Here is a 57,671-nt window from a genome sequence, read left to right on the forward strand (position 1 = left end):
CTCTGGCTCTTCTCCTTGTCTCATAACGTTTCTTTTTGTGTATCGCTATTTCAGGACGGGACAAACTGATAGAACAAGAAGCCCGGCTGTAATAGGCCGGGTTTCTTTTTTTGCAGGCATTGAACTTCCGTTATTAAAATTTAATACCCTTTTTCTGGTGAATATAAATGTGTTGAAAAGAAGCGTTAGCAGTTGAGTGCTTATTTCCTCTGTTAGAGGGCTGGAATAGGGTTATTTGAAATCACACAGCTGGGCCGGGGAGCAGGTAAGAAATTAATTAAGAGGGCTAATAAGAGGAAGAATGTCGGTGGTAAGGTGGTCACTTAAATAAATATTGTTGATCTATTATTGGACATGCAGCAGGAAAGTTATTTCTGATTAGCTACCCTAGCAGCCAAAGTGACAGTTACTACCCATTTTGTTCAAAAATAAAGTATAATGGTGTAAAAATGCTTTAATGGACAAAAGGAAAAATAGTAAAGTAAAAAAAAGCCTGCTTCAGTAAAGAAACAGGCATAAGATAAGTTTATACTAATTGAATTAACTTTAATTATATTTTCCGTTATCAATATCTTCCTTAATTGGATTCCGGTTTGGGTTCTTAAGCAGGTGCTCTGCAGGAGTGTCCGTATCATTATCCTCTACATATTTATTGATAATCTCTTCCTGCTCATTAAGCTCTATCTTACCCTCTTTTACTTCTTTGGTCTGGGCTTTCGATTTTCCTCCATTAGAAGGTGCCCCTTTATAAGGTGAATAGGTATTTGCTTTATTATTTTTATTCGTAGCCATAATTTTTCCTTTCGTTTAGTTTAATAAATTTTACGGCTGTGTTCGTGAAAAGTTATAGGGTATGGTCTGAAAATCAGGCAATTGCCTATACGTTCCAGGGAAAGGTTTCGGGTGTTTTTCCTCCGGCGGAAGCTATTTTCAGGGGGTGGAGAGCCCGGGCCTGGTCCAGGTAAACAAAAGCATCGTAGCGATTGGGGATTATACTTGGAACATAGTTTCCATAGCGTTCTCTTTCCGGGTGGTAAACCACCCCAATCGCTCTGTGAGGAACAGTTCTCCTGAGGCGCTGGCTTTTTTGCAGGTCTGTGGAAAGGTAGTAGCGGTTGTAGGGAGCCAGTTCATGTAGCAGGGCTTCCCAGCTCCCATCTTTTGCTTTGGGAACCGGCATTTCTTCCATTTCAGCTCCCCATGAATCTCCGGCAATTACACTGCCTTGATAGCATCCGAAACCTACCAGGCGTACTGCCTCTTTTCCATATCTTTCCCTGGCGAGCTGTCCAATGTTATAGAGTCCACTATTGGCCATATCTGTTGCACGTGCATCACCTATATGGGTATTGTGCTCCCACACAATGGCTTTGGAATCTTTGCCGTGGTAATTCAGGAGCCTGTCCAGTGTTTCCATCATGTGCTTATCCCGTACGTTCCACGAATCAGGTCCTGGTTGCATCATTGCCCTGTAGTATTTTTCTGCGTTGACAGCCACCAGCGCATTTTGTTCCGCACTAAAGGCAGCCTCAGAATCATGCTCATATTTTGGTCTGCGGGCGCTCATTTCCTGTAACAGCTGTAATACTTCCTTCTGACAGGAAGCAGGAACAATGTTTCGGGTTGCCCTTGCATAGCTGACCCCATCTTCCTCATCCCGGTAAGGCTCGAAGCAATGGATAGATTTTTTAGCTATCTCAGCTGCTTCCGGATCTTCTTTCTCCAGGTAATTAATGATGGAATCGAGTGATTCCCAAAGGCTATATACATCCAGTCCATAAAAGCCTACCAGCTCATTGAATTGTCGGTGCAGGTTATGCCGGTAAAGCCATTCCGTAAAAGCAACTACTTCCCAGTTAGCCCACATCCAGGTGGGCCAGCGGTCAAACTTCCGTAGCACACTTTCAGCATCCGGACCTGTTCCATCATACTTCTTTACATAGCGATTTATTTCGTAACAATCCGGCCAATCCCCTTCGACGCAGATAAAGTTGAAACCATGCTCTTCAATAAGCCTTTTGCTTATTTGAGCCCGCCAGGTGTAATATTCGTGGGTGCCGTGGCTGGCTTCTCCCAGCATAACAACTCTTGCACCCGAAAGCTCATCAAGGAGAGCATCTAAATCCTCCGGAGCTTCCAGCCTGTGGTTCTTTTGTTGTAAGTCGGTTTGCAGTAGTTGGCGGTCGGAAAAGTTCATAACTTCGTGGGTTAAGTCCAAAATATGCTTATCAGGCTCAAAGGCCTTTCCTAAAGCCTTTTTTAAGAAAACCTTTAAAAATGCCTGTTCTTTTCATAACATATAAAGCCAGCTTATGTTAAAAGAGGAGATAAGTGATTTATAATCAGTAAGAAAGGAGGAGGAAGCGATGAACCACTATTTTGATGAATACCTGAATGATGCCAATCGTTTTGTAAACAAGCTTTCGGAGGACTTAGGCCATCCGGAGGATTCGGAACAAACTATACGCCTTGTTCGAGCAGTTTTGCATACCATTCGAGACAGGATTTCCATTGCAGAGTCATTAGATTTTCTTTCCCAATTGCCAATGATTTTAAAGGCTCTTTATGTAGAGCAGTGGACTTACCATGAGCAGCCACCTTTGCACTATGAAGACCTTGAGGGGTTTGCAGATGCGGTAAAGAACCAGCAGGCACGACTGGGAGAAAAAGACTTTGACTGGCCTGAGCCCACCATTGAGCTTGTGAAAAAGGTTTTAAAAAACTTGCGGGAATACATTTCCGATGGACAGGCCATTCATATTCTGGAACAAATGCCGGAAGGAGTACGAGAATTATTTTAATTTTTTAAACCATTGATGTTATGAGTATAGTAAAAGTAATTGAAGTAATTGCTTCATCTGAGAAGAGTTTCGATGATGCCGTTACGGTAGCACTTAATGAAGCTGCAAAATCTGTTAAAAACATTTCTTCTGTTTATGTAAAGGAAATGAAAGCCAATGTGGAGAACAATAAGATTGTTTCCTATGGGGTTAATGCCAAAGTTTCTTTTACTGTTGATAGTTAATAAGGTAATAATAGGGGCAGAAAAAAAGAAGAAAGCCAGCCGTTGAGCTGGCTTTCTTCTTTTAATGAAAGAAGTAAAACTTTATCCTTTAACCCCTGATTGTACATTAAATTTCTTTATATCTATTCCAGAATAAAACTGGTAGAGCTTCATAATCAGGTAAGTATCAATTTTTGATGTTTTAGGATTCTTATATTTTGAGACTGAACCCAACTAAAACACCTGGCAGTCCGTATGATAGGTAAAAGCTGCCTAATTGGCGGAATAATGCAATTTGTTGAGTCAAATTTTCATGTCCTGATTTTGGCACATGTATTGCATAATATTTCATGTAAAGAAAGGAGATGCAATGAATTTATTAAAAAATAAAAAACTACTAAGAGGGTTACTCCTGCAGGGAGACCTTCTTAATACAATAAATGGCGGGGTAAGCATGACCCATGTGGTAAAAGAGCAACATGATGAAAATTTTACAATTATTCTTTCTGCTCCTTCCATTCCGGCCGATGCTTATAATGTAGTGCTTAATGGTCAGCAACTGATGGTCTTTTCTCTACTACCCGACAGCACCATTAGCAAAGAAAATGAAGTTTTCAGTATTCCACTTTTTTATGAGAATTTTGAACTGCCTTCTTATATCGATTTAGATAATATTGAGGCCATCCATCAGGGAAGTGAGCTAATGGTTATTCTACCATTTAAAGAAACTGCTCGTTTTGAGCGGGAGATTGATATTAATCATATTTAAAGCAAAATCAGCATAGCACAAGGCAGAGTGGTTTCCATTCTGCCTTTTTTAATACCATGTAGTACTGTGAAGCTGTAAGCTTGCTTTTAATACATCCTTCCTGCTAATTTGCCCAACAAGTTTACCTGCTTCGTCTACCACAGGGTACCTCCGGAAATTTGACTCCATAAATGCCTTTGCCACACAAATCAGATCCGTATCAGCTGTTACAGTAAACACATCAGGGCTCATAAAATCTTTCACCTTTCTGTCGAAGAGGGGATTGTTATAATAAGCATCATCGATTAATACCCTTAAACAATCCTTTTCAGAAATAATCCCAACCAGCTCATCCTGCAGGTTAACAACCGGTGCTCCGGAAATCTTATTTTTAAGAAGGGTACTGATGACCTCGTGAATTGCTTGCTCTTCCTGAAAGGTGATTAAGTCGCAAACCATGTACTGGCTAACAGGCCCATAGCGAACATCTTCTATAGGATTGCCGGCTCTTTCTTTGGTTTTAATGAAACTTGGGGTGAAATTCATGTTTAAAAAATTTTGCTAAAAGGCTACTTTAACAAATAATATAAACATAAATATCAAAAAATAAAAACTTAATTAATGTTTGTTTATTAATTTATTAAATTTTAAATGGTGATGAAATAAATATTTAATTGGGTAAATCCTGATACCTTCGGGTAAACTTTCTGATAACTTTTTTCTTTTCTGCTTCAAAAGCCTTTTTATTTTATAGCTTCTCGATTGGTTCTTTAATTAATGATGAACCATTTTGATGGCCCGATTCGTAGATAATAAAGGAAGGGATTTACGGAAAAAAATATGCTCAGAAATTAGTTGCCAAAAATTCTTTCAAAGATGTTTTTCTTCTTTTTCTCCTGTTTCTGACGTCTTGGCTTTCGGTCGTTTTTAGGATTATTTTTCTCTTCCTGCTGACCGAAAATTCTCTCAAAAAGATTCAGGTCTTCCTCTTTTCGGTAAGGGGGACAGTCCAGGCTTGCCTGCATTTCCTGCGAAAGAGAGGGAAAGCTGGCCCTGGAAATTTTTTGCAGGTTTTTGTCTCCATTTACCTTCTTCATAAAGAGTCCGAAAATAGGGAGGGCCGTATTCGCTCCTTGGCCAAGGGTAGTGCTTCTGAAGTGAATACCAGGATAGTCGGCTCCCACCCAGGCGCCTGCAACTAAATTTGGCGTAAGACCAATAAACCACCCATCTGCATTCGATTGGGTAGTGCCGGTTTTACCCGCTATATCATTCTTTAGTCCATACTTCCAACGCAGGCGAGAGGCTGTTCCCTCATTAACAACCCCTTCCAGCATGTGTACCATCAGAGCAGCCTGTTCAGGAGTAAGTACCTGTGTCTGTTCATGCTCAGGACGAAACTCTTCCAGCACTTTTCCTTCGCTGTTTTCTATCCGGAGTAAGTAATGAGGCCTTACAGCTTCTCCACCATTGGCAAAAGCACAGTAAGCCGTTACCATTTCGTACAAGGAGATTCCAGGTGTACCTAAGGCAATAGAAGGGAGTTTGGGTATATCGCTGCTAATGCCCAAACTCCTTGCCAGGTTAATAGTGTTGGTTAAGCCTGTCCGGCGGAGTACTTTTACCGAAACTGTATTGACAGAATTCATTAAGCCACCCATGAGAGTATATTCCCCTTCATAATTTCCATCGGAATTGCCGGGAGACCAGCCATCCATTTCCGGATAAGTTTCGCGAGTCGCGGGAATGTAGGTGCAGGGATCTGCTCCCTGCTGGAGGGCTGCGGCATACACAATAGGTTTAAAGGTGGAGCCTACCTGCCTTTTGGTATTTATATTTACATGGTCGTATTTGAAAAATTCATGGTTTATGCCACCTACCCATGCTTTTACTGCACCATTCTGGGGTTCCATTGCCAGAAAACCGGCATTCAGAAAGTAAAGGTAATACTTAACTGAATCAAGCGGACTCATTGTCTTTTCTACTACTCCATCCCAGCTAAACACTTTCATAGGAACAGGTCTGCTAAATATTTCCTGAATTTCCTCTTCAGAAAGCCCTTCTGCTTTTAACTTTTTATAGCGGCCGGAACGATAGATGGCATTCATTAGGATATCCGTATTCCCTTCCCAGGGTGCGCGGCCTTCCCAGTGTTTAAAAAAGTCTTGCTGCAGACTTGCCATATGTTCCCGCATAGCCTCCTCGGCAAAAAGCTGAAGGCGGGAATCGAGCGTGGTGTAAATTTTAAGGCCGTCGGTATAGAGGTTGTAAGGCTCTCCATTTGCTTTCGTATGGTTACTGCACCATTCCTCAAGCTCCTCGCGCAGCTGTGAGCGAAAATAGGTGGCTAATCCTTCATTGTGGTCCCTTTTACGATAGTCTATTACAAGGGGGGTTTCTACAAGGGAATCGGCCTCCTCTGGCTTTAGTACCTCGTATTTTTCCATCTGCCGGATAACTACATTACGGCGTTGGCGGGCATTATCGGGAAACAGGCGGGGGCTATAGTTATAAGTGGCTTTTAGCATTCCCACCAGCATGGCCGCTTCCTGCAGGTTCAGCTCGTCAGAGTCTTTATTAAAGAAACGTTCGGCAGCGGTTTCTATTCCAAATGCATTATCCCCAAAAGGAACAGTATTCAGGTAAAGGGTAAGTATTTCCTTCTTTGAATATACATTTTCCAGCCGTTGGGCGACTATCATTTCCCGAACTTTATTAACAGGCATGGAAAGAAAGCCTAAGCGGGAATGGCGAGGGAACAGGTTCTTGGCTAATTGCTGGCTGATAGTGCTACCACCTCCCGCACTTTCATCCTGCAGGAGAAGGGTTTTGACGAAAACTCTCAGGAGCGACCGCCTGTCTACCCCATCGTGTTCGTAAAAGCGTACATCTTCGGTGGAGATGAGGGCATCGATAATATAAGGAGAGATTTCCTCAAATGAGGCATGAGTCCGTTCCTGAATATAGTATTTGCCCAGCAATTTTCCATCGGCTGAATATACCTCACTGGCCACATAATTATCGATATTGGCCAGTTCTTTCTCGCTAGGCAAAGAACCAAATACTCCAATCCGGACCGTCTGGTAAAAGAGGGTAGCCCCTAAAAAGGCTAAAATGGTGAACAGGAGAACTACTGTTCCAATTTTCTTTGACCAAGACAGGCGTGAAAACTGTCGGAAAATTTTCCTGAATTTTGATTTAAAGGCTGACAAATGTCCTGATAGTTATGAAGTGCTATTGAAGCTCTGTTGTACGTGAAACAGTTAGAAACAATTGATTACAGATACAAAAATACAAAGTATTTTGTTCGCAGAAGCTCATTTTGTAAAGAGGTTTAGCCTGTTTACTAAAAAGAGGAGAACTTCTTGCCAGAAAAATAAAAAAGACTTTCCTGTTACAGAAAAGTCTCTTTTTAAAGAAATTCATGGACTTAGCGCTTTAGAAGATCTACCTCAAGGTAGGAGGGATACTCCGGATTATGATAAACCCGGTGCAGGGCCTTTACAAAATCATCTTCATCGGCTTCAAAGATATTCTCTACATACTTCTGGGGGTTTCGGTCGAAAAGAGGAAACCAGGTACTTTGAACCTGCACCTGAATTTTGTGCCCTTTCTTAAAGGTATGTAAAACATCCTGCAGCGGAAATTCTACTTTTGTTACTTCATCGGGGGTAAAGGGTTCCGGCTCTTCAAAACTGTTGCGGAACCGGCCCCTCATAATTTCGCTGCGAACCAGCTGGTGGTAATTACCCATTCGGATGTTTTCCGGATTGCCTTCATAATCCGGTGCATCAGGTGGATATACATCGATAAGCTTTACGACCCAGTCGGCATCCGTCTGGGAGGTGGAAACCATCAGGTGGGCCAGTATTTCACCGGCCAGTGTAACGTCTTCTTCGAGCACTTCTGTTTCAAAAACCAGCACATCGGGGCGGCGGGCGGCATGGCGCTCATCACCGGCCATATAAGCCCGTGGGGTGAAGACAATTTTTGTCTGATCAGTATAAGGTACAGGTTTATTAGGGTCGCTGATAAATTCTGAATAGGGAATGTCACTGTCATCCGGGTTTTCCAGTTCCAGTTGTTCATTATCGTGCAGGAACCATTTAGTCGCTTCAACACCGGCTGGCGGCCAGGCCGTAAATTGTCTCCACTTCTTAAGTCCTGTATCGAATACATAAGCTTCCGGAAGGCCGGGATCAGGCATACCTTTCAGCTGATGGCTGAAGAAGGGGTATTCGATATTCTTCTGGTAAAAATCTGAAATGCTGTCGCCAAAGTGAACGAAGCCAACTGTTTGCGCTACCCTGTCCCGGGCCCAGTCGCCATGGCTCCAGGGGCCCATAACCAGCATGTTGGTGGCATCGGGATTATGCTTCTCAATGGTTTTGTAGATGCTGAGAGGACCGTAGAGGTCTTCGGCATCGAACCAGCCGCCGACTGTCATAACTGCATGGTCGATATTGCGCAGGTGAGGCAATATGTTGCGCTTTTGCCAGAATTCATCATAATTCGGATGTTCTGAAAGCTGCTGCCAAAAGAAATTATCCTCTCCATAATATTTTGATGCATTTTTCAGCGGGCCCAGGTCCATGTAAAACTGGTACCCATCAGGTGTGCCTGGGTCGACCATTGGGTACCATGGCTCTTTTACCAGTGAATCTTTCTGGTAACCAAAAACAGGTGTTGCCAGAAAATAACTAAGGGTGTAGGCGCCGCGGTGGTGGAAATCGTCGAAGTAAAAGTCGGCAATAGGAGCCTGTGGCGAAGATGCTTTGAGGGCCGGGTGGTTACTGATTAAGCCGGCAGCGGTATAGAAGCCAGGGTAGGAAATGCCCCATTGTCCCACCTTTCCATTGTCATTATCCAGATTCTTTAGCAACCAGTCGATAGTATCGTAAGTATCGGTACTTTCGTCTATTTCTTTTTGTTTTTTCTTATTTTCGAAGTTGATTTGGGGGCGCATATTATCATACAAACCTTCTGACATATACCGTCCGCGCACGTCCTGGTACACAAAAATATAACCATCTTCCATCAGGTATTCAGAGGGGCCAAAGCGGTTTCTGAGGCTGTCTTCTCCATAGGGGCGAACACTGTAAGGTGTTCTGTTCATGAGGATGGGATATTTTTTACTTTTATCTTTCGGGCTGTAGACAGCGGTAAAAAGTTCTACTCCATCGCGCATAGGAATAAAATATTCCTCTTTCTCATAATCTTCGAGGGTGAGCTTCTGTTGGGCTAAAGCCGGTAAGCCGCAAAGGCAAAAGACCATTAGCCCGTAAAAAATTTTTTTCATAGGTATAGGTTAATTAAATATAAACTTAATAATTTTTCCTTTTGCTCCACTTGCCCAGCCATTGCGGCCGGAAGTGGAAAAGCTGATGGCGTGCATACCGGTATCGCTAAGTGGACTCCAGCTTTTCCCGCCATCATAACTAATATCGATGCCATTGGTTCCTGCAGCAATATAGGTGTTGGTGCTGCCTGGTACAAAAGCTACACCTGAACGATAGCCCCGCAGGCCGCTATGGTCTACTCTTTGCCAGCTTTTTCCTCCATCGGAGCTTAGTAAAAGATGATTGGTGGTAGCATTTGGCTGCGTGTAGTCGCCCCCAAGAGCAATGCCATGGAGGCTGTCTTTAAAAGCCATGGAATAAATACCGGTGCTGGGTGTTGCCGCTTCCATTGGAGTGGTGTAGGCTTCCCAGCTTTCGCCGCCTGTGGCGGAGCGGAAAACCCTCACTGCCGGCCCGCCGGTGCCAAACAGGGCAACATCAGGAGCTATGGTGACTAAACCTGTTCCGCTCGCAGCAAAGCCTGCTTCACCCTCAAGGGCAGGCGGAAGTTTCTTTTTCTCAATTTTTTTCCAGCTTTTTCCGCCATCTTCTGTTTTCAGCAGCAGGAAATAACCATTTACCGGGTCGCTCATTGCCATTCCTTCTTCATTGTTCCAGAACGCCAGTGCATCGAAAAAGGCCTGTCCGGTCTTATCATCATATACCATTTTCCAGCTTTTTCCTGCATCAGTAGTATGGTAAATACGGGCGGGCTGCCCGGCGCTTGCCACTACAGCTTCGGTTGCAGAAAATGCCTGAATATCCCGAAAGTCGAGCGAATCGGCTCCTGTAACTGTACCCTTTTGCCAATTTTTTCCACCATCTGTTGTCCGCAGAAATTGCCCTTCTGTTCCGCTTGCCCAAACTATCTTATCTGAAACAGCACTTAAACCCCTAAGGCTGGACTGGCTCCCGGAGGGTTGTTCTTTTAAATGCGGAGGCTGCGCAAAAGAGGCAGTAAAGGAAAATATGAAAATAAAAAAACTTAAAATGCGCATGTTCAAGCCGGTTTAGGCCCTCATAATACTAAAAAATACCTTAAATGAGAAGAAAGAAGAAAAGGTATCGGTGTTTTAACGTTCATACTTCCTTATTTAGAATTGGGCGAATAAAAAAAGGTGACGGAAAAATCCGACACCTTTTTCGTTTATGTGCTCGTTTCAAGACTTATTGCTCTACCAATATTTGTTTGGTTACTTTATACTGGCCAGCTTCCCATACCACTATATAAATTCCGTTAGGAATACTTGGTAACTGGAAGCGGGTTTTGTGTTTTCCATGTCCCCGGGCTTCCCACTCCTGTTGAACAATGGTTTTCCCGTTCAAGTCAACAATTTTAATAAGAAGTGGACTGGTTTGCTCCAGGTGGTAAATTACATCTACATAGGTATTTACCGGGTTCGGGAATATAGCATCTATTCCGTATCTATCCGAGATAAAGGTTTCCTGTGCTGGTTCGGAACCTGCTTCCTGTTTATGGATGATAGGTAAGGTTTCCAATGTAAAGTCAGAAAAGCGGGTTTTATCCAAGGTGGTGTCGTCGGCTCCCATCCAGTCTTTCAGAATGGTGCCAAATACCTGCCGGTAATCATGCTGGTATTGCAGATTTCCATCGACAAGGTTGTTAAGGTCTGCATTTTTACCGATGATGCCAGGGTTTACCTGCTTTCCAAAAACAAAGAGAGGGGCTGCGGTACCATGGTCCGTTCCATAACTTCCGTTTGAAAGCGCACGACGGCCAAATTCAGAGAAAGTAGCAGTCAACACTTTGTCTTCCAGTCCTAATTCCTTCAGTTCTTCCTGAAAACCTCTGATAGAGTCGAATAACTGGGTAAGAAGGCGGGCATGTGTACCCGTGGTAGAGTCCGATGCTTCTGTTTGTTTTGCGTGAGTGTCGAAACCGGTAATTCTTGCCAGGAAAATTTTGGTCTGGCAGCCGCCGCTTAGCAGGCGGGAGATGACCTGCAACTGAGCAGAAAGGTTGCCGATAGGGGAGTAGTTTGCAGAAGAGCTGTTGCGCCCTTTCTCGTATACTTCCTTCAGACGGCCGGCGTACTGGTTAGACTTCTTCTCGATGTCCATTATCCAGTTTAACTCCTTACCATAATAGGTGTCCTCCACGGTTTTGGGAGGAGTGCCGCCCACGCCTGTGACAAGGTTGTAGAATTCTTCCGGACTTTCGACAGAGATGGCTGTAGGAATACCGCTTTCGCTGTGGAAGCCAAGAGAAACACTGCTGCCGATTTCCAGACCGAGTGGGTCGAGCATTTCGTTGTTTGGGTAGGCGGCAGGGTAATTAGGGAAAGTGCTGCTCAAATACCTCCCGGCCCAGCCAGAATCTAAATACTCATCGTAGCCACTGCCTGTGAACCATATATCAGTACTGCGGAAGTGAGAACCGTTAATATTATCATATCCCACGTTCTGGATAACAGAAGCCAATCCGCTGTCATAGAGCTCTTTAAACGAGCGCATATCCGGGTGCAGACCTAACTGCTGGTCATCGCCAAGGGTTGAATCCAGCCCAATGTATTTACGGGTTCCACTCTCCGGGATGGCAATTTCTGGCCGGATATTACGGTATTTACTGTACTGGTTAATTGGAATGAAGGTATTGAGCCCGTCGTTCCCGCCGTGCAGCTGGATTAGTACCAACACTTTTCCGTTAGTGCTGGAGGCTGCAAGGTTTTGAAGCTGGCCGGTTCGGCTCATGGCGCTCACGGGCAGGCCATTGAGTAATAGTGGGCCGAGGCTGGCAAGGCCTATATTTCTTAGAAAAGATCTTCTTCTCATAATTGACAAAGTGATGATGATGAATTAAAATAACTGGTATTCGGGCGACTGCAGAAGGGCAATGATAAGCTTATCCAGCTGCATCTTAACTGCACTGGCATCGCCGGTTTCTGTGTATCTTTCCCATTCATGTTTCCAGTTTATTACAGAAAGATTGTCCAGCAGCACTTCGTTAAGGAAGAAGCTAAAACGTTCTTCTGTAATCATTTCCGGCAGGAGGTCGTCGGTTAATTGCCGTACCAGCTTTTCTGCATCGGAAGGGTCGGTGATGTGCTGACTATCATTTATGTACCGCATCAGGTCCAGCTTAATAGTCCTTGAGCTATCTTCGTGCCGGATTCCGTCGAGGAGGTCACGGGCAAACTGGTAGCGATAGGCAAGGTTGTTAGATGAAATCCAGTGGCGGTTAAAATCAGGCGCCTGGTGGTAAGCAGTATATCCTGCTACATCAAATGGCTCGTATAAGGCAAGCCCCTGCTGGGCTAGCTTATCATATAAGGTTTCATAAAGCTCATAATAGTCGGGCAGTTGTTTCCTGTCCGGAAGGCTTACTTCAAAAAAGCGAAGGGTGCCGGCCATTATTTCCAGCGGCGATTTTATTAACGCGCCCCTTACATTATCGGTATTCAGAGAATTATCCTGGTCAAAGAAATGGCTGCTACTAAACAGCTGGCGAAGAACCGGCTCCATGTGGTAATTGCTATTGTACAGGGTCGTTGCCAAAGGTTCTATTACCTCACTTTCTACTGCAGGGGTAATTTTATAATACACGAAGAAGCGATACAGTTTGCGGCAGAAGTGGCGGGAAGTTTCCTTCTGGTCAAATATCATATCCACCAGGTCCTGTACTTCCTGCAGGCAGGCTTCCTTGGTGGCCAGATCTTTTAGGTCGTAGTAAGATTTCAGCTCATTTGGCTTAATGGTTCTGTTGCCAAAGCGGTGGCTAAAAGTTTTTACTCCTGAATCGTGGCGTATAGCCATGTCCTGCGGATTGGTAAGCACTCTTCCAAGAGGTATCCCGCTTTCCGGGTCAATATCTTCAGAAAACGAGTGCTCTGTTTTGAAGCCGGATAATATCCGGGCTGCCTGGCGAATATCGTGTTCGGTATAGTTTGTGTAATCGTCCGCGCCAACCTGCTTCCCTTTTCCAATGGTATATAGTTCCAGAAACTCCCTGGCAAAGTTTTCATTTGGGTTATCTTTTTCATTAGAGTTCCCATCGAGGTGGATTAGCATGGCATTATCGATGCACATTTTATAGGCCAAGTCCTTAACACTACCGGTTGCGTGGAATCTGAAGAGGTTCAGCTGGTGGTAAAGAGAAAGACTGTAGTAAATTCTGGTCGAAATGGTGGTAAAGTGGGAGTGATAAAAGAAGGTCATCTTTTCAGTAATCCCTGTGTTTTCTTTACACATGGTATCGAGCCACCAAAGGCGCAGGTAAGGTATGAGCGTGTTCTCAAGGCTATGCACCCGCTTACCAGTACTTCTTTCGAGAGGAATTGGATTTACCCATTGAGCGCCTGTTGCTGTATCTAGTGGGGGCTGAGGGTTTGGGTGTTTTTTTAACAGCAGGTCAAGAGCTTCAGTTATTGATTTATTTTGGATTTCATCTATTTCCTTCTTTGTCGGGCCAAAGGTAAGGCGCTTGAGCAAATGGCTTGCTGCTCGCCTACCCAATGGACCACTTACGGGACTTAAAGCTGACATAAAGTATTGAAATTAATTATTTTACACATCGTTTAACAATTCCAAAACTATAGCATTAATAAGTAAGTTGTCGGGCGTAATTCCGGCACTTATTACAATTTTAAAAATTATTTTTATTGAACTATTTTAACTTTGAGAGGGTAGTATACTACTAGTCCCCGAAAAATATTTATATTCCTTCCTGCACCTGTGTAGCGGTGTAGAAATATTCCACATCAACTTTGGACAAAATCCGGTTATTTCATTACATGGCCGGGCCGTTAATTTTTCACGAAAACAGCTGGGTGCTGGCCGGGTATCTGTAAAATCCTTCCTTTATTTCGCCTCTTCTTAGCTGGTTAACCAGGAGGTGAGCCTGCCGTGTTGGTTCTGGAATGCGGTATTTGCCAGTGGTTTGGCGGAGAATGGATAAAGCACTTTCCAAATCGGTTTTAAAACCAGGAGATACATAAACAGGCTTTACATTCTTTTTAGTTCTGTAAACATACCCAACCGTTTCATTATTATGCTCCAGTGGAGAAAAACTGCCGGGAAGACTATCTGGTTCTTCATACTTTCCTACTAATTTCTTTTTGGCCAGGCCCAGGCTGGGCATGTTCGTTGCTAGCCCGAAATGAGTGGCAATACCTAGGCGGCGGGGATGAGCAATGCCATGGCCATCAGCCATTATTACATCTGGCTTTACTTCTAACAGCTTCCAGGCCTGGAGCAGAGCAGGTATTTCGCGGAAGGAGAGCAGTCCGGGCACATAGGGGAAATGCACTTTAGTAATGGCCAGGGCATGTGCCACTGGCTGCAAGGACTCTATATCCAGCACCACAATGCCCGCATATACGGTAGGTTCATATTTGTTGAATGAAATATCGGCTCCGGCAATAAGGCTGCATTTTCCTTCCAGCGGAGAGAGCACAACCTGTTTTCTTAATTCTTCCTGTATTCTTCTGGCTTCAGAGGGTTTCACTTCCCAGGTATTCGCTAACGTATTGGCTGACATTATTTTCTTTTTTTAGTTATAACAGTTAAACAACTCTAAATGGTTAAAGAAATGATTGAAGAAAAGGAAATACATTTAAAAGTTTTAGGATGCAGCGATGCTTTTTGCAGTGGGGGCAGGCGCCATACCTCCTTTTTGCTTAAACAGCAGAATTATAATACTTTGATAGATTGCGGAGCCACCACTCCTCTTGCCTTAAAGGCAAATAAGATGAATAGCAACGACATCGATTGCATTGTTTTGTCGCACTTCCATGGCGACCATTATGGAGGATTACCTTTTTTACTATTAGAGGCAGCCAAAGTACTGAACCGGAAAAAAACACTTACATTGATTTCACCCCCGGGTTTGAAACAGCGGCTGGTGGTTTTGCTGGGTGCTCTGTATCCCGGCTCAGATGATGTATTATCCACTTTACCGCTGCAGTTTATCTCATTTGAGGAAGGGGTGGAGATGCAGCAGGAAAAATTTAACCTCAGGGTCTTTAAAGTACAACATACTACCGAAAGCCAGCCTCATGGTGTAAGATTGGATATAGGAGGAAAGGTGCTTAGCTTTTCTGGAGATACCGCCTGGCATGAAAACCTGATAAAAATTGCAGAAGGGGCGGATCTTTTTATCTGTGAGTGCAATTTTTTTGAGCACCAATCGGAACATCACTTAAATTACGAGGTGCTAAAAAAGAAGGAAAACCTTCTGAAGGCGAAAAAGATAATGATTACTCACCTGGGGGAGGAGATGCTGAAAAGAATAGAAGAAGTTCATTTTCCCGCATTGGAAGAGGATCAGGAAATTTTAGTATAGAGAAGGAGCAAGAAAACGAAAAGGTTTTTAAATTGAATAAAAGAGGAGAGTTAACTGATCCCTGTTTCAAAATAGCTGCTTTTGCTTGTTTTATGGATTTGAGATAGAAAGGAGTTTGCCGGAAAAGGAATTATTTTTACCACTATTAGTTTTAGAGTAAAAAAAGAAGAACTGTAAGTAATTTTAAACTTAGATAAAGCAGGGTAATTACTTTTTTTAAGTGCTGAAATTGGTATATTGCAACATGATGTTGCGTAATAACATTAAAAAGCAGTACATCATTTTCCTGCTCGACCGTGCATGATTAACAACTGGATCCACCTTTTCATAAATCCTGTATACCAACAGGATGACAACCAATTCCTACAGGCAAAGAATTTATTGAGGGCCTTTTTGTTTACCGGCCTGTCTTCAACTTCTTACTTTCTGATTAGCTACATCATTGACTTTAGCCATGGAGTAAACCTGATGATAATGAATATGATCGGGTTTTTATTGCTAACCCTCATGCTAAGGTTTCGATTTTCACTGGATTTGTTAGGTAACCTTTATGTGTTAATAGGAGCATCCGGGGTAGTGGGAGTTATTTATTTTTCTGGTGGGCTAAATTCCCCCATTCTTGCCTGGTTGGCTGCTTGTCCACCGCTGGCCCTGATGTTAATAGGAAAAAGATCTGCTATGGTGTGGGCTCTATTAATGATAGTATGTCTTTTCTTTTTTGCTTACCTGGCTTACATTGACTTTCCTCTTCCACCTAATTTTAATGGAGAGTGGGAGATTATTTTTAAAGTTCATATCATCTCGGGTCTAATCTTTCTAACTTTCCTTATTAACCTGGTATTTAATAATACAAAAGAGAAGACACGAAAAATTGTTGAAGAAAAGAACCTGGAGCTAATAAATGCGTTGGAAGCGTTGGAAGGAGCTCGGGTGGCACTCGAAAAGTCTCATGACGATATTGTGCTGGCGAATATGGAGCTGGTCCGGCAAAAAGAAATTATCGAAAATAAGAACCGGGCCATTACCTCCAACCTGCGATATGCCAAAGATATGCAGAACGCAATCATGCCCAATCCTTATATTCTGCAGTCTTTGTTTGTCGATAGCTTTTATATGATGAAGCCACTGAAAATTGTAAGTGGCGACTTCTTCTGGACCACCAGGGTTGATGGACTCACTTTCGTTGCTGTGGTCGATTGTACCGGGCATGGGGTTCCGGGAGCTCTCATGAGCGTGATAGGAAATAACCTGCTCAAAGAGGCTGTAAAAATTAAAAAATTATCTGACCCACCGGAAATCCTTTCTTTTCTTCACAAAGGAGTATGTGCGGCATTGCATCAGGAAGAAACGGCCAGCCATGATGGTATGGAAATAGGCCTTTGCGTAATTGATGAGGAAAAAAGGCTGGTATTGTATAGCGGTGCCAAAATATCTTTATTCATGGCCAAGGAGGGAGGGGTTGAGCAGATAAAGGCAGATAACCAGTCTATAGGTGGAATGTATTCCGGCGCAAGGAAAGAATTCAGCTTACATTCCATTCCACTCGATTCCCCTACCAGGTTTTACATGTTTACAGATGGGCTCAAAGATCAGTTTGGAGGACCTTCAGGAAAGAAATTTATGCTAAGGCGGATTACCCAAACCATAAATCACATTTATCAGCTCCCTATGCCTATGCAAAAATCTTATATTGCAGAAATTATCAATGACTGGATGAAGGGAGAGGAGCAGTTAGATGATATTACAATAGTAGGCTTCCAGCCCAACCATCAGGAAAAATCAACGCCTTCTCCTGCCGGTTCCGGTTTTAGCCTTTTGGCTAACAATTAAGATAATTCCGGTTACCGCTACGCCTATACTTACAATGAGAGGAGTCCAGTTAGCCTGGCTTAAGGTGATTTTGTTTCCTAAAACATTTACACTTTCCGTATTCTGGTACACCTCCAGCCCATAAATCAGGGAAGCGACCAAACCAGCTACAAATAGAATTATTCCAATTAACTTCTTCATTTTATTTCGGGGGTTAGCATTCTGTTTTCAAAGCCAATAAAAGTACAAACTTTTAGCTGAGTTAAAAGCATCCTTTTAAATAAAAGATTCTCCTTGTCATCCTCCAGAACTTATTATTATATTAGGTTTCCATCGGCCTTTCCAAGTCTTTAACCCGTTAGTCCTGGCCCAGGTGAAAACAGCTTAAAAACAAATAAGGAGATCCTTTTTAGGTTTGGGAGGAACATTCAATGTGCTAATATCTGATAAACCAGAAAAAATAATTGTATGATGAAAAAATACCTGTTAATTTTCTTTTGCTGTATCATAGTAAGCCTTCCGGCTTTTTCTCAGCGCTCCCTTATTTATGCCGGTCGTTTAATTACCGGCGTGGATGAGAAACCTTCTAAAGAAGTAACCATTGTGGTAGAAGGGAATAAAATAAAAGACATCAAAAAAGGATACATTCCAGCCGGAGAGGGGGATGAAGTGATTGATCTGAAGGATAAAACAGTTCTGCCGGGGTTGATAGATATGCATGTGCACCTGGAGAGCCAGACGAGTAAAGATAAATACTCGGAGCAGTTCAGAATGGATGATGCAGATATTGCACTGCGGGCGACGCAGTATGCCGAAAGAACCCTTAACTCGGGCTTTACCAGTGTACGTGACCTTGGCGGTTCGGGCATCAATATTTCTCTTCGTGATGCTATAAATGCAGGATATATTTCCGGACCAAGGGTATTTACCTCTGGAAAATCAATTGCCACCACCGGAGGCCATGCCGACCCTACTAATGGTTTAAACCAGGACCTTACCGGAAATCCTGGTCCTAAGGAGGGAGTCATTAATGGGGCGGATGAAGCCCGGAAAGCGGTACGCCAGCGATATAAAAACGGAGCAGATCTTATAAAAATTACCGCTACTGGGGGAGTTTTAAGTGTGGCAAAAGATGGTTCAGGCCCTCAATTTACCAATGAAGAGTTGAAGGCAATTGTGGAAACAGCCAATGATTATGGTATGCATGTAGCTGCCCATGCTCATGATGCAGAAGGTATGAAAAGGGCTGTGGAGGCTGGTGTAACCACCATTGAACATGGTACGAAAATGACGGAGGAGGTAATGGATCTGATGATTAAGAACGGGACTTACCTGGTGCCTACTCTAACTGCCGGCCGGACAGTTGCCGATTCTGCCAAAATCCCTGGCTATTATCCTGCTGTGGTAGTTCCCAAAGCACTGGAAATTGGACCAAAAATTCAGGATACATTTAGCAAAGCCTACAAAAAGGGAGTTAAAATTGCTTTTGGTACAGATGCGGGAGTTTTTGTGCATGGAATTAATGCAAGGGAGTTTGAGCTGATGGTGGAGGCCGGAATGCCACCTATGGAGGCTATAAAGGCGGCCACCATTACTGGCGCCCGTATTTTAAAAGTTGAAGATGAGCTTGGTAGTATTGAGAAGGAAAAGTTGGCCGACATTATTGCGGTAAATGGAAATCCCTTGGAAGATATATCCAGTATGAAAGAGGTAGTTTTCGTGATGAAAGATGGAGAAATAGTAAAAAGGCCCTAAGGCCGGCACCAAAACTAATAAACTGTAAAAGAATTGGATAGAAATCCGGCACAAACTGCCGGATTTTTGTTTTGTTAGCTGCAAAAAAATACCTTTTATGTCATTTTGGCTGAATGCTTTGCGGGTTTTTAGATTTTTGTGCCAATATGGCGTAAGCAAGAAGAAGAATTTCCATTAAATGGTCCTTTTATTTAATTGGCACACAAATTGAAAAATTGAATAATAGAAGTAATAACTAAAGGAATTCAAACAAAAAATAAAAAAGGAGGATTAGCCATGACACTTGTTAAAAGAAACCCAATGGATACTTTTCCTGGATTCTTCGACAGCTTTTTGTTAAAAGATCGGTTTGACTGGCCAGACCTGAACAATGGCCGTGACCATTCCGCTTCGCCAGCTGTAAATATCCGGGAAAACGAAAATCAGTTTGAGCTGGAGTTAATGGCTCCTGGCTTGCAGAAGGAAAACTTTTCCATTGAAATGAATGAAAATGTGTTAACCATTTCTTTTGAAAAGGTTAATAAACAGGAAGAAGAGGAAAACAAAGACAATGGAAAGTACACCCTTCGTGAATTTTCTCTGCAAAGCTTTAAAAGGAGCTTCCGTTTCCCTGATAATGTAATCGATACAGAGAAGGTGAAGGCCAGATATGATAACGGGATTCTCCGATTGCTCCTTCCTAAAAAGGAAGAGATTAAAATGAAGCCAAAACAAATAAAAGTGGCTTAAATGTTGAAGTAAGCTTAATAATGGAAGACAGGGTAATAAGCCCTGTCTTTTTTTTACCTGAACCAGCTTGGTGGTACCGCCGGGAGTAAAACTTTTTTATTAGAAAAATGTCATATTAATAGGCTACTGGCCGTTATTTATACAACTCACCATTTTTTTTAAAGAGTATGAGTCCCATATACACCACCTCTGTCATCAGAAGAATTTTCCTGATACAGCTATTCCTGCTACTAATCGTTACCACCTCAAATGCGCAATACTTTGGCCGCAATAAAGTTGGATATAAAAATTTTGATTTTCAGGTAGTTGAAACGCCCAATTTTAAAATTTACCACTATTTCGAAAGCGATTCTGCTATTTTACACCTGGCAAAACAAACGGAAAAATGGTATGATATCCATCAGGCTGTTCTTGAAGACACCATCCGCTTTAAAAATCCATTTATTTTTTACCAGAATCATGCTGATTTTCAGCAAACAACCGCCATTAGTGGAGCAATAGGTATAGGAACCGGCGGGGTAACGGAGGGCCTGAAGAACCGGGTGGTTATGCCTGTTTTTGAAGCCAATGCGCAAACCGACCATGTTCTTGGGCATGAAATGGTCCATGCTTTTCAGTACAATATGCTTCGCGACAGCCGGGACTCATCCCTTTCTCTTGCCAACCTAAGAAACCTCCCGCTCTGGATGGTGGAAGGAATGGCGGAATATATGTCTATAGGAAGGGTAGATGCTCATACGGCCATGTGGATGCGCGATGCGTACCTGAATGAGGATATCCCTTCTATCGAAGATTTGAACACTAATCCCGAATATTTCCCTTACCGCTATGGTCAGGCTTTCTGGGCCTTTATCGGAGGGGTATGGGGAGAAGATAAGATTAAGCCGCTATTTATTGAAACAGCACGTTTAGGATTAGAAGATGCTGTCGATACCGTTTTTGGTTTCAATGTGGAGACTTTGTCCAACATGTGGCAGGAAAATTTGCGGAAACATTATGACGCTCTTCTGCAGGACACGACTACCACGCTGCCGGGTAGGAAGGTGCTGTGGGAAGAGAATGCCGGTGAAATGAATCTTGCCCCATCCATTAGCCCCAATGGAGAGTACATCATGTTCCTTTCTGAGCTTAATATTTTTACCATAGATTTATTTTTGGCTGATGCGGAGACAGGCGAAATTATAGAAAAGGTTTCCAGTGCCAGTCGAAATAGCCATATCGATGCCTTTAGCTATGTGGAGTCTGCCGGGAGCTGGGCTCCTGATAGCCGCAGGTTTGCCTTTGCTGCCTTTAGTAAAGGCCGGAATAAGTTAATTATTGTCGACGGGCAGCGGGGAGAAACTATCGAAGAATATTTTATTCCAGGAGTTCCTGCCTTCAGCAATCCGGCCTGGTCTCCAGATGGAGAAGGAGTAGTTGTAACCGGATTGGTGGAAGGGCAAAGCGACCTTTATTTCTTCGACCTTGAGGCCCAGGAGGTAGTTCAGCTCACAGACGATAATTTCTCTGATTTGCAACCCAGTTGGTCGCCCGATGGCAGGTACATTGTATTTTCAACTGACAGGCTTAGTTTTGAAGTAGAAGGACCCTATGCCATGAATAGCTATAACCTGGCGGTTTACGATACGGAGGATGGTTCCATTGAAAACCTGGAAGTTTTCCCGGGTGCGGATAATATGGACCCAATTTTCACTCCGGATAATGAAAATATTATTTTTCTCTCTAACCGGGATGGTTTCCGGAATTTGTACAGGTACGACATTCGTACAGGCCAGGTATTCCAGCTGACAGATATACTTACCGGAATAAGCGGTATAACTGAATATTCTCCTGCTATCAGTATATCCAATAATACAGGGGAATTGGTTTATTCACTATACAAGGATAATAAATATTCTATTTACAAGGCTACGGCAGAAGATTTGGAAGGCTGGGAAGTAGAGCCTTTCGCCGTAGATTTTACCGCAGCGACACTTCCTCCTTTCGACCCGGCCGGTATCCAGGAAATCAGCACCAATTTGATGAATTCTGCTGCCTTTGCCGACCTTTCTCCCGATTCAGTAAAAGTAGTGCCTTATCGACCGGAGTTTAAGCTCGATTATATTGGGAATTCCGGGGTAGGAGTTTCTGCAGGTCGTTTCGGAACAGGAATAGCAGGAGGGGTAAATGCTATCTTCAGCGATATTCTTGGAAATCAGCAGTTGTATACTGCTTTGGCCATTAACGGAGAAATTTACGATTTTGGCGGTCAGGTAGCTTACATTAACCAGAAAGGCCGTTTAAACTGGGGAGGGAGTATCTCCCACATGCCGTATAGAACCGGCCGTTTAAACCTCGTGGTGGACGAAATCCCTTTCCGGGATACCACTTTAATAGTCGATAACCTGCAGTTTGATATCCTAAGGGTATTTGAGGATAAAGTTAGCTTGTTCAGTTATATCCCGTTTAGCACAGTTCGCAGGTTTGAATTTGGTGGGGCTATGGCTTATTATAGTTACCGTTTCGACCGGATAAATAATTACTATTATGGGCCCTCAAAAATAGACCAGGAAAGAGAAAGACTGGATGCTCCTGATTCTTATTTCCTCCAGCAACTGGATGCCGCTTATGTGGGAGACAATTCTTTTTTTGGTATTGCCTCTCCGGTTAAAGGCCATCGCTTCCGTATTGGGGCCGAAACGTATTTTGGGGAGCTAAACTTCTCTTCGGTACTGGCCGACTATCGCCGGTACTTTTTCCTGAACCCCTTTACAGTTGCTTTCCGTGGCTACCATTACGCCCGTTATGGGAGTGATGCCGAAAGTAACAGACTGATGCCTCTCTTTATTGGTTTTCCAACACTTATCCACGGATATGAAAATGTAAACCTTGGCGGCCGTCGCGATATTTATGGCAACACTTTTAGTATAAATGAATTAACCGGTAGCCGTATTCTGGTTTCAAACGTTGAATTCAGGGTTCCCTTAACCGGGCCAAAAAGACTTGCTCTAATTGGTTCCCGCTACCTCTTTACTGAGCTGAATTTCTTTTTCGATGGCGGTATTGCCTGGGATTCTAACAGCAGTGATATAAAGTTTAATGCAGAGGAAGTAAATGCCAATGACCCTACGGAAAGGGCTCCTGTTTTTAGTACCGGTGTAGGTTTAAGAATTAATGTATTTGGTCAGCTGATTATTGAACCTTATTATGCCTTTCCTCTTCAGCGGCAGGATATATCTGGTGGAACATTTGGAATAAACTTTTCGCCTGGCTGGTAAATGTATAATGGGAGAGATGTGGTAATTGAACAAGGAGAAAATGTCTCCTTGCCATGGGATAACGTTTTTAGATGTTAATGGAAAATATTAATAACCTCATGTTAATAGTGTTATTGATGATGCCGTTTGAGGTTTCCTCCCTGCTGCTTTTATTTTCGTTTCCCTGCACGGAATGAGTTTTTTCTTTTTTCCTCTGGCTGCATTTTCAGTTGCATGAATAGTTCCTCACGGTTTAGTTCCTTCACTTCACCACTCAGCATCCCGTCAATGGAAAGAGCTTCAATTCTTACCCTTACCAGACGAAGGGTAGGAAACCCAACCGCTGCAGTCATTCTCCTTACCTGTCTGTTTTTCCCTTCCTGCAGGCTCAGAGAAAGCCAGCTGGTGGGGATTTCCTTCCGGAAGCGAATGGGAGGGTTTCGTTCCGGAAGCATGGGTTCTGAGGAGAGGAGGGAAGCCACTGAAGGCCGTGTATGATATTCCTTTTTATTAATTTTAATGGTTACCCCCTGCTCCAGTTTCTTTAATGCTTCCGATGTTATCGCCCCATCTACCTGAACGAAATAAGTTCGCCAATGCTTTTGCTGAGGATGAAGTAACCGGCTGTTGAGCGATTTATCATTTGTTAAAATTAATAAGCCTTCACTGTCTGCATCCAGTCGCCCTACAGGATAAACCTCTTTCGGAAATTCAAATAAGCTACCCAGCCCTTCTTTTCCTCCCTCAGCGCTAAACTGCGATAGTATACCAAAAGGCTTATAAATGATAAAATATCTATGATGTTCCATATTGCACTCCTAAATGAGAAGCAGTTTTCTAGTTTTTCAGAAAAAATTGCTTCTTTTTTTGGTTTAAGAAATTTCTCCTGTTTTATTTGCTTTTTCTCCGGAAAAAATGGAAACAAATGAAATTTCCTGGGGAAAATAAGCGTTCCTTAACTGCAAACTTAGCAGAATTTTAGCTGCTAAAGAATGGAAGGTCCGTTTGTGTAAGGTGGGATGCCTGTAATGTACAGGTCTGGAAAATTTAAAAGAAGAGTAGAATGGAAAAGGCGACATTTGGTGCAGGTTGTTTCTGGTGTGTAGAGGCAGTTTTTCAGAACCTGGAAGGGGTAGAAAAGGTGGAATCAGGTTATGCGGGCGGTCATAAAGAAAATCCATCTTATAAAGAAGTAACCACAGGGAGTACAGGCCATGCAGAAGTGGTACAGATAACCTATAATCCTGAGGTAGTTTCATTTAAGGAGCTGCTGGAAGTGTTCTGGAAAACGCATGATCCAACCACTCTCAACCGCCAGGGGGCAGATGTGGGGACTCAATATCGATCCGCAGTGTTTTATCATACCGATGAACAGAAGCGGCTAGCCGAAGAATACAGGGAGTCGCTGGAACAATCAGGTGCCTGGGATTCGCCTATTGTAACGGAGATAAGCCCGCTTGAAAAGTTTTACCCTGCTGAAGATTACCATCATAATTATTACAGGCAAAATGGAGGAGAACCATATTGTTCATTTGTGATACGCCCGAAACTGGAAAAATTTAAAAAAGCTTTTGCCGGAAAATTAAAAAGCCCGGTAGGAAAAGAATAGCGGCTGTGGAAAGGGAACGGTAATATTTACCTGTCCCAATAAAAAATAAGGAAAAGGAAAAAGGAAATGAACTTCCAGGCCTGAAACTTTGTAAAAATAGAGGATTTGGCCGGGCATAATACAAAAACATCAACACTTATCCATTACCCTTTTTCTCTTACAAGATTAATTAAGTGAACTAAAACCCTACTTTAAAAAGGAGCTGCAGTAAAAAGCAGCGCTTAGCCATGCCTGAGTTTAGTACAATCTTAAGCCTGGAGCAGGAATGATTGTTTAGGTGCGGAAGGAAAATATGAGGAGATACATAAAAGAATGAGACAGTTAAAAATAACCAACACTATTACCAACAGGGATAGTGCAACACTTGAGAAGTACTTTAACGAAGTTTCGAAGCTGGAGTTGCTTACAGCAGACGAAGAAGTTACACTTGCAAGCCGAATTAAGGAAGGCGATCAACTGGCGCTTGAAAAGCTGGTGAAGGCCAACCTCCGCTTTGTAGTTTCGGTAGCAAAGCAGTACCACCACAGTAAAGTGCCATTGAATGACCTCATTAATGAAGGAAACCTGGGCCTTATTAAGGCTGCCCAGATGTTCGATGCTACCAAAGGGTTTAAGTTTATTTCTTATGCCGTATGGTGGATTCGGCAGTCGATTATGCAGGCACTGGATAACCATTCCAGAATGGTAAGAATTCCAAGTAATAAAATAAATGGTCTGTCGAAAATAAACCAGGCGATTTCACGTATGGAGCAGACTTACGAGCGGCAGCCTACCGAGGAAGAGCTTGCTGAATTCCTTGAGCTGGACATTAATGATATCAAGAATACCAATTATGCTTCTATGAAGCAGCTTTCTTTGGATGCGCCATTTGAAGAAGGAGAGGGAAACTCTTTGTTAGATGTTCTGGATGATCCGGATTCTAATGCAGCAGGAAATAATTTCGTTGAAAGCAGTTCTTTAAAAGGGGAGCTCCATCGCCTGCTCGCTGTTCTGTCTGATCGTGAAAGAGAAATCCTTATCCGCTTTTTCGGTATCGGATCAGATTATAGCCAGTCACTGGATGATATTGCCGATGATTTAAGCCTTACCAGGGAAAGGGTTCGTCAGATAAAAGAAAATGCCCTGAAGAAATTAAGATCTAAGTCTGGAATGAAGCTGTTGCTTCCTTACCTGAACTAAAATCCTTTTTGGATTAATGAAAGCTAAACAGGTACTGTAATAAATAATTACGGTGCCTGTTTTTTTTGCCATAATTTCCCAATTACCTTCTGGTAAAAAGCATTAGCAGCAGTAGGCTCAGCTAAAGTAAAAATGAGGGGAGGGAAGCGTTTGACCTACTTTTAATTAAAAAGAAAACATATGCTATAAACAACGTGTCCTTTTATCAAAAGCAGCAGAAAAACAAAAATTTTTCAGGTATTGGACTTCTTCTAAAGTAACAGGAGTTAAAAAATTTCTACATAAAAAATAGCACTATGATTAAAACATTGTCAATATGGTCCACCTTGTTCTCCCTCTTGCTGCTGGCCTGTTCCAGCGGGCCTGCCAGTGAGGAGGGGGGCAGGCAGGAATTGAAAATAGAAACAGCCAGCTTAGAACTTCAGGCTTCTGAGCTGGATACCGCCACTTTTGCGGGTGGATGCTTTTGGTGTACCGAAGCATATTTTGAAAGAGTAAAAGGAGTTAAGGCAGTCGTTTCAGGGTATTCAGGTGGAACTACCCCAAATCCTACTTATAAACAGGTGAGCTACGGGCAAACAGATTATGCAGAGGCTGTTCAGGTTTATTATGATCCGGAGGTAGTCGATTATGCCACCTTGCTAAAAGTGTTTTTTGCCACTATCGATCCTACCCAGGTAAACCGGCAGGGGCCTGATGTTGGAGAGCAGTACCGTTCTGTGGTTTTTTATGATGGCAAAAAGGAAAAGAAGCTGGCGACCGAATACGTGGAAAAGCTGAGTGTATCTGGAAAGTATAGGAAACCAATTGCCACAAAGGTTCAGCCTCTCACAAATTTCTATGTGGCAGAGGACTACCACCAGGATTATTATGAGCTTAATCCTAATGATCCGTATGTTGTTTCGGTTGCCCGGCCAAAGGTGAAAAAGTTTGTAAAAGAATACCCGGAGCTTCTGAAGGAAAAGTATAAAAAATAGGATGTGGCAGTTTAACAGAAGCCACAGATATCAAAAAATCCCCGACCATTCAGTATGGTCGGGGGTTTTTGCTTGTCAAAGCTAAAAGTTCTAAGGACTTAGTAGCGGAGTAAAGCCACCATTGGGGTCTGGATGGTTTTATCTGGTAACTCAGAAGGGTCCACCACAAAAGCCTGTCCGCCGTTGAGAATGGTTTGTATAGCAGATTTGCTTACCAGGTCCATGTCTCCTTCCTGAAACTCCTCGTGCACATCCACATCCTGGGTGTCCGCTTTGAAACTGCCCCATTTATGAGCACCTTTAGCAACAAATAAAGAGTCAATTCGGCCATTGAAGGCTGCTGGCACTATCTCATTCAGGTGGTAGGTGGTTTTACCTGTGCCGGCTAAATCATGGTAAGCATTTCGACTTCTTTCTCTTTCTCTATTGAAATGAGGTTCTACAATTTTCCAGCTCTTCTTATGAAGGTCTCTTGCCTGCATTTCGTCAGGGTTTCCTTCCACTCCCTGGGGCATCACATGGTAGTTAAAGCCATTAGACGCTTCGCGGAATAAAGGCTGCAGGTATTCAACAGACGCTAGTACCAAAGGGGTTTTAGGATTAAACAGGTAGTGTTTAAGTCCTTCGTTAAGATTTCGGAAGTACTCCTTAAGCAGGTGCTCATCATCTGAAGGATTATCGCCCTGGCCATGGAAGTTTGACCCGCCCCGGTTTCCGGATGGGTTTAAGTAGCCTCCTCCCTGAGATGTTCCAGGAGCAGGTGCTCCACCACCCTGTGAGCTGGACTGGTTCTGAATGCCTTTTTCAAAGTCGTAATTTTTAAGTACTTCAATCAGGCCTTGCTGCAGGGTGTCCTCTGTATCTATTTCATTTATATAGAAGCGGGTAGCCTCAAAAAGCCTTACCTTATTCTTGCTGATGGCCAGTATATGGTAAAGTCCGTCGCCGCTCATTAGAGGAATTAAAGGAAGTAACTGGAAAGATTGGGTAACACTGCAGAAATCTTCCATTTCAATAGGAAGTCTGTGGTAACTGAAATGATTTTCTGAACGGAATACCGCCAGACCTTCCAGCTGCTGGTGCCAGAAATTTACGTCCTGTTGCAGCTTATATAAAGGCTCAAGTAGCTCTTCAACCTTTCTTCCATTCAGTCCCTTCTTTTCCAAACTCTGCTTTACCTTTTGAATCTGGTTTTTAAAGGCAATGGCATCCTGCCCGTTATTCACCTCTTTCCCGGCACGGTGGGTTGGAATAAAAATACTTATGCAATTATCCGCTCGATGGCTGGCCAATTCTTCCAGTTCTTTTTGGGTTAATATTTTCATACACTTAAAAATTAAAGTTTTTTCAAAAACTGCTTTCCTTTTCAACCGATTAAAAAGTGGGTTGTTTAGAGATATTTTAGTTTGAAAAAGGAGGAAAATTTTAAAAAGCTTATAACTATTCAGATAGTGGCATAGTTTTTAATATGATTCTACCGTATAATAAATGAAATTCAGGGATAAAAAGGGAAAATATTTGACTTCTATCTCAATTCCTGTTTTCTTTAATTTTTTGAACAAACAAAATTATTAGAAAATGAAGAAGAATAGAACAGTTAAAATGGTGAAGACTTTTGTAATGGTTATCGTACTGGCCCTGTTTGGCTTTAACAATGCAGTAGCCCAGGATGGGACGGAAATTACCGACGATAAACTGGAGGCTTACATCATGGTAATGGATTCGGTAACTGTTTTGAAAACACAGTTGTCTGATACGGTAAGTGCCATGATAGTAGAGCATGAGTTAATGGACGGTGGCAGAGCTTACAATATCATCAAGTCTGCTGCAGGCGATAGTGTTCAGCTTGCTGAAGAAGGCATAACAGACGAGCAGCTGGTGGCATTTAAAGAGCTACAGAAAAAAAGAGAAGAGCTTGAAGCTGCTTTAAATGAGTCATTCAGTAATTTAGTAAAAGAATATGTTGGTATTTCAGAATATAATACCATTAGAAAGGGCCTCAAAAACGATCCGGAACTAAAAGAACGTTATCAGGCACTAAAAGAATCTGATACAGCTGAGGCTGCCACTACTGAAAGTGGTACTCCTGAGTAAGAGTTGTTTGCTTTTATGTGGGAAGGCTGCCAATCGGTAGCCTTTTTTCGTACCTTTATGTTTTGGCAGCCTCTGTAAAAAAAGAGTAAGTGAAGATGGCGATATACTATCTACCACTAGTTCGTCGTATATTTGGTAGAGCCGGTGGGTAAGAGGCATTGGTAAAAATTTGTTTATGGGTAAAGTATCTGTTTTACTTCTTTCTTTACTTTTGTTTTCAATGCCACAGGTTTTAGCCCAGCGGCAAATGAATGAACCTCCTCCATTTCAAAACAAGGAAGTAAAAAGGAGTATTTTTCGGCAGGCCCTGAGCAAAGTAAATATAGGAACTAGCTCAGGCTATGGCTATACCAGATACCAGCAAAACCTGCAAGGTAATTCCATTCTCCTGAAAGAAGGTGTTCATTATCTTGTTCCTGATCCGAGTCTGAAAAAGAGCAATACCAGTGTGGTGAGAGGCTATGCCGGCTGGCTTACCAATCCAGTAGATTACCCGAATCTTATTGCATCTGACGAGGATATTATCGTTCCGGGCGACTCCGTGCAGCTAGGGCTTGCTGGCTCCGGCCAAAGTATTCCGCTTAACCTTAGCCTCCACATAAACCTGATTGACCGGATAAAAGTCGGGGGTGGGGTGGCCGCAGAGTGGCATAGCATCCGTGAAGTGGCGTTTACTGAAGCCGCTGATATTCTGGGGCCATACAAGTCCAATGTCAGTTCAGCTCTTATCCTTCGGTATTATGGTCTTCTTGGGGCAAGGATAAGCCGCTGGTATTTCTGGGATTTTACCTTAGATACCCATATAGGGAAAAAGAAGTATACCGGCCCTTTTAGTCAGGAAAGCCTTAGGGATGGCTTCTATTTTAATGTAGGACTCCTGACCGAAAAACATTTTTCAGAATACTTTCGCCTCACCCTTCGCCCTTCGGTAGAATGGGCTTCTTATAATATGGATCTTGGCACCTCAGGCCACTCCGTAAAAACCAATACCCCATCATTCTTTTTACAAGCAGGGATTAGCCTTAATTATCCGCGCCTGCCGCGCTGCCCGATTGATCGCTGCCACGTTCAGCTTGAGCATGTACACTTCGGAAAGGAGTACAGAGGGCAGCCTATTTACCGCTGGCAAAATCCAAAATACGGCCAAAATCATCCGGAACTCATGCGGAACAAAAAGCGGAGCAAAGATGATACGGAACAAAGGCAGCAGTACCAGCGGAAGCGCAAAAAATTTCTGTTTTGGTAGCCTGTTTTATCCCCTTCATTTAAAGTGTTACTTCAAGCCTATTGAGGTAGGCAGGTTGGATTTTTTTGATTAAATTGCAGGCTGTATTAGACAATCAACTCATTTATGGCAGAAGGATTAAACGAAAACATCATCCCTATCAATATTGAGGATGAAATGCGGGGAGCCTATATCGACTACTCCATGTCGGTTATTATTTCCCGTGCCCTGCCCGATGTGCGCGATGGCCTTAAGCCCGTGCATCGCCGGGTGTTATACGGAATGTTGGAGCTGGGAGTCACCTATAATAAAGCATACAAAAAATCGGCCCGTATTGTAGGAGAGGTGTTGGGTAAGTACCACCCACATGGCGACTCTTCTGTATATGATACCATGGTCCGGATGGCCCAGCCATGGTCGCTCCGTTACCCGCTGGTGGACGGCCAGGGTAACTTCGGCTCCATTGACGGCGACTCACCCGCGGCCATGCGTTATACCGAAGCCCGCCTCCGCCGTATTGCAGAAGAACTACTGGCGGATATCAATAAAAATACGGTTGATTTTCAGCCAAACTTCGACGATTCCCTTCAGGAGCCTTCCGTTTTACCAGGAAAACTACCTAACCTCCTGCTTAACGGAGCTTCAGGTATTGCGGTAGGGATGGCCACCAATATGCCTCCTCATAACCTTACTGAGGTTGTAAATGGTATTGTTGCCTATATCGATAATAACGATATAGAAATTGCTGAATTAATGCAGCACATTACCGCACCTGATTTCCCTACAGGAGCTACCATCTATGGCTATCAGGGAGTAAAGGCGGCCTTTGAAACAGGTCGCGGGCGTATTGTTATGCGCGCCAAAGCGCATTTCGATACTACAAAAACTGGGAAGGAGCAGATTATCGTCTCTGAAATTCCTTACCAGGTGAATAAGGCCAGCATGATTGAAAAAACAGCGGCCTTAGTTAACGAAAAGAAAATTGAAGGTATTTCCGATATCCGCGATGAATCCGACAGAAACGGTTTGCGGATTGTTTACGACCTGAAGAGAGATGCCATTCCCAATGTAGTCCTCAATAACCTTTATAAATATACGCAGCTCCAGTCTTCTTTTGGGGTTAACAATGTGGCCCTTGTAAAAGGCCGACCCGAAACGCTGAACCTCAAGGACATGATCCATCATTATGTGGACCACCGCCACGAGGTGGTTGTCCGCAGAACGGAGTATGAACTGGATGAGGCACAGAAAAGAGCGCATATTCTGGAAGGTTATCTCATAGCACTGGATAATCTGGATGAAATTATTGAATTAATTCGTGGTTCCCGCGACCCTGAAATTGCCCGTAATGGACTGATTGAACGCTTTAGTCTCAGTGAGATACAGGCTCGTGCTATTTTAGATATGCGTTTGCAGCGCCTCACGGGCATGGAACGTGAAAAGATCCAGAATGAGTACAATGAGGTAATGGCACAGATAGAAGATCTGCGCGACATCCTGGCAAGGGTGGAGCGCCGGATGGAGATTATCAAAGACGAGCTACTGCAGTTACAGGAGCGTTATGGTGATGACCGCCGTACTGATATCGTGCATAGTGCAGAAGACATTACGATCGAGGACATGATCCCGAATGAAGCGGTAGTACTGACCATTTCGCATCAGGGATATGTGAAGAGAACCCAGCTGGCCGAATACCGAACGCAGGGCCGGGGAGGAGTGGGCTCCAGAGGAGTGTCTACAAAAGAAGATGATTTTACCGAGCACCTTTTCATTGCCCACACCCACAACTATCTGTTAATCTTCACCGAGAAGGGTAAAGTTTTCTGGATGAAGGTGTATGAAATTCCGGAGGGAAGTAAAAACTCCAAAGGTCGGGCAATACAGAACCTGATTAATATTGAGCCGGACGATAATGTTCGGGCTGTTATTAATGTTGAAAACCTCAAGGACGAGGACTACCTCAATAATAACTACCTGGTAATGTGTACCATCAATGGTACCATTAAAAAGACCCCGCTGGAAGCTTACTCACGCCCACGCCAGAATGGCGTAAACGCCATTACCATCAATGACGGCGATCGTCTGCTAGATGTGCGAATTACCAATGGCAACAACCATATTGTGATGGCACTTGAATCTGGACGCGCTATTCACTTTCATGAAGCAGATGTTCGTTCCATGGGCCGTACCGCTGCCGGTGTAAGAGGTATAAGCCGTGAGAATGAGGAAGATAAGGTAATTGGCATGGTATGTGTTAGTAGAGAAGATGCCAGCCTGTTGGTAGTGAGTGAGAGGGGCTATGGCAAGCGTTCATCAACCGAGGAGTATCGTATTACCAAAAGAGGTGGTAAGGGAGTGAAGGCGATGAAAATTACGGAAAAGACTGGTAACCTGGTAGCTATCAAAGAAGTAATCGATAGCGATGAGCTGATGATTATTAACCGCTCCGGGATTACCATCCGTTTAAAGGTGGATGATCTGCGGGTGATGGGCCGTGCCACTCAGGGAGTGAAGCTGATTAGGCTTGGCGAAAATGATAAAATTTCTTCCGTTGAAAAAATTGAAGCAATAGAAGAGGAAGAAATCGAAAACAATATCGTGGAAGAGGAGATAAAAGATGTGGAGAAGCTCGATAATGTCGATGATCCCGATCCGGATATGGATGCTAAGTAAAAGAACCTTTAACAACTAAATTTTTATATTCTTATGAAGAAACCACTCATTATTTTACTGATGTGCTTTGGTTTTGTTGCTGGTTATGCCCAGAATAAAGCCGTCAGAAAAGCCTCCAGTCACCTTGAAAAAGGAGAACTGGCGGAAGCTAAAGCACAGATTGACCAGGCTGTTGTACATGAAAAAACCCTGGATGAGGCTAAGACTTGGTTCACCAAAGGACAGGTATATAGTGCCATTGCTACTTCGGAAGATGAGTCCGTTAAAAACCTTGCACCTGAAGCCCTGAAAGAAGCAGCAACCGCTTTTCGGAAAGCCATGGAGCTTGAGGGGAAAGAAAGTGCTCCAATGTATGTTTTTGCTCAGCAGGAATTAGAAAATCTTTGGGGGCAAATGATTAACCAGGGAGCAACCTCATATGAGGCAGCCAATTATGAAGAAGCAGTTAAGTTTTTTGACCGCGCACTTTTAGTGAAGCCTACAGATACCACTGCTGCACTTTATGCAGGAGTGGCCGCTCAGCAAATGGGGAACCAGGATCTGGCATCCACTTACTTCTATAAGCTGGTTGAAACCGGAAATGCTGACAAGGATATTTTCAATACCCTGATTGCCTACGAGCGTGACCAGAAGGAGAACTTCGAAAAAGCACAGGCACTGATTGACCAGGCCCAGGCAAAATATCCTGATGATGTACAATTCAAAAAGCAGGAAGTAAGCTTATTACTGAAGCAGGACAAAACTGCCGAAGCTAAAACGGAATTAGAACAGGCAATTGCCGCAGAGCCTAATAATCCGGATCTGTACTTTAACCTTGGTTATTTAAATGAAGAACTGGGAGATGCTGAAGCAGCTATCGCAGCCTATAAAAAGGCGCTGGAGGTAGACCCAAAGCATGCCAACTCCGCCTTTAACCTGGCGGTAATTCATTATAACAGGGCCGCTGATTTGATTAAAGAAGCCAATAGCCTGGGGATTAGTGCCGCAGACCGCAAAAAAACAAAAGAGCTGGAAGCGAAAGCTAAAACTTTATTTACCGAAGCACTGCCTTTTCTTGAGCAAGCGCTGGCGTTACACCCGGACAACCGTACCATCATGGAAATTACCATGGTTGCTTATGACAGAGCCGGGATGACAGACAAAGCCAATGCGCTGCAAAAGAAAGTCGACAGCATGCCTGTAGAGTAAGTTGCTCACAACTAAGAAGACTAAAAAACCCGGGCCAGCAATGGAACCGGGTTTTTTATTGCAGGAGTGAAGAGATGAGGAGCAGTTTAGGAAGCTGAAGGGTAATACCACATATTTAACATAATATAAATTATATAACAAATAGATCAGAAGAATGAATAAGCCGGATGGCTCCTTAACCCAGTATAAAGCTAAATTCAGATAATCCTGGATTCTGAATATAAATCATATGCTGCCACAAGAGATTCCCGCCCGCTTGATATGGGAAAGTCATCCAACTCAGTTCGATTCTCTACATAAACAGGTTGATACTCTGCATCAAGTTCGTTCCAAATAATCAGCAGATAACTGCTGTTCAGTTTACTCTGCCGGCCATTTTCCAGCCAGGTATCAAAGAGCTCCTCATCAAGTGGCTTTGGGAAGCCAGCACCATCAAACATAAGAAAGATTTAGAGTTTATTCGAAATGATAGCAATTTAGGCAACCTGGCAGAGCAAACCAATCATCACCTTTTAGTAGTTCAGCTTTAGGGCCGTTCAATACAATTGGTTATGCAAAATCCTCTTCACCGTCTGTATGGTGGCTCTGCTCACGCTTCCTCTATACTTCTCCACGATTTTCTTTTCTGTCATCCCGGCCTCCAGATCGCTGACAACATGCAGTGACTGGCTGATAAACTGGGAATTGGGTGTATGAGATTTTAGAAGCTTACGCACCGTTTCTATGGCAGTTTTGCTAACGGCCCCTTCGTTGAGGTCCATAATTTCATTGGTCGTCAGTCCCAGTTTAATGTCCTCAACAATTTTTGAATAATTTGTCAGGTACTTTTCATTAGCCTCCATCACCTGCAACAAAGGATTATCGCTGTACTGGATTTCCCTGTACTTCTTTGTTTGCTTTTGAAGTTTCACCATAGCATGGCTTCTGGCAATATTATCGCAAATCTGAAGGTCCTCCGTAGCCAGTTCAAACCATTCTCCCTTAACATGCTTATGCTGGAACACTACATGCAGACTTTGCTCCAACTCATCCATATTAGCGGCCATATACTGCCTGACAACCCGGAATTCAACTGGTAAATGCGTACGGTAGCCACTTAATCGGCGCTGGAGGTGCTGCGTTTTACCAATCTTGTAAAGGTTCTTTCCTGTCTTGAGAATATACACACACTTCCCTGTCAGGATTTTTTCCATATCCTGCTGTAAATCTTTCAGAATCAAACTTTAAGTTTTATTAAATATAAATCATGTTTACCGCTATTAAGTTCCTTTTGAGGCTGTAGAAGGTTTTCTTTGAAGAACCAGAGGCTGCCTGCTGACGGAAATTCAAACAAACGAATAGCAGCCTGGGTTTAAAAAGGCGTGCGTTGAATGTAAAACCGGAAAAATGAATCAGCAACCACCTTCTGCCCAGGCTGCCTCCCGTTCTTTTCGTGTAGCTTTTCTTATTGGTGTGGGTATAATGGCTGCCATAGATGAAATTGTATTTCACCAGCTACTGGCGTGGCATCATTTTTACGATAGAGCTACACCAGAATGGGCGCTGTTCAGCGATGGGCTTTTGCATGCCGCAGAGCTGCTTGCCTTAGTCTCCGGTTTTTTCCTTCTATCGGATATCAGAAGGCAAAACCAGTTACTAAAGTACTGGGCATGGGCTGGCTTTTTTATGGGTATGGGAGCTTTTCAGCTCTTCGATGGTATTGTGGATCATAAGCTGCTAAAGCTCCACCAGGTCAGATATGGTGTAGAGAATCTTCTCTGGTACGATATAGGATGGAATGCATTTGGAGTGTTGCTGCTACTGCTTGGCTGGAGCCTCAGATTGAAAGCCAAACGAACAGATAGAACTCACACACTTTAGGGAGAAAACGGAAAGATAAGTATGGAAATACCTCATAATGCACCCTCCCTCCCTGCCACCTTACTTCCTGCTTTTTTACTGTTGCTGATTTTAAGTTTTTACTTTTACGGGATGTATCTTCTCCGCCGGAAAGGGAAAAGCTGGGGTTGGTACAGAGCCACTTTTTTCGGAATGGGTATTTGTATGCTTCTGTACGCCTTTTCACCTGCTCTCACCTCTTATGCCCACCATGATATCCGGGGGCATATGGTACAGCATCTACTGATAGGGATGCTTGCTCCATTAGGTTTGGTTTTAGGTGCTCCCCTTACTTTAACGTTACGAATATTACCGGCCCAAACAGGCCGCCGAATTAGTGCGTTCTTCTCCAGTTCTCTAATACATTTTCTGGGCCACCCTGTAACAGCACTTATGCTGAACATTGGGGGAATGTTTTTATTATACCTGACTCCGCTTTTTGCTTTGATGAAGCATCACATGTGGCTTCACTATCTGGTCCATTTCCATTTTCTGGCCGCTGGTTATCTTTTTACCTGGTCTATTGCAGGTCCGGATCCTGCACCAGGAAGGCCTTCGCTCCGCCTTCGCTTGCTGGTTTTATTCATCAGTATGGCCAGCCATGCTTATCTAAGTAAGCTAATGTATGTGCACCTATTGCCCCGGCATACCACTTTTCATCCGGATGCCATTCAGGAAGCAGCTCTCCTGATGTACTATGGCGGAGATTTGGCAGAGGTATTACTGGCCATCGCTTTTTTTACTGTCTGGTTCCGCCGTAAAATAAACCCAAACAAACTGGCCCCATTTGTAAGATAAAGTATTTAGCTATACATACCTCCCACTCAGATTAACAATAACATCCGTAACATTAGGTTATTTAAGTTACCGTTATTAATATGTAATACTATTAATATGTAATACATTGTGCTGTAATAAAACAGGCTATTTTAAATTCCCTGTGTCCAATTAAATTTCCAACTTAGCTGCCGATTTATTTTACCCTCTTCTACAAAGCCTGGGAAGTCATATCCAATCCTGGCCTCAATTAAGTTTCTATGAAAAAAATTTTACTCTTCCTCCTCTTTCCCATTTCAGTATTTGGGCAGTCATTTAAAACGGATTTAGGCAGAAGCCTGGACGGCAGCAAATTAAGAGAGTTATTTCAGGAGCAGCCTGCACGGCTCAAGCTTCGCCATGGCTCTAGTATGGGGCTTCACACCTTCTTTGATACGGAGAAAGAAATTGCTTACCAGGGATTTGGCTACAGCTCCGGAAGACGGTTTGAAGCTGGAGAGTTTGACAATTATATAAACCTGCACAGAACCCAGCTTTTAAGCTCCGAAGTGGAGCTAAGTGAGGACCAGAAGATATTTATCCATGGTTTTCTCAACTTCAGCAATGATTTTTTTATCCTCTACTCTATTAATGATAAAAGAAATAACGAGGAGAGGGTATATATAAACCAGATGAGTAAGGAAATGGTGATTTTAGGAAGCCCTATTCTGCTCATGACTTTTGAGGAGAAAAGAGATTCCTCGGCTCCTCTTTACTTTACCAGCTCTCCAGATAAAAAGTCCTTTGCTGTAGTTCGGGAATATCAGCGAAGAAACGTAACAGAAAATGTCTTAATTAAAGCCTTTAACCAAAATTTCCAGGAGTTGTATAAAGAGAGTATTGATGTAAGCAGTATTCAGGATTTGTTTGTTTTAAAAGATGTTGCTATTAGCAATAATGGCCGCCTTTACCTTTATGGTGGTATAGATCCAAGAGCGGACAATTTATTCGTTTTTACTGGTGCCAAGGATAAATCTGTACCCTTCCTTTTGGCTTACCAGCCCGAAAGTAAAACAGTAAAAGAAATAAGTATTGCCGAACCAGAAGTAAAGAAATACTATAGTTATAAGTTCTTTTTAACAGAAACGAATGAACCCGCGGCCCTTTCAGTATACAAAGCAGGAAGGAAAACAGCTTATACTGTTTCACACATTGACGATAAAACCACTACTGTAGATTGGCAGTTAAAGGATGTTTTGTCCCCGGCGGCTGTCTCTGCAGCCAAAAAGGGAAAAAGTAAAAGAAAATTTCTCAAGGTGGTAAGCTTTACGCAATTGCTCGGCGGAGAATATGTTGCGTCGCTCGAAACGAATTTTGTTACCTCCAGCCGAACACGTTATTTTTCTAATTCAGGTGCCATTATTTTACTTGGATTGGAAAAAAGTGGAGAAGAGGCATGGGAAAGAGTTATAAACAAACACCACAAGCTACCCGGCACAGACCTTCATAGCTCCCATAAAGCCTTTGCCAATAGTTCTGGCCTTTTGCTGGTCTACAATGATGACTTTCGAAACCTGGCTTCACCTCCTGCCCGGCGAAAAGTAAAAAAGCTAAAGAAAACTAAAAAAGCAGTAGCCGTTGGAGTGGAAGTAAGTGCTGATGGAAAGGTGGAAAAGTTTCTCCTTAGCGGGGCACCAAAAGGACTGGTGCTAGATATGTATCATTTCCCTAAAATTAAAGATAAGCTGTACCAGTTCAGGCTTTCCAGTTATAAAAGCTTTGGCCGTTTTGAAACTACCTATGGTAAACTTGAGCTAAAGTAGGCTTTCCATTTTTAAAGCTTAGGCAAGTCCATAAAACTTCCAGTCTTGAGAGCTGGATTTTGGAGAGAGGCGTAAAGGATTTTCCCCCTCCTCAATTTTTATTTATTTTTGCGTCCTTAAACTCTTTTTTCAACAATCCTGAATAAGAAACTGATGATTGTATACGGAATCAAAAATTGTGGGACAGTAAAAAAAGCCATCACCTGGCTGAACGAGCATAACCTCGAGTTCGAATTCCATGATTATAAGAAGCAATCCATCACCGCCAGTAGACTGCAAGAATGGAGTCGGCAGCTGGGATGGGAAGCGCTAATCAACCGGAAAGGGATGACCTGGAGAAAGCTGGATGAAGTCCAAAAAGAACAGATTAAGGACCAGAATACTGCCATAGAAGCACTGCTGTCTAACACCAGCATGATTAAAAGACCTATTATAGAGCAGGATGGCAAGATTGTGGCTGTTGGTTTTAACGAGGCAGAATATGCCGACAAGCTGCAGAAATAAAGCTACCCAACTGGAGGAAAATGAAAGAAGGAGGTAAGCCTACCTCCTTCTTTATTTATTTCAACATTCCTGTTCTTTTTAACAAGGCTTTTGGTGAAGGCTCTTTTCCCCTGAAGCGTTTGTAAAGTTCCATCGGGTGCTCGCTGCCCCCAGCGCTTAGCACATGCTTTTTAAACAAATCAGCAGTATCTTTATTGAAGATTCCTTTCTCCTGGAAGAATTCAAATGCATCGGCGTCCAGCACTTCCGCCCATTTATAGCTGTAATAGCCAGAAGCATAGCCTCCCTGGAAGATATGGGAGAATGAACAGCTGGTATTAGTTCCTTCTACCGGAGGTAAAAGATCCGTTTCTTTTTGCAGTTCCTGCTCGTAAGCACCAACATCATTTACCTTAGTCGCTTCAGGTACGTGCCAGCCCATATCTAACTTTGCCAGCCCAATTTGCCTCACCGTCTGGTAGGCTTCCATAAAGTTGGCGCTTTCTTTTATCTTCCTAATCAGTTCTTCCGGAATGCTTTCGCCCGTTTCGTAATGGCGGGCAAACAGGTCGAGGCTTTCTTTTTCATAAACCCAGTTTTCCAGTACCTGCGAAGGGAGTTCTACAAAGTCCCAGTAAACACTGGTTCCTGAAAGGCTTTCAAAATTACCATCTGCCAGCATTCCATGGAGGGCATGCCCAAACTCATGAAAGAGGGTGGTTACCTCATTAAAGGTAAGCAAAGAGGGCTTGGTTTGGGTGGGCTTCGTAAAGTTACAGACAATTGAAACCTGGGGCCGTATATCCATTCCATTTACTTTTTTCTGACCACGGAAAGAAGTCATCCAGGCACCGTTTCGCTTGCCCGGGCGCGGAAAGAAATCAGCATAAAAAACGGCCAGGTGCTGCTGCTGTTCGTCCAGTACTTCATATGCCTTTACATCCGGATGATAAACCGGAACGTTTGCCAGCTCCTTGAATTCAAGGCCATAAAGCCTTTTCGCTACCTGAAAAACACCTCCTACTACATTTTCCAGCCGGAAGTATGGCTTTAGCATCTCATCATCAACAGCAAATTTTTCTTTCTTCAGCTTTTCAGCATAATAACTGATATCCCAGCGCTGCAATTGCTCAGGTCCTCCAATGGACTGTGCAAAGGCTCTAAGTTCATCCAGTTCCTTTTCTGCCACGGGTTTGGCATAATGAAGGAGGTTTTCGAGGAATTCATTTACTTTAGCGGGAGATTCTGCCATTCGTTCCTCCAGCACAAAATCAGCATGAGAAGAATAGCCTAAAAGAGTAGCCCTTTCCTGCCGAAGTCGTACTTTTTTTAAAATTACCTCCTGGTTATCATTCTCATCGCCTTTAAAAGCTTTGGAGCCGTATGCCCGGAACATCTTTTCGCGCAGTTCACGATTATCGGCATAGGTCATAAAAGGGATATAGCTGGGGAAGTGGAGTGTAAACACCCAGCTTCCCTCCTTTCCCTTTTCTTTGGCCGTCCCAGCGGCGGCCTCTACCACATGGTCAGGAAGACCTGCTAAATCTTTCTCCTCCGAAATTTCTAGGGTAAAACTATTGGTTTCCTTCAGTACATGCTCCCCAAATTCGAGGGAGAGTTGTGATAACTCCTTGTCGATTTCGCGCAGGCGCTGTTTTTTCTCTTCAGCTAAATGAGCTCCGTTTCGGACAAAACTTTTATACGTCTTCTCTAATAGAGTTTTTTCTTCCGGCGAAAGACCTTTTCGGTCGGCTGATTCATAAACTTCATGAATCCGGCTGAAGAGCACTTCATCCAGCATAATGTCGTTCGAATAATCAGATAGCAAAGGAGATACTTCCCGGGCTATTTTCTGAATTTCGTCATTTGTTTCGGCAGAATTGAGGTTGAAGAATATAGAAGAAATGCGGCCCAGGGTTTCGCCACTCCTCTCCAGGGCTTCTACAGTATTGCTGAAATCAGGTTGCTCAGAATTTGATTTTATTTTCTCTACTTCTTCCTTTGCTGATTGGATAGCCTGTTCAAAGGCAGGTAAAAAGTGCTCGTTTTTTATTTCTGAAAAAGGAGGAGTTCCAAAAGGGGTATCGAAGGTTTGTAAGAGTGGGTTTTTCATATGGTAAAAAATAGCTAATCTTTAATATTCCTGTAATTTCAAATTTATTGGATACTGTAGTGTTTACCTAACCAATTAAGCAGTGAATTGATTATGAAAATGGAAAGAAAACAGGCATTCCGTTTTCTGAATTTTCTATTCTTCTTTTTGGTTAATACCTTGCATGACCAAGACAATTAAATGGAATTAAGTAAAGAAGAATTTAACGAACAATTCCGCGATGCGCTGGACTACCTTCTAAAGGAAATGGCAGAGCACCCGGAAATAGATTTGAAGCGCTTTGGAAGCATGGCCTGCTTCCTGGAAAACCTGTCCTTTTTCAGCCCGGTTCTGTATAGCCTGGTGGAAGAATCAAAAAAATAATGCAATCCTTCTGTCCCGTGAACAGAAAAATTGCCTGTTCCCTATCTAATCCTTTCTTTGCAGACAAATTAATTATATGATTTCAGTTGATGATGTAAGCGTGGAGTTTAGCGGCTCGGCGCTTTTTAGTAATGTTTCTTTCAATATAAATGAAACCGACCGTATTGCCTTAATGGGTAAAAATGGGGCGGGTAAATCCACTCTCCTGAAGATTATTGCAGGTCAGCAGGCTCCTACACGGGGGAAAGTTTCGGCACCAAAGGAAGCGGTAGTGGCTTACCTTCCGCAGCACCTCCTTACAGAAGATAAGTGTACGGTGTTTGAGGAAGCTTCCAAAGCATTTTCAAAAATCCTGGCCATGAAGGCACAGATGGCGGAGCTCAACCTTGCCCTTGAAACCCGTACCGATTATGAGTCGGAGGAATACAGCAAAATTATCGAACAGGTATCGGAACTAAGTGAAAAATATTATTCCATTGAGGAGGTAAATTTCGATGCGGAGATTGAAAAAACACTACTTGGATTAGGCTTCCTCAGGAGCGATTTTACCCGTTCTACAAAAGAATTTAGCGGGGGGTGGCGCATGCGTATTGAGCTGGCTAAAATTCTTCTGCAAAAGCCCGACCTTATTCTGCTCGACGAACCTACCAACCATATGGATATTGAATCTATTCAGTGGCTGGAAGAGTTCCTCGTTAATAATGCCAAAGCAGTTATCCTGATATCGCACGATAAAGCTTTTGTCGACAATGTAACCAACCGAACCATAGAGGTTACTATGGGTCGGATTTACGACTATAAAGTCCCATACACCCAGTACCTTCAGCTACGAAAGGAAAGGCGGGAGCAGCAGCAAAAAGCTTATGACGAGCAGCAGAAACAGATTGCCGAGATTACCACCTTTATTGAGCGGTTTAAAGGAACTTATTCTAAAACCCTACAGGTGCAGTCAAGGGTAAAAATGCTCGAGAAGATGGATATTCTGGAGGTAGATGAAGTAGATACCTCTCACCTGAACCTGAAGTTTCCGCCGGCTCCCCGTTCAGGCAATTATCCTGTAATTGCGGAAGGGCTGGGTAAAAAGTACGGTAACCATACGGTTTTTAAAGATGCCTCACTTACCATTGAACGAGGGCAAAAGATAGCCTTTGTAGGGCGTAATGGCGAAGGAAAGTCCACCCTAGTAAAAGCCATAATGGGCGAAATAGATTTTGAGGGAAAACTGCAGCTGGGCCACAATAGCATGATTGGCTACTTTGCCCAGAACCAGGCCTCTTTGCTAGATGAAGATTTAACTGTTTTTCAAACCATTGACCAGATTGCCGTGGGTGAAATCAGAACCAAAATTAAAGACCTGCTGGGGGCTTTTATGTTTGGAGGGGAAGCAGGTGATAAGAAGGTGAAAGTACTTTCAGGCGGGGAAAAGACAAGGCTCGCCATGATAAAACTACTACTGGAACCTGTTAACCTGTTGATTCTGGATGAACCCACCAACCACCTCGATATCAAAACCAAAGACATTCTCAAGGATGCTTTGAAGAGTTTCGATGGCACTTTAATTTTGGTTTCCCACGACCGGGATTTCCTTGATGGCCTGGCCACAAAGGTTTTTGAGTTCGGGAACCAGCGGGTCAGGGAGCATTTTGAAGACATAAACGGTTTCCTGCGAAATAAAAAGATGGAAAACCTGAAGGAAATTGAGCGGAAAGTAGTGAAATAAAACTGGTCCTAAAATTAAAAAATAAGAAAGAAGCAGGTTCTGTTGGAGGCCTGCTTCTTTTCTTTTATTCCTTCTTTTTTCTCCCAGAGGGGATAAAAATAATTTTGCTTTAAACCATCTGGATTAGCTGGAGTTAGTTAGAAAAACTTAGCATGATGAAAATAAAAAGTAAAACAAGAAAAAAAGAGAATGCGTTTAAGCAGGCAGCCGGTTTGGGTGTGGTGGCAGGCATGCGGGCCAGTGTGGCTCCTTCCGTTGCAAGCCATTACCTGAGCCGCCATAAGAACAAAGCCCTCTCCCGCTCCAAACTTAGCTTTATCCAGTCTCCTGTAACTTCAGCTTTAACAAAGCTGCTCAATGCGGCTGAACTTGCCGGTGATAAAATGCCCGGGACTCCTAACAGGATTAAGACTTCACAGGCACTTGCCAGACTGGCATCCGGCGCCCTCGTTGGAGCGGTCATTTACAGATCGCACAGACAAAGTTTACTAAAAGGCATTTTTGTAGGTGGAGCCTCCGCCCTGGCTTCCACTTATGCCACCTTTTATTTGCGGCAGTACCTTGATAAAGTACCTTTTATAAAAGATCCTGTTATGGGTGCCATAGAAGACCTTATCGCTGTCAGTAGTGGAGTATCGGTCATGAAAAAGTAGCGGAGACTGGTTATTAGTTAGGAAAAGAGTTAAAGCTTTAATAATCAGGATTTAATTTTCTATTTATCAGAAAGCTTCTCTCCTTTTCCTGTTGAAAATTTTGGACCATTAAAGTATTTGCAGGATTGTTGCAATTTTTCTTGCTTTTTTTTCGTTTCTTTATAGAAGAAGGAAGAAAGGAAGGATCTTTTTTCTTTCTCTGTTCTGAGAGTCAGAGCAGCTTTCCTATCCGGGAAGGTTTTTTATTACCATCCCTGTAATCTACAAGAAAAATGGCAAGACCTGCAGTAAAAGAAGTTAAATTAAAAAGTGGTTATTATATTGAAGTCTCCTCTCCCGGCTCCTTAAAAGGAACTAAAATAAGGAGGGATTCTTTTGAGCAGATCCAGTTGACCATGCGGAACTATGAACATTCGCATGAAGTAAAATATATTGGAGAAGTAAAAAACGGGAAGGTAATTGGCAAATAAATCATTCTGGCTCAAAGCCTGTTTCACTCTGTTCAGGAAGCCTCTTTCATAATAAAACTCGTTTCTCGTGCTGTTTTCAAGAGAAAGAAGCTTCCTTACTTCCTCTTATATGCCACTTTCGGGCAAAGGAACCCCTTGAACTTCATATCAGGGAATCCCTTTTTGTAAAGGTTTTCTCTTTAAATATCCATCTTATTTTACCAAAAGTTTCCCCCGGTAATATTGGTCTCCGGAAGTAAGGGTATAAAAATAAAAACCTTTTTGCATCCCCTGCATGGATATAAAATTGCGCTCTGAGTCAATTTCCTCTTCCACTACCAGCTGTGCCGTTTTGTTATATAATTTAAATGAAACTGGCTTTTGAAAAGATTTGGTGAATATCTTCAGTTCTTCTGAAGTGGTGATTGGATTTGGAAAAACCAGGAAAGGTATTTCTGTGAGGTAATAATTATGTTCGGCCAGGGTAACAATTTCCGCTCCGTTGGTTAGGCTAACAGTGGCTCTGTAAACATTGTGACCTTGATTTGGCTTCTCGTCCAGAAGCCTGATTTGAGAAGACAAGGGCTGTTCATTATGATGAATTTCCACCCACTCCCCTTCCTTTTGCCTTTCAAAAAGAATGCTTTTTACCTGGTAAGTCGTCCCCAGACCTAAGTAAAGGAATATACCTTTCTCTGTGGCATATTCCGAATAAAAAGAAACAAGATAGCAGCGATTATCCTGAAGCTGATAATCAAAGGCAAGGCTCCTTATGGCTTTTGCTCCCCCTTCCATTATTGGCTGTACCGAAAGATGGGTTGAAGGTAATCCATTTTTTTCGAGGACAAATAAGGTGTCCGTAGTCCGTCCAAGGGACACCATTCTTTCCTCTCCCATCACAAATATTTCGTACTCCTGTACGTTTTCTTTTTTGTTCCAGTGGACCAGAATAGAATCGCCGCAGTTAAAACCAATACCAGTCTGTACCGGTGTAGACAACGTAAATAAATCTGTAGGATATACCTCACTTCCAATATGCATGCGGGCGCGGGCAGTGCTGTTAAGTGAGGGCGCTTCCCAGCGGTAGACCCCTTTATCTAAGGAAACAGCTTCCTCCAGCACTTCCCAGTTTTTCCCTCCGTCTGAACTCCATTCCAGCCGGCCGAACTCTTCTTCCATGGTGCTTTCCCAGCGGAAATAGCCAGTTGTTTCTCCGTTATACGGCATATTGTCGCTTCCGGTCGGGAAGGTCCACTCAAACTGCTTAAGCTCTTCCCATTGATAGGCTACAAAAAATTCCTGCGGGCCATTCGGTATATGAAAACCACGCAGGGAAATTGAGTAAGTTCCTGCTGCTGGTTCCTCTACTGTTATCTGCTCTATGTTGTTAATGTGGTCTTCTCCCCGCCTTGCCTGCTGCTGCAGCCTTTCACTATCCGGTGAGGGATCCAGCACCCAGGGGAGCCAGGATTCTGACTGCTCATAGAGTAGTTTCATGTCCAGATCGTTCACCAGGGCAGTTGCTGAATTAGGCATAGCGGCAGGATCATTCCAGACAAGGGTAATTTTTAAATTTTGCACATTAGCCGGGACAGCGATGGGAATTTCCAGGTATTCGCTTTGTTGTATTCTTCCTGAAAAATAGCGTCTGTTTTTTAAATTTTGAAGAGCCCTGTAGCCGTTAACATTGCCATAGCCTGTAAAAAAATCCAGGCCTTCTGGGCCTGCATCTTCGGCACTGTTGATGAGGAGAGCCTTCAGGAGGGCAGAAGCTGGTAAGCTCCCCTCCTGCTCTTTAAAAGCCTGCTGGAGAAGAATGGCAAGGCCCGAAACCAAAGCGGTAGCATTAGAAGAACCTGCTGTGCTGTAGGCACTTAATTCTGGTTTTACGCGTCCATCATAAGCTGGTCCGGCAGAGGAAAAATATACTGGCCTGCCAACCGTATCTACAGAGCCAATGGTTAAAATATTTTTGGCCATCTTATAGTTACCGGTAAGATTGGCAAAACCTTTTATTCCTTCATAAATACCGCTGCCTGCTGCTAGTCCTTCATTTCCTGCGGAAATAATATGGAGAAGGGCTGGGTTATGGTGGGCGCTCCTGTCAAAAGCCTCTGCCAGCGTGCCGTAAAAGTTTTCAATGGTAGTTCCGTAGGAATGGTTTTGCACCCATGCATCCAGTGTTCTGTAATCATTGTCCAAATCAGGAAGAACATCGGCATAGTCGGAAGAAGTTATTTTTGCGGCCCAGGCGACACCCCTTCCTGTAATATAAGAATTACCTGCGCCGGCTGCGATGGTCGCCATTTCGGTAGCATGTGGATCAGTATAGGAGGCCTGTAAATGAGAAGGAACATGCCGGCCCTTCAAATCCATATCTTCCCTGTCGAAGAGAGGTTCCTGGAGCGATAAGGTCATTCCCTTTCCATTTAATTCCGGAAACTCATGGTGAATTCTATTAATGGTATTTGGGTTTAAGTTAAGGTCGTATACCCTGCTTTCGGTTTGGGGAACAAGATCTTCCTTTCCGGCAAAAATTACTTCCGGCAGGCTGATTACCTCCTTGAGAAGTACTTCCTTAGTACAGCGCAGGCGGATTAGCTCTCCCTTTTGTTGGATGAGCTCTAGCGTTGGTACTCCCGCTAATTGAGATAAGGTACGGGAGGGGTTCATACTTTTTATGGAGTATACCTGCTCTTCTGCAGGGGCTTCGCTAAAAATGTTTGGGGAGAGTTTCCATTTATCATTTACCTGCCAGGCTTTTTCTACCTGGCTCGAAAGCTGTGCCAAGGATGCTACCTTTACCTGCACGATAAAATAACCGCCTCCTACTTCCCGCATAACCATCATTTCTGAGGGGAGCGTAAGGCTATTTTTCTTTCCTTTTATTAAGTAAAAGCCGGTACCTTCCTGACTTAATATTTTTAGATTTTCTGAATAAAATGGAGCTTCAATTATTTGATTCCACCTCTGTCCCGGTTCCTTTACCTGCGCCTGAACGTGTGTAATAAATAAAAATAAACAATAGGTAAGTGTAGTCAAAAATCTCCTCATGGCTCTGCCAGCACGTTTGGTTTAGTTGGTATTGGGCAATATAAGCTTTAATGTTTTAATTAGCATGCAATACAATAATTTTGAATAAAATTCGTTTGCATGTATTAAATTCTTTTGATCTTGATAATTATTTTTTACTTTTGGGTATTACCAACTTTAACCAATTTTATTATGATCAACAATTTTAAACTCCTGAAGCCTGTGGCTTCGGCCATCATTTTTTCGTTATTTTTTACCACCGCCTGTACGGAAGATGAAAGTCTGCAGCCGGTTCCTGAAAATGAAAGTGGTATTTCTGAGGAAACCAAAGCCCAGTTCAAGGAGCTTGGGTTTGATGTAAGTGACATTACGCTTTCTCAGGATGATCAACTCCTTGACCCTGCCTACGAAGGCAGAAACTACCTGCTGGAAGGTGACATTATCATTACTCCGGAAAACCTGGAGAACATGCTGAAGAGTAAAATGAAGCATGTAGGCCCTAATGGTGAGCAGTACAGAACTTACAACCTGGTAAGTGCGCCTCGTACCATCAACGTTATTGGTTATACCGGCGGAAGCCAGGCGCTCAACTCCACCATGAGAACCGCTTTACAGTACGCTGTGGATAATTACAACCGACTCAATATCGGGCTGAACTTCACCCTTACTTTCGGAACAAACTATGGTCCTTACGACATGGTTGTTTATAAAGTAGATGGTGCCGGTGGTGGTTCTGCCGGTTTCCCCAGCGGAGGCGATCCTTACAAGTACATCCAGATTCAGGCAGGTACCAGCAATTACGGTGTAAATGTAACAGAACACGTAATGGCTCACGAAATGGGTCACGCAATTGGGTTCCGCCACACTGACTACTTCGATCGCTCAATTTCCTGCGGATCAGGAGGCAATGAAGGAGCAAGTGATGTTGGGGCCGTTCACGTTCCGGGAACTCCAACAGGTGCAGATATGAGCTCCATCATGCTTGCCTGCTTCAGCTCAAGCGAAGATGGTGAGTTTGGCTCTTATGACATCAGAGCTTTAGAGTATCTCTACTAAAAATTATTATTTTCAGAAAAGGCCGGGGAAGTATTTTCCCGGCCTTTTTTTGTCAGATATAAAGGAAAGAGTGCTTCTTTCTTTTAAGAAAAAGGAACCTAAAAGCCCGAAGCTTTGAGGAAAAAGACGGGCATGTAAACTCAGCGAAGGATTTTATCTTTATTCATTCGGTTCATTTCAGGAAACCAAATCCTAAAGCCAGAGCGTTAACGGCTTGAGATAACCGCCGGGTTCGGGTACTTTCTTTCTTAGCGGATTCTATCCAGTTCGAAAAATAACGCTGATTCCCATCCGATAAGATATTAAAGAAATTTAAAGCAGCAGGTTCATCCTGTAAGCAAATTATCAACTCCTCGAGAAGAGGCTTTTCCTCTTTATTTAAAGCCAACTTCACCTCCAGCCAGTCTCCTTTCTTTTTGCCGGTACCCTTCCGGAGATTCGGATTAAGCGGCAGAATAAAATCACCTCCTCCCATTGGAATAAGTGCCACAGCCCGGATAGAAAAACCATCCAGAAAGCCTTTTACACGAAAAGCCTGCCTGGTAGAGGGGTTTAACTGAGTGTCGGCCTCTGCAGGTAAAGAAAAGTAGGTCCAGCCGGACTTCTCCCCTTTGCTGCCGAATTACCCAATGAGTGCTTTAAACTTTATCATTGAGGGATATATTTAAAGAGTGTAAAATTTAAAAGGGGTGCCAGAGCGTAGTGGGAAAAGATTCCCCCGAAGGCGGCTATTTTATTGTTAAAGGATAATTGCAGATATTGGTGGAGGCAAACTATTTTAGAACTTGGCAATTTAAAGTATGCAACAGCCGGAAGAAGAGAATGAATATTTTAAACTGGCCGCTCAGTTTATCAATCAAACAAACCGGAACATATTCCTTACAGGCAAAGCCGGCACGGGAAAAACTACCTTCCTGAAATATATCAAGGAGCACAGCCCCAAAAAAATGGCAATTGTCGCTCCTACCGGTGTTGCGGCCATAAATGCAGGGGGAGTTACTATCCATTCCCTTTTTCAGTTTCCATTTGGCTCTTTTTTGCCAGAACAACAAGCTGCGGATGCTCTTTCAGAAGGAAATTTTATAGACCGGCAGCACCTGCTGAAACGCCTGAAGTTAAGCAGCGCAAAAAGAACCCTTCTTCAGGAGCTGGAACTCTTAGTGATCGACGAGGTGTCTATGGTTCGGGCGGATCTTCTGGACGCCATTGATACCGTTTTAAGGCATGTTCGTCGGCAACCTTACCAACCCTTTGGAGGCCTTCAACTGCTTTTTATTGGTGATTTATTTCAGTTACCCCCGGTCGTTCATGAGCAGGAATGGAGGCTTCTGGCTAAATATTATTCCAGTCCCTTTTTTCACCATGCCAAAGTTTTACAGGAAGCGCCTCCCCTCCTGCTGACACTCAAAAAGGTGTACCGCCAAAGCGATGATTCTTTTATCGGTTTACTTAACCGGCTTCGCCACAATAAGGTACAATCTGAAGATATTCGGCTGCTCCAAAGCTTTTACAGGCCCGACTTTAAAGGGGAACAGAAAAGAGGTTTTATTACCCTTACTACCCATAATTCACGGGCAGACAAGATAAACCAGGAGGCCCTGCAGCAACTCCCTGGGAAGTTATACACCTTTAATGCCAAAACAGAAGGAGAATTCAGCGAAAATGCGCTGCCCGCCGAGGAGAAGCTGCAACTAAAGGAAGGCGCTCAGATTCTTTTTATAAAAAATGATAAAGGAACTCCTCGGCGGTACTATAATGGAAAAATTGGCATCATTAGCAGCATTGAAGAAGGAGAAATACGGGTGAAGTTTCCAGAGGAGGAAGAAGAACTGATCGTGGAGGAGGAAAGCTGGCAAAATGTGCGATACAAATTTAATAAGGAAACGGAACAGCTTGAAGAAGAAGTAAAAGGAACCTTCAGCCAGTTTCCTATCCGTCTTGCCTGGGCCATTACCATTCATAAAAGCCAGGGGCTCACTTTTGAAAGAGCTGTCATCGATGCAAGCGAATCTTTTGCTCCGGGGCAGGTGTATGTGGCGCTAAGTCGCCTTACTTCTCTGGAAGGTCTGGTGTTATCCTCTCCCATCCAGCCTAATGCCATCCAGACAGATGAGCATGCGCTTAGCTTCACAAAATCAGAACTGGAAAAGGAGGAACTCCTGCAACAGCTCGAGGAAGGAAGGCAGCAGTATGTTCATCATTTACTGCTTAACGCCTTTAACTGGGGGAAAATCAGCCAGCATATAGGGGATTTGAAGGAAAGCCTGGAAGATCGGAAAATTCCTCTCAAGGAAGCCGCCCGGGCATTATTCGGACATCTCCAAAGCAGGGCTTTAGAACAGAAAAAAACAGCAGAGAAGTTTCACCTTCAACTCGAAAAAATGCTTCCGCTGGCGCGCCAGGATTCATACAGCAAGCTACAAGAAAGAGTAGCAGCTGCTGTTGCTTACTTTAAAGCGTCTGTTCTTAAAGATTTGGAAGAACCTTTAGCATCTCATTTAGAAGACCTTAAAAAACAGGGAGGGAAAGGAAAAAAGTATCGTAAAGAGCTTATTGCCTTAACCTCTCTCCTTAAAAAGAAAAAGAGACAATTAGATCTAATCCTTCAAATTACGGATGGTCTGCAGAAAGGAACCGGAGCTGAGCATTTGTTACACCAAATACTCGAAAAGCAAAAAGAGGTATCAGAACAAGTAAAGGAAGAACAAACCAAACTGAATAAAAAGCAAAAACCAGTAAAAGGCGAAAGTCAGCGCCTTTCTTTGCAGCTTTTCAAGGAAGGGAAAACAGTGGAAGAAATTGCTTCTGAAAGAGGTCTGGTTCCCGGGACTATAGAAGGGCATTTGGCGGGCTTTGTTTCATCGGGAGAAATTAAGGTGGAAGAATTGGTGTCGGAAGAAAAATTAGAGGCGATTATACAGGTACTGGAAAAAGCTCCGGCAGAAACTTCGACCTCCGAAATTAAAGCCATGCTCGGAGAGGAATTTAGTTATGGTGATATTAAGGCGGTGCAGAATCACCTGGCGAAAGGTTTAACAGAAAGCGAAAAAGGATTATAAAGGCTATAAAAAGGAAATACCGGCAGTTCGCCCTGCCGGTATTAAATCCTATGATTTTCAAACCCTAAAGATTACAATTGTACACCTTCAGTATGTTGGTTTGAAAAATAATTCATGGGACTAGACATTGTACCTCCTTTCTTTAGCTGCAACATCGGCTTCTCTGAAAGAAACCGGATAACCCCTTGTCACCGTCTAGGAAAGGAAAATGGTGGTAAAAAAGTTCAGCTTCACCTCCATTATTCTTCATAATGAAATGATAGGAGAATCCGTAAAGGCAAGGAAGGGCTCTGGAAAAACAAACAATGTGCATTATTTCTTATTCAGGTAAATATACTTTCGTCTGCTACTTTCCCGTATGGATATTCGAGTCCTTGTATTTTTAATTAACATTTCATGAACCGCTTTGTACCACAGGATCTGGCTATTCAGGTTGTCAGGAAGATAAAAGAGGATGGTCTGCCATATGTTTATGATTTCGAGAAGCATCGCTTGCTGCTCCAATCGGCCACAGCCGCTGGTGCGCAGGAAGAAGGGCCGGTTTTTCGTTTGCCGCTTACCCTCTCTTCCCATTCTATAGAAATAGGAGGCGGAGAAATGGAGGTAAAGCCTGACGCAAAGTATATCATGCTCCTGATCCAATCCGGCCATTGTGCAATGGGCTTTTTTGAAGGAAAAAAGAACCTGGATCATAAGGTTTTTCGGGCATATATGGTGCGAAAGAAGCAGGGAAAAAGCCAAATCAAACACCTGAAAACAAAAGGGAAATCCCGCGCGGGTTCAAGAGTAAGATTAGCCGGAACAGTGGAGTTCTTTGAAAATATTAACGAACGCCTGCAGTCCTATTTTGATAATTTCCAAATTGATCGAATTGCTATCAGTTGCTCAAAAACCCTGCTTCCTTTTTTGTTTAACTCAAAGGTTAACACTCCTTTCGAAAAAAATGATGAGCGCCTTTATCGTATTCCTCGGCATGTGCATGTGCCAAAGTATGAGGAAATGATGGAGGTCCAGAAATTTTTATCCAGAGGAGAATGGATTTATGAAGAAGCACATTTACCCCTTATTCACCAGCTTTTAGAGGAAGACGATAATGATAATACTGATGAAGAGGAGAATGAAATAAAGGGCAATGGGAATTTTAGCAGGGGGTAAAATGGAAGCCTTCCTTTGGAAGAATGTAGCCTCTTCCATTTTATAAAAGCTTAGACCACAGGAGTTAATGAACTTTTGAGGAGGTTTTTCGTTATTAAAAACATAGAATTGTTGGTCTTAAGGATTAAATGAGTAAATTTGCATTCCTGAAAGACAAACCTGAATCGAAACCTTAGGAATATGATTATCATAAAAGTAAAAGAAAACGAGTCAATCGACCGCGCACTCAAGCGCTACAAAAAGAAATACCAGCAAACCGGCACCCTTTCTGAAGTACGTGCCCGTACTTATTTCGAAAAGCCTTCCGTTACCCGCCGGACAGAAAGAATTAAAGCCGCCTATCGCCAGAAGATGCAGAGCGAAGAGCAGCAGTAAAAATATTAAACCCGCATTAGCGGGTTTTTTTATGCCTTAAACTGTCCGGTTTAAATTTTAAAATGATCATGATAAAAGGCGTGAAGTAAAATTTTCCTGCCTTTTTCCCAATGCCTCTCCTATTCTTTCTCTTTCATTAATTCAATTGAAGCTTTGTTGATGCAATAACGTTTTCCGCTAGGCGTATTTTTGTTCGGAAACAAATGGCCTAAATGAAGGCCACACGTTTTGCAAAGGAGTTGGATTCTTTCCCTACCATACGTTTGAAGTAGTTTCTTCTCCACACTTTTTTCATAAGAATCCCAAAAGCTGGGGAACCCGGTACGGGAATCAAACTTTTTGTTTCTCTCAAATAATGGCAGCTTACAGGAAGAGCAGCAATAAAAGCCGTTGAGTAAATTCGTGTTTTCCATTTTTTAAAGGAGCAGAACAGTAGATAATAATTAACCTCAACTGCAGCCGTTGCATTCCGGAGGAGCATCCTTCAGGCTCATTTGCTCCGTTGGATTACTTCTCCTCCCCGAGGGGCACAAAGTTTAGTGACACGGAGTTAACACAATGTCTGACATTCTTTTCAGTAAGATATTCCCCCTCGAAAACATGTCCTAAGTGTCCTTTGCAGGTGGCACATACAATTTCTGTTCTGCGGCCATCTGCATCCGGCACTCTTTCCACAGCCCCTTCTATTTCATCATCAAAGCTGGGCCAGCCACAATGAGAATTAAATTTGTCGGCTGACCGGTAGAGAGGTGCATTACATCTTTTGCAGGTATACAGCCCTTCTGCTTTATGGTTATTATACTTCCCGCTAAAGGGCATTTCGGTTCCCTTATAAACAATAACTCTTTCTTCTTCCTGGCTTAAAGGATTATAGTTGATTTGCTTTTCTTCCATCGTAAAAAAAAGTTGGTGGTTAAACTTTATATATCAACAAAGCTGCGGGAAGTTTAATTCCGGCAGCTTTGTCCACTCACTAAATAATCTTTTGATGAGGTAATGGCCATTACTGTTAAAAGAAAAATTAAGACAGCTAAGCGGAAGCACCTCATTTGATAAAGAGTTAAAAAAGAAACATGGTGTTACTTGTGTTGCAATTGTTACCTAAATTGCTTCATATACCAGTGTTACCAAAGTTACATATGTGTCTCCTTTATCTTTATTCCAAGGCTTTTTTCAATGTTCTGAAGGTTTTTTAGCTCCTTCGGATTTATTATGCTCAATGAAGTTCCTTTACGCCCTGCCCTGGCGGTTCGGCCGCTTCGATGGGTGTAATAGTCTATCTGTTCCGGAAGCTGGTAATGCACCACAAAGGAGAGGTTCGCAATATCAATTCCCCGGGCTGCCAAATCGGTAGCTACCAATATTCTTATGGTATGATTTTTAAAAGCCCGCATTACTTTGTCCCGCTCCTTCTGCAACAGATCTCCCTGAATGGCCCCGGCTGGGATATTCTTTGCTAGCAGTTGTTTGGCCAGGGTTTGAGCGGCAGCCTTTGTTTTACAAAAAATAACCCCTCTTTCTTCTTCCTGCTTTTTTAGAAAGCCCAGTAAAGCTTCCGTTTTATCCTTTTCCTCACTCAGTACATAAAAATGTTCAATATTCTGGTTGACTACCTGGTTTTTGCTTAACTGAATCCGGTAGGCATCGCGCGACATATAATTATTGATAATGTTCCTGATTTCCGGTGGCATGGTGGCCGAAAATAACCAGGTGTACCTTTGACCTGCGGTTCTTTCCAGAATTTGATCCAGCTCCTTTTTAAATCCCATGCTTAGCATTTCATCTGCCTCATCCAGCACAACTGTTTTAACCTGTTTCAGGTCAATTGCTTTGCGCTCCAGAAGGTCCAGAAGCCGGCCCGGAGTGGCTACGACAATATGAGTAGGCCGCGCAAGAGCTCTTACCTGGTTTTCTATAGGTGCTCCCCCATACACGGCCTCTGTAAATATTTTAGGACCAAACTTGGTAAACCGAAACAGCTGTTTGGCAATTTGCTGCCCCAGCTCACGGGTGGGTGTTAAAATTAATGCCTGCACCTGCGGAATATCAGGGTCTACCTTTTGCAGAAGCGGAAGGCCAAAGGCCGCTGTTTTTCCTGTGCCTGTTTGTGCCTGAGCAATAAGGTCGGTTCCGTTTTCAAGTAAAAAGGGAATAGCCTGTACCTGGATTTCTGTGGGGCTAAAAATATTGTTTTCCTTCAGTGCTTTTATAAAAGTATCTGCAATGCCAAGTTCTGAGAATGTTGCCAAAATTGAGTAGGTTTTAATTTAACTGCAAAGATACATGAAATAAGGATATGCACTTTAAGGTAATAATGGCACCAGGGAGAAGGAAGATCGAACTTTTCCTTTCCTTCCATTGGGAAAGAAAATTATGAAAGAAGAAAAAAAGAGGAGAAGCAAACTCCTTAGCAGTAAAGTCAGAAGGATTTGAAGAACCCTTCTGAAAAGAACTTTATGTCCTTACCGTTGGATAGTTAGCTTCTCCCTGAGGAGTTTTATTCTGGCATTTGGCTTCATTAATGATGGTGACCACCTGGACCATGCACATGGCCGTGGCTCACCTCTTCGGCAGTGGCTTTTCTTACATCAAGCACCTCCCCTGTAAAATGAAGCGTTTTACCAGCCAGCTGGTGGTTAAAGTCGATGGTTACCGTATCTTCTTTAACTTCAAGTAAAACCCCCTGCATCGGATTTCCTTCTCCATCCTGTAAGGGAATAACATTTCCTTCTACCAGCATATCTTCCTGGAGCTTTCCATCTATCACAAAAATATCTTTTGGAAGATCAACAATCGCATCGGGGTCAGTTTCTCCATAGCCTTCTTCAGGCCGAACAGTAATATCATACTGGTCTCCGGGTTCTTTTCCTTTTAGCTGATCCTCAAATCCCGGGATCATCATGCCAACACCAGCCAGAAAAGTGAGTGGGGAATCATTGTTTGTTTTTTCAATTACTTCCCCTTCAATTTTCAGCTCATAAGATACCGTAGCCACGGTGTGTTTATCAATTTTCATCTCTTAAAATTTATATTCATACAAAGGAACAGAAATAAAAGTAGCAGGCCAAATAAAAAGTTCAGACAGGCAGAGCCGCTGGTAGTTTCAATGGCTTTTTACCCATTTTCTCTCCAGTAGTACCTGTTAAGACTGTTTAACAATGGAAGGAAAACCTGTGGTATTCTTCCCCAGTCTGGGCAGGCAGGAAGGTCGCCATTGCCTTTTTTTGAAAGAAAATGAGAAAAATCTATTTTATTTATAACATTTCTCATTCAGGACCATTTATACAAACAGAAGAAAGAGCAGTAGATCTGTTCGGTTTTCCCAGGAGAACAAGAATTTCGGCAAAAGGTAAGCCGGCAAAACATTATTAACTAAGAGGGAAATTACTAATAGCCTGACAGTTAACTTTTTACTTTTTTAACCATATAAACATTTTTCACATGAAGACACACAAACTTAGTCTCTTAGGAGCAGCTCTCTTCATTCCTTTTATGGGATTAGCCCAATCAGAAGGAACCGTTGAGCAAAAAGGGGAGGGCAATGAAGCCACCCTCGAGCAGTGGGGAGAAAACCAGTCTGCCGAACTCTGGCAGGAAGGGATTTCGAACTTCGGTATCATTAACCAATTGAACATGGGGAATGAGGCACTACTGAAACAGGAAGGAACCAACAACACCTCTTACCTGTACCAGGACGGAGAAAATATGGAAGCCGTTATTGGTCAGGTTGGCGAGGAGAACTGGGCTGATCAGCAACAGTATGGCGCCGACCATTATATGGAAGTTTCTCAGGAAGGAAGCATGAACGTTTCTTTCCAGTACCAGGAAGGAGAAGGAAGCAGCTCAACGGTTAAGCAGATGGGCTCAGAAAACGTATCGGATGTGGATCAATATGGAGAAAACCAGAATGCGCTGATCGTGCAGATTGGAAGACTCAATGACATCTTCATTCAGCAAATGGGCGTAAGCAATTTTGCTTATGCACTCCAGTATGGCACCCGTAATTTGGGGTATATTTTCCAGGATGGCTATGACAACCTGATTAGTGCTGCCCAGATTGGAGATGACAATTTCTTTGACCAGCAGCAGTACGGCTCCAATAATTTTGCCGGCTTACTGCAGAATGGAACGATGAATGTTTCTTATCAGTACCAGGAAGGAGAAGATCATTCCAGTCTGGTAGGACAGGAAGGAGAGGAAAATGTAATTGATGTGGAACAATTTGGTGAAGGTCATACTTCGGTAGCTCTTCAAAATGGACTGCTCAATGATGCTTTTCTTCGCCAATTAGGTGAAGGGAACTGGGCTTCCCTTGAACAGTGGGGTGAGAGAAACATCAGCTACACTGCACAGGATGGAGAAAGCAATAAGGCAGCAGGCGTTCAGGTAGGTACCGATAACTTCTTTGATCAGCAGCAGTATGGAATGGCTAATGAGGCGGAACTGTATCAGAACGGGGCTCTGAACGTTTCTTACCAGTACCAGGAAGGAGAAGGAAGTTCTTCAATAGTCAACCAGAAAGGTTCTGAAAACGTGATGGATACCGACCAATTTGGAATGGACCACCTAGCCTTCACCAGACAGGTAGGCAAACTAAATGATGCTTTAATAGCCCAGAATGGTCAGGGAAATGAGGCCTTCTTATCACAGAATGGAGAAAGACACCTTGCATATGTTTATCAGGAAGGTGAAATAAATGAATTCGATGGTGCTCAGAAAGGGACCGACAACTTCCTGGACCTTCAGCAGTATGGCTACAGTAACTATGCCGACCTTAACCAGAAGGGACTGAGAAACGTTTCTTACCAGTACCAGGATGGAAAGGATGGTCTCTCTTTAGTTGATCAAAAAGGTGAAGCCAATGTGAGCAATAATGAACAGTACGGAAT

The 57,671-nt window shown here is 43.1% G+C and carries 49 protein-coding genes and 1 pseudogene (1 of these 50 running past the window's edge); 28 read left to right on the forward strand and 22 right to left on the reverse strand.

Translation table 11 applies throughout. The features are described from left to right. Window positions 1-546: 546 nt before the first annotated feature. Complete coding sequence (locus F752_RS23930) at window positions 547-792, reverse strand: hypothetical protein (RefSeq protein ID WP_017731864.1); 246 nt, start codon at window positions 790-792, stop codon at window positions 547-549. Between the two features lie 85 nt (window positions 793-877). Beyond that, window positions 878-2,197, reverse strand: coding sequence for an erythromycin esterase family protein (locus tag F752_RS0111360; RefSeq protein WP_017731865.1), 1,320 nt, complete (start codon window positions 2,195-2,197; stop codon window positions 878-880). 169 nt (window positions 2,198-2,366) lie between these two features. Between F752_RS0111360 and F752_RS0111365 the strand changes: the two genes are divergently transcribed. The 3 genes from F752_RS0111365 to F752_RS0111380 all read left to right on the forward strand — a co-directional run bounded on the left by F752_RS0111365 (window position 2,367) and on the right by F752_RS0111380 (window position 3,773). After that, window positions 2,367-2,801, forward strand: coding sequence for a DUF2267 domain-containing protein (locus F752_RS0111365; protein ID WP_017731866.1), 435 nt, complete (start codon window positions 2,367-2,369; stop codon window positions 2,799-2,801). A 20-nt stretch (window positions 2,802-2,821) separates the two neighbouring features. Beyond that, the gene (locus F752_RS0111370) at window positions 2,822-3,025 is read left to right on the forward strand and encodes a dodecin family protein (RefSeq protein ID WP_017731867.1); all 204 of its coding nucleotides are present in this window, start codon (window positions 2,822-2,824) and stop codon (window positions 3,023-3,025) included. Window positions 3,026-3,374: 349 nt separating this feature from the next. After that, window positions 3,375-3,773, forward strand: a complete 399-nt coding sequence (locus F752_RS0111380) for an Hsp20/alpha crystallin family protein (protein WP_017731869.1) — start codon at window positions 3,375-3,377, stop codon at window positions 3,771-3,773. Between the two features lie 48 nt (window positions 3,774-3,821). Here the strand turns inward: F752_RS0111380 and F752_RS0111385 are convergent, their stop codons facing one another. The 7 genes from F752_RS0111385 to nfi form a co-directional block, all read right to left on the reverse strand. Continuing rightward, window positions 3,822-4,298: a CBS domain-containing protein gene (locus F752_RS0111385; RefSeq protein ID WP_017731870.1), complete on the reverse strand. Its 477-nt coding sequence runs from the start codon at window positions 4,296-4,298 to the stop codon at window positions 3,822-3,824. 305 nt (window positions 4,299-4,603) lie between these two features. Further along, entirely contained in the window at window positions 4,604-6,964 is a 2,361-nt protein-coding gene (locus F752_RS0111390; RefSeq protein ID WP_017731871.1) for a penicillin-binding protein 1A, read from the reverse strand. A gap of 218 nt (window positions 6,965-7,182) precedes the next feature. Beyond that, window positions 7,183-9,051: a CocE/NonD family hydrolase gene (locus tag F752_RS0111395; protein ID WP_017731872.1), complete on the reverse strand. Its 1,869-nt coding sequence runs from the start codon at window positions 9,049-9,051 to the stop codon at window positions 7,183-7,185. Between the two features lie 9 nt (window positions 9,052-9,060). Continuing rightward, the gene (locus F752_RS0111400) at window positions 9,061-10,089 is read right to left on the reverse strand and encodes a WD40/YVTN/BNR-like repeat-containing protein (protein WP_017731873.1); all 1,029 of its coding nucleotides are present in this window, start codon (window positions 10,087-10,089) and stop codon (window positions 9,061-9,063) included. Between the two features lie 169 nt (window positions 10,090-10,258). Continuing rightward, window positions 10,259-11,884, reverse strand: a complete 1,626-nt coding sequence (locus F752_RS0111405; RefSeq protein WP_026135679.1) for a DUF1501 domain-containing protein — start codon at window positions 11,882-11,884, stop codon at window positions 10,259-10,261. Window positions 11,885-11,908: 24 nt separating this feature from the next. Further along, window positions 11,909-13,594 (reverse strand): DUF1800 domain-containing protein, encoded by a 1,686-nt coding sequence (locus F752_RS23935; RefSeq protein ID WP_081604550.1) that lies wholly within the window; start codon window positions 13,592-13,594, stop codon window positions 11,909-11,911. A 268-nt stretch (window positions 13,595-13,862) separates the two neighbouring features. Beyond that, window positions 13,863-14,588: a deoxyribonuclease V gene (gene nfi / locus F752_RS0111415; protein WP_017731877.1), complete on the reverse strand. Its 726-nt coding sequence runs from the start codon at window positions 14,586-14,588 to the stop codon at window positions 13,863-13,865. A gap of 51 nt (window positions 14,589-14,639) precedes the next feature. Between nfi and F752_RS23940 the strand changes: the two genes are divergently transcribed. Together F752_RS23940 and F752_RS0111425 are read left to right on the forward strand one after the other, a co-directional pair. Continuing rightward, a complete protein-coding gene (locus F752_RS23940; protein ID WP_160164109.1) occupies window positions 14,640-15,392 on the forward strand; it encodes an MBL fold metallo-hydrolase in 753 nt (250 codons plus the stop codon). 300 nt (window positions 15,393-15,692) lie between these two features. Further along, window positions 15,693-17,222, forward strand: coding sequence for a PP2C family protein-serine/threonine phosphatase (locus F752_RS0111425; protein WP_017731879.1), 1,530 nt, complete (start codon window positions 15,693-15,695; stop codon window positions 17,220-17,222). Here the strand turns inward: F752_RS0111425 and F752_RS0111430 are convergent. After that, window positions 17,172-17,402: a hypothetical protein gene (locus F752_RS0111430; RefSeq protein ID WP_017731880.1), complete on the reverse strand. Its 231-nt coding sequence runs from the start codon at window positions 17,400-17,402 to the stop codon at window positions 17,172-17,174. The genes F752_RS0111425 and F752_RS0111430 overlap by 51 nt on opposite strands. A gap of 267 nt (window positions 17,403-17,669) precedes the next feature. On the opposite strand from F752_RS0111430, the gene F752_RS0111435 reads away from it, so the two are divergent. The 3 genes from F752_RS0111435 to F752_RS0111445 all read left to right on the forward strand — a co-directional run bounded on the left by F752_RS0111435 (window position 17,670) and on the right by F752_RS0111445 (window position 22,942). Next, complete coding sequence (locus F752_RS0111435; RefSeq protein WP_017731881.1) at window positions 17,670-18,956, forward strand: metal-dependent hydrolase family protein; 1,287 nt, start codon at window positions 17,670-17,672, stop codon at window positions 18,954-18,956. A 276-nt stretch (window positions 18,957-19,232) separates the two neighbouring features. Beyond that, on the forward strand, window positions 19,233-19,685 hold the full coding sequence (locus tag F752_RS0111440; protein WP_017731882.1) for an Hsp20/alpha crystallin family protein: 453 nt from the start codon (window positions 19,233-19,235) through the stop codon (window positions 19,683-19,685). A gap of 167 nt (window positions 19,686-19,852) precedes the next feature. Beyond that, window positions 19,853-22,942 (forward strand): PD40 domain-containing protein, encoded by a 3,090-nt coding sequence (locus tag F752_RS0111445; protein ID WP_017731883.1) that lies wholly within the window; start codon window positions 19,853-19,855, stop codon window positions 22,940-22,942. 149 nt (window positions 22,943-23,091) lie between these two features. Here F752_RS0111445 and F752_RS0111450 read toward each other — a convergent pair whose 3' ends face one another. Further along, window positions 23,092-23,730 (reverse strand): pseudouridine synthase, encoded by a 639-nt coding sequence (locus F752_RS0111450; protein ID WP_017731884.1) that lies wholly within the window; start codon window positions 23,728-23,730, stop codon window positions 23,092-23,094. A 254-nt stretch (window positions 23,731-23,984) separates the two neighbouring features. Between F752_RS0111450 and msrA (F752_RS23945) the strand changes: the two genes are divergently transcribed. The 3 genes from msrA (F752_RS23945) (at window position 23,985) to msrA (F752_RS0111475) (ending at window position 26,686) form a co-directional block, all read left to right on the forward strand. Then, the gene (msrA, locus tag F752_RS23945) at window positions 23,985-24,530 is read left to right on the forward strand and encodes a peptide-methionine (S)-S-oxide reductase MsrA (RefSeq protein ID WP_017731886.1); all 546 of its coding nucleotides are present in this window, start codon (window positions 23,985-23,987) and stop codon (window positions 24,528-24,530) included. Between the two features lie 312 nt (window positions 24,531-24,842). Continuing rightward, window positions 24,843-25,709, forward strand: coding sequence for a sigma-70 family RNA polymerase sigma factor (locus F752_RS0111470; protein ID WP_017731888.1), 867 nt, complete (start codon window positions 24,843-24,845; stop codon window positions 25,707-25,709). A gap of 296 nt (window positions 25,710-26,005) precedes the next feature. Further along, window positions 26,006-26,686 (forward strand): peptide-methionine (S)-S-oxide reductase MsrA, encoded by a 681-nt coding sequence (gene msrA / locus F752_RS0111475; protein ID WP_051049892.1) that lies wholly within the window; start codon window positions 26,006-26,008, stop codon window positions 26,684-26,686. A 98-nt stretch (window positions 26,687-26,784) separates the two neighbouring features. Here the strand turns inward: msrA (F752_RS0111475) and F752_RS0111480 are convergent, their stop codons facing one another. After that, entirely contained in the window at window positions 26,785-28,011 is a 1,227-nt protein-coding gene (locus tag F752_RS0111480; protein WP_026135682.1) for a baeRF3 domain-containing protein, read from the reverse strand. Between the two features lie 253 nt (window positions 28,012-28,264). Between F752_RS0111480 and F752_RS0111485 the strand changes: the two genes are divergently transcribed. The 4 genes from F752_RS0111485 (at window position 28,265) to F752_RS0111500 (ending at window position 33,866) form a co-directional block, all read left to right on the forward strand. Further along, a complete protein-coding gene (locus F752_RS0111485) occupies window positions 28,265-28,780 on the forward strand; it encodes a hypothetical protein (RefSeq protein ID WP_017731891.1) in 516 nt (171 codons plus the stop codon). 220 nt (window positions 28,781-29,000) lie between these two features. After that, the gene (locus F752_RS0111490) at window positions 29,001-30,026 is read left to right on the forward strand and encodes a hypothetical protein (protein ID WP_160164110.1); all 1,026 of its coding nucleotides are present in this window, start codon (window positions 29,001-29,003) and stop codon (window positions 30,024-30,026) included. 105 nt (window positions 30,027-30,131) lie between these two features. Next, a complete protein-coding gene (gene gyrA, locus F752_RS0111495; RefSeq protein ID WP_017731893.1) occupies window positions 30,132-32,678 on the forward strand; it encodes a DNA gyrase subunit A in 2,547 nt (848 codons plus the stop codon). Window positions 32,679-32,711: 33 nt separating this feature from the next. Further along, window positions 32,712-33,866, forward strand: coding sequence for a tetratricopeptide repeat protein (locus tag F752_RS0111500; protein WP_017731894.1), 1,155 nt, complete (start codon window positions 32,712-32,714; stop codon window positions 33,864-33,866). A 197-nt stretch (window positions 33,867-34,063) separates the two neighbouring features. Here F752_RS0111500 and F752_RS0111505 read toward each other — a convergent pair whose 3' ends face one another. Together F752_RS0111505 and F752_RS0111510 are read right to left on the reverse strand one after the other, a co-directional pair. Next, window positions 34,064-34,306, reverse strand: coding sequence for a hypothetical protein (locus F752_RS0111505; protein ID WP_017731895.1), 243 nt, complete (start codon window positions 34,304-34,306; stop codon window positions 34,064-34,066). Between the two features lie 96 nt (window positions 34,307-34,402). Next, window positions 34,403-35,086: a GIY-YIG nuclease family protein gene (locus tag F752_RS0111510; protein WP_017731896.1), complete on the reverse strand. Its 684-nt coding sequence runs from the start codon at window positions 35,084-35,086 to the stop codon at window positions 34,403-34,405. 166 nt (window positions 35,087-35,252) lie between these two features. Between F752_RS0111510 and F752_RS0111515 the strand changes: the two genes are divergently transcribed. The 4 genes from F752_RS0111515 to F752_RS0111530 all read left to right on the forward strand — a co-directional run bounded on the left by F752_RS0111515 (window position 35,253) and on the right by F752_RS0111530 (window position 38,827). Next, window positions 35,253-35,726: a DUF2243 domain-containing protein gene (locus tag F752_RS0111515; protein ID WP_017731897.1), complete on the forward strand. Its 474-nt coding sequence runs from the start codon at window positions 35,253-35,255 to the stop codon at window positions 35,724-35,726. Between the two features lie 21 nt (window positions 35,727-35,747). Next, window positions 35,748-36,542, forward strand: coding sequence for a cytochrome c oxidase assembly protein (locus F752_RS23950; protein WP_017731898.1), 795 nt, complete (start codon window positions 35,748-35,750; stop codon window positions 36,540-36,542). A 239-nt stretch (window positions 36,543-36,781) separates the two neighbouring features. Continuing rightward, the gene (locus F752_RS0111525) at window positions 36,782-38,323 is read left to right on the forward strand and encodes a hypothetical protein (RefSeq protein WP_017731899.1); all 1,542 of its coding nucleotides are present in this window, start codon (window positions 36,782-36,784) and stop codon (window positions 38,321-38,323) included. A 153-nt stretch (window positions 38,324-38,476) separates the two neighbouring features. Next, window positions 38,477-38,827, forward strand: a complete 351-nt coding sequence (locus F752_RS0111530) for an ArsC family reductase (protein ID WP_017731900.1) — start codon at window positions 38,477-38,479, stop codon at window positions 38,825-38,827. Window positions 38,828-38,882: 55 nt separating this feature from the next. On the opposite strand, the gene F752_RS0111535 is transcribed toward F752_RS0111530, so the two are convergent. Continuing rightward, a complete protein-coding gene (locus tag F752_RS0111535) occupies window positions 38,883-40,919 on the reverse strand; it encodes a M3 family metallopeptidase (RefSeq protein WP_017731901.1) in 2,037 nt (678 codons plus the stop codon). A gap of 180 nt (window positions 40,920-41,099) precedes the next feature. On the opposite strand from F752_RS0111535, the gene F752_RS0111545 reads away from it, so the two are divergent. From F752_RS0111545 to F752_RS0111565, 4 genes are all read left to right on the forward strand, one after another. Next, a complete protein-coding gene (locus F752_RS0111545) occupies window positions 41,100-41,282 on the forward strand; it encodes a hypothetical protein (RefSeq protein WP_017731902.1) in 183 nt (60 codons plus the stop codon). Window positions 41,283-41,358: 76 nt separating this feature from the next. Next, window positions 41,359-43,002, forward strand: a complete 1,644-nt coding sequence (locus F752_RS0111550; protein ID WP_017731903.1) for an ABC-F family ATP-binding cassette domain-containing protein — start codon at window positions 41,359-41,361, stop codon at window positions 43,000-43,002. A 152-nt stretch (window positions 43,003-43,154) separates the two neighbouring features. Then, window positions 43,155-43,655: a DUF4126 family protein gene (locus F752_RS0111555; RefSeq protein WP_201766060.1), complete on the forward strand. Its 501-nt coding sequence runs from the start codon at window positions 43,155-43,157 to the stop codon at window positions 43,653-43,655. A 272-nt stretch (window positions 43,656-43,927) separates the two neighbouring features. Then, on the forward strand, window positions 43,928-44,125 hold the full coding sequence (locus F752_RS0111565; RefSeq protein ID WP_017731906.1) for a hypothetical protein: 198 nt from the start codon (window positions 43,928-43,930) through the stop codon (window positions 44,123-44,125). Window positions 44,126-44,317: 192 nt separating this feature from the next. Here the strand turns inward: F752_RS0111565 and F752_RS0111570 are convergent, their stop codons facing one another. Beyond that, window positions 44,318-47,158, reverse strand: a complete 2,841-nt coding sequence (locus F752_RS0111570) for a S8 family serine peptidase (protein WP_081604551.1) — start codon at window positions 47,156-47,158, stop codon at window positions 44,318-44,320. Window positions 47,159-47,329: 171 nt separating this feature from the next. Between F752_RS0111570 and F752_RS0111575 the strand changes: the two genes are divergently transcribed. Beyond that, on the forward strand, window positions 47,330-48,193 hold the full coding sequence (locus tag F752_RS0111575; RefSeq protein ID WP_040664548.1) for a M57 family metalloprotease: 864 nt from the start codon (window positions 47,330-47,332) through the stop codon (window positions 48,191-48,193). A gap of 172 nt (window positions 48,194-48,365) precedes the next feature. On the opposite strand, the gene F752_RS23955 is transcribed toward F752_RS0111575, so the two are convergent. Beyond that, window positions 48,366-48,587, reverse strand: coding sequence for a YdeI/OmpD-associated family protein (locus F752_RS23955; protein ID WP_236614005.1), 222 nt, complete (start codon window positions 48,585-48,587; stop codon window positions 48,366-48,368). Between the two features lie 3 nt (window positions 48,588-48,590). Then, window positions 48,591-48,788 (reverse strand): annotated as a pseudogene (locus tag F752_RS26825) (DUF1905 domain-containing protein); the annotation flags it as partial. A 205-nt stretch (window positions 48,789-48,993) separates the two neighbouring features. Between F752_RS26825 and F752_RS0111585 the strand changes: the two are divergent. The 3 genes from F752_RS0111585 to rpsU all read left to right on the forward strand — a co-directional run bounded on the left by F752_RS0111585 (window position 48,994) and on the right by rpsU (window position 52,782). Further along, window positions 48,994-51,252 (forward strand): helix-turn-helix domain-containing protein, encoded by a 2,259-nt coding sequence (locus tag F752_RS0111585; RefSeq protein WP_017731910.1) that lies wholly within the window; start codon window positions 48,994-48,996, stop codon window positions 51,250-51,252. A gap of 396 nt (window positions 51,253-51,648) precedes the next feature. Beyond that, window positions 51,649-52,407, forward strand: coding sequence for a hypothetical protein (locus F752_RS0111595; protein ID WP_017731912.1), 759 nt, complete (start codon window positions 51,649-51,651; stop codon window positions 52,405-52,407). Between the two features lie 180 nt (window positions 52,408-52,587). Beyond that, on the forward strand, window positions 52,588-52,782 hold the full coding sequence (gene rpsU / locus F752_RS0111600) for a 30S ribosomal protein S21 (protein ID WP_017731913.1): 195 nt from the start codon (window positions 52,588-52,590) through the stop codon (window positions 52,780-52,782). A gap of 119 nt (window positions 52,783-52,901) precedes the next feature. On the opposite strand, the gene F752_RS0111605 is transcribed toward rpsU, so the two are convergent. The 4 genes from F752_RS0111605 to F752_RS0111620 form a co-directional block, all read right to left on the reverse strand. Next, entirely contained in the window at window positions 52,902-53,195 is a 294-nt protein-coding gene (locus F752_RS0111605) for a peptide-methionine (R)-S-oxide reductase (RefSeq protein ID WP_081604552.1), read from the reverse strand. A gap of 94 nt (window positions 53,196-53,289) precedes the next feature. Then, on the reverse strand, window positions 53,290-53,676 hold the full coding sequence (locus tag F752_RS0111610; protein WP_017731915.1) for a methionine-R-sulfoxide reductase: 387 nt from the start codon (window positions 53,674-53,676) through the stop codon (window positions 53,290-53,292). Between the two features lie 239 nt (window positions 53,677-53,915). Next, the gene (locus F752_RS0111615) at window positions 53,916-55,031 is read right to left on the reverse strand and encodes a DEAD/DEAH box helicase (RefSeq protein WP_017731916.1); all 1,116 of its coding nucleotides are present in this window, start codon (window positions 55,029-55,031) and stop codon (window positions 53,916-53,918) included. Between the two features lie 269 nt (window positions 55,032-55,300). Then, window positions 55,301-55,798, reverse strand: a complete 498-nt coding sequence (locus F752_RS0111620) for an FKBP-type peptidyl-prolyl cis-trans isomerase (protein WP_017731917.1) — start codon at window positions 55,796-55,798, stop codon at window positions 55,301-55,303. Window positions 55,799-56,223: 425 nt separating this feature from the next. Here F752_RS0111620 and F752_RS0111630 point away from each other — a divergent pair, with 425 nt between their 5' ends. Next, window positions 56,224-57,671: the 5' portion of a hypothetical protein gene (locus F752_RS0111630; RefSeq protein ID WP_017731919.1), read on the forward strand. It continues 667 nt past the right edge of the window; the window shows 1,448 of its 2,115 coding nt (coding positions 1-1,448); it begins with the start codon at window positions 56,224-56,226; its stop codon lies beyond the right edge, outside the window.

It is taken from the genome of Nafulsella turpanensis ZLM-10 (assembly GCF_000346615.1).
GTDB lineage: Bacteria > Bacteroidota > Bacteroidia > Cytophagales > Cyclobacteriaceae > Nafulsella > Nafulsella turpanensis.

What these genes read in the sequence shown, in the direction of transcription:
- F752_RS0111360 (WP_017731865.1), bottom strand. Translation starts at nt 2,197, where the DNA reads ATGAACTTTTCCGACCGCCAACTACTGCAAACCGACTTACAACAAAAG.
- F752_RS0111595 (WP_017731912.1), top strand. Translation starts at nt 51,649, where the DNA reads ATGAACCGCTTTGTACCACAGGATCTGGCTATTCAGGTTGTCAGGAAG.
- F752_RS0111550 (WP_017731903.1), top strand. Translation starts at nt 41,359, where the DNA reads ATGATTTCAGTTGATGATGTAAGCGTGGAGTTTAGCGGCTCGGCGCTT.
- F752_RS0111620 (WP_017731917.1), bottom strand. Translation starts at nt 55,798, where the DNA reads ATGAAAATTGATAAACACACCGTGGCTACGGTATCTTATGAGCTGAAA.
- F752_RS0111585 (WP_017731910.1), top strand. Translation starts at nt 48,994, where the DNA reads ATGCAACAGCCGGAAGAAGAGAATGAATATTTTAAACTGGCCGCTCAG.
- F752_RS0111575 (WP_040664548.1), top strand. Translation starts at nt 47,330, where the DNA reads ATGATCAACAATTTTAAACTCCTGAAGCCTGTGGCTTCGGCCATCATT.
- F752_RS0111545 (WP_017731902.1), top strand. Translation starts at nt 41,100, where the DNA reads ATGGAATTAAGTAAAGAAGAATTTAACGAACAATTCCGCGATGCGCTG.
- F752_RS23930 (WP_017731864.1), bottom strand. Translation starts at nt 792, where the DNA reads ATGGCTACGAATAAAAATAATAAAGCAAATACCTATTCACCTTATAAA.
- msrA (WP_051049892.1), top strand. Translation starts at nt 26,006, where the DNA reads ATGATTAAAACATTGTCAATATGGTCCACCTTGTTCTCCCTCTTGCTG.
- F752_RS0111405 (WP_026135679.1), bottom strand. Translation starts at nt 11,884, where the DNA reads ATGAGAAGAAGATCTTTTCTAAGAAATATAGGCCTTGCCAGCCTCGGC.
- F752_RS0111525 (WP_017731899.1), top strand. Translation starts at nt 36,782, where the DNA reads ATGAAAAAAATTTTACTCTTCCTCCTCTTTCCCATTTCAGTATTTGGG.
- F752_RS23935 (WP_081604550.1), bottom strand. Translation starts at nt 13,594, where the DNA reads ATGTCAGCTTTAAGTCCCGTAAGTGGTCCATTGGGTAGGCGAGCAGCA.
- F752_RS0111470 (WP_017731888.1), top strand. Translation starts at nt 24,843, where the DNA reads ATGAGACAGTTAAAAATAACCAACACTATTACCAACAGGGATAGTGCA.
- F752_RS0111400 (WP_017731873.1), bottom strand. Translation starts at nt 10,089, where the DNA reads ATGCGCATTTTAAGTTTTTTTATTTTCATATTTTCCTTTACTGCCTCT.
- F752_RS0111425 (WP_017731879.1), top strand. Translation starts at nt 15,693, where the DNA reads ATGATTAACAACTGGATCCACCTTTTCATAAATCCTGTATACCAACAG.
- F752_RS0111445 (WP_017731883.1), top strand. Translation starts at nt 19,853, where the DNA reads ATGAGTCCCATATACACCACCTCTGTCATCAGAAGAATTTTCCTGATA.
- F752_RS0111500 (WP_017731894.1), top strand. Translation starts at nt 32,712, where the DNA reads ATGAAGAAACCACTCATTATTTTACTGATGTGCTTTGGTTTTGTTGCT.
- F752_RS0111605 (WP_081604552.1), bottom strand. Translation starts at nt 53,195, where the DNA reads ATGGAAAACACGAATTTACTCAACGGCTTTTATTGCTGCTCTTCCTGT.
- F752_RS0111515 (WP_017731897.1), top strand. Translation starts at nt 35,253, where the DNA reads ATGAATCAGCAACCACCTTCTGCCCAGGCTGCCTCCCGTTCTTTTCGT.
- F752_RS0111505 (WP_017731895.1), bottom strand. Translation starts at nt 34,306, where the DNA reads ATGTTTGATGGTGCTGGCTTCCCAAAGCCACTTGATGAGGAGCTCTTT.
- F752_RS0111490 (WP_160164110.1), top strand. Translation starts at nt 29,001, where the DNA reads ATGCCACAGGTTTTAGCCCAGCGGCAAATGAATGAACCTCCTCCATTT.
- F752_RS0111610 (WP_017731915.1), bottom strand. Translation starts at nt 53,676, where the DNA reads ATGGAAGAAAAGCAAATCAACTATAATCCTTTAAGCCAGGAAGAAGAA.
- msrA (WP_017731886.1), top strand. Translation starts at nt 23,985, where the DNA reads ATGGAAAAGGCGACATTTGGTGCAGGTTGTTTCTGGTGTGTAGAGGCA.
- F752_RS0111435 (WP_017731881.1), top strand. Translation starts at nt 17,670, where the DNA reads ATGATGAAAAAATACCTGTTAATTTTCTTTTGCTGTATCATAGTAAGC.
- F752_RS0111365 (WP_017731866.1), top strand. Translation starts at nt 2,367, where the DNA reads ATGAACCACTATTTTGATGAATACCTGAATGATGCCAATCGTTTTGTA.
- F752_RS0111530 (WP_017731900.1), top strand. Translation starts at nt 38,477, where the DNA reads ATGATTGTATACGGAATCAAAAATTGTGGGACAGTAAAAAAAGCCATC.
- F752_RS0111370 (WP_017731867.1), top strand. Translation starts at nt 2,822, where the DNA reads ATGAGTATAGTAAAAGTAATTGAAGTAATTGCTTCATCTGAGAAGAGT.
- F752_RS0111485 (WP_017731891.1), top strand. Translation starts at nt 28,265, where the DNA reads ATGAAGAAGAATAGAACAGTTAAAATGGTGAAGACTTTTGTAATGGTT.
- F752_RS0111480 (WP_026135682.1), bottom strand. Translation starts at nt 28,011, where the DNA reads ATGAAAATATTAACCCAAAAAGAACTGGAAGAATTGGCCAGCCATCGA.
- F752_RS23950 (WP_017731898.1), top strand. Translation starts at nt 35,748, where the DNA reads ATGGAAATACCTCATAATGCACCCTCCCTCCCTGCCACCTTACTTCCT.
- rpsU (WP_017731913.1), top strand. Translation starts at nt 52,588, where the DNA reads ATGATTATCATAAAAGTAAAAGAAAACGAGTCAATCGACCGCGCACTC.
- gyrA (WP_017731893.1), top strand. Translation starts at nt 30,132, where the DNA reads ATGGCAGAAGGATTAAACGAAAACATCATCCCTATCAATATTGAGGAT.
- F752_RS0111555 (WP_201766060.1), top strand. Translation starts at nt 43,155, where the DNA reads ATGATGAAAATAAAAAGTAAAACAAGAAAAAAAGAGAATGCGTTTAAG.
- nfi (WP_017731877.1), bottom strand. Translation starts at nt 14,588, where the DNA reads ATGTCAGCCAATACGTTAGCGAATACCTGGGAAGTGAAACCCTCTGAA.
- F752_RS0111450 (WP_017731884.1), bottom strand. Translation starts at nt 23,730, where the DNA reads ATGGAACATCATAGATATTTTATCATTTATAAGCCTTTTGGTATACTA.
- F752_RS0111380 (WP_017731869.1), top strand. Translation starts at nt 3,375, where the DNA reads ATGAATTTATTAAAAAATAAAAAACTACTAAGAGGGTTACTCCTGCAG.
- F752_RS23940 (WP_160164109.1), top strand. Translation starts at nt 14,640, where the DNA reads ATGATTGAAGAAAAGGAAATACATTTAAAAGTTTTAGGATGCAGCGAT.
- F752_RS0111570 (WP_081604551.1), bottom strand. Translation starts at nt 47,158, where the DNA reads ATGAGGAGATTTTTGACTACACTTACCTATTGTTTATTTTTATTTATT.
- F752_RS0111395 (WP_017731872.1), bottom strand. Translation starts at nt 9,051, where the DNA reads ATGAAAAAAATTTTTTACGGGCTAATGGTCTTTTGCCTTTGCGGCTTA.
- F752_RS0111565 (WP_017731906.1), top strand. Translation starts at nt 43,928, where the DNA reads ATGGCAAGACCTGCAGTAAAAGAAGTTAAATTAAAAAGTGGTTATTAT.
- F752_RS0111440 (WP_017731882.1), top strand. Translation starts at nt 19,233, where the DNA reads ATGACACTTGTTAAAAGAAACCCAATGGATACTTTTCCTGGATTCTTC.
- F752_RS0111535 (WP_017731901.1), bottom strand. Translation starts at nt 40,919, where the DNA reads ATGAAAAACCCACTCTTACAAACCTTCGATACCCCTTTTGGAACTCCT.
- F752_RS0111430 (WP_017731880.1), bottom strand. Translation starts at nt 17,402, where the DNA reads ATGAAGAAGTTAATTGGAATAATTCTATTTGTAGCTGGTTTGGTCGCT.
- F752_RS0111385 (WP_017731870.1), bottom strand. Translation starts at nt 4,298, where the DNA reads ATGAATTTCACCCCAAGTTTCATTAAAACCAAAGAAAGAGCCGGCAAT.